General features: G+C 65.0%; 52 protein-coding genes. 35 read left to right on the top strand and 17 right to left on the bottom strand.

The genetic code is table 11. The features are described 5' to 3' along the window. The 17 genes from V3328_RS12805 to V3328_RS12885 form a co-directional block, all read left to right on the top strand. Positions 1-546, top strand: a 546-nt coding sequence (locus V3328_RS12805; protein WP_340330066.1) for a CoA transferase, incomplete at its 5' end; no start/stop codon positions are given. Then, positions 539-1,333, top strand: a complete 795-nt coding sequence (locus tag V3328_RS12810) for an enoyl-CoA hydratase-related protein (protein WP_340330067.1) — start codon at positions 539-541, stop codon at positions 1,331-1,333. The genes V3328_RS12805 and V3328_RS12810, both read left to right, overlap by 8 nt. 51 nt (positions 1,334-1,384) lie before the next feature. Continuing rightward, positions 1,385-2,320: a hydroxymethylglutaryl-CoA lyase gene (locus V3328_RS12815; protein WP_340330068.1), complete on the top strand. Its 936-nt coding sequence runs from the start codon at positions 1,385-1,387 to the stop codon at positions 2,318-2,320. A 25-nt stretch (positions 2,321-2,345) separates the two neighbouring features. Continuing rightward, complete coding sequence (locus V3328_RS12820; RefSeq protein WP_340330069.1) at positions 2,346-3,545, top strand: acyl-CoA dehydrogenase family protein; 1,200 nt, start codon at positions 2,346-2,348, stop codon at positions 3,543-3,545. 49 nt (positions 3,546-3,594) lie between these two features. After that, positions 3,595-4,980, top strand: coding sequence for an MmgE/PrpD family protein (locus V3328_RS12825; RefSeq protein ID WP_340330070.1), 1,386 nt, complete (start codon positions 3,595-3,597; stop codon positions 4,978-4,980). Between the two features lie 20 nt (positions 4,981-5,000). Further along, positions 5,001-5,876, top strand: coding sequence for an MBL fold metallo-hydrolase (locus V3328_RS12830; RefSeq protein WP_340330071.1), 876 nt, complete (start codon positions 5,001-5,003; stop codon positions 5,874-5,876). A gap of 111 nt (positions 5,877-5,987) precedes the next feature. Continuing rightward, entirely contained in the window at positions 5,988-6,389 is a 402-nt protein-coding gene (locus V3328_RS12835; protein ID WP_340330072.1) for a carboxymuconolactone decarboxylase family protein, read from the top strand. Between the two features lie 572 nt (positions 6,390-6,961). After that, positions 6,962-7,903: a branched-chain amino acid ABC transporter permease gene (locus V3328_RS12840; RefSeq protein WP_340330073.1), complete on the top strand. Its 942-nt coding sequence runs from the start codon at positions 6,962-6,964 to the stop codon at positions 7,901-7,903. Then, complete coding sequence (locus V3328_RS12845) at positions 7,903-9,699, top strand: branched-chain amino acid ABC transporter ATP-binding protein/permease (RefSeq protein WP_340330074.1); 1,797 nt, start codon at positions 7,903-7,905, stop codon at positions 9,697-9,699. Before V3328_RS12840 ends, V3328_RS12845 begins: the two co-directional genes overlap by 1 nt. Then, positions 9,677-10,384 carry an ABC transporter ATP-binding protein gene (locus V3328_RS12850; protein WP_340330075.1) on the top strand — a complete coding sequence of 236 codons (708 nt, stop codon included), beginning with the start codon at positions 9,677-9,679 and terminating at the stop codon, positions 10,382-10,384. Before V3328_RS12845 ends, V3328_RS12850 begins: the two co-directional genes overlap by 23 nt. A gap of 55 nt (positions 10,385-10,439) precedes the next feature. Next, positions 10,440-11,672, top strand: coding sequence for an ABC transporter substrate-binding protein (locus V3328_RS12855; protein WP_340330076.1), 1,233 nt, complete (start codon positions 10,440-10,442; stop codon positions 11,670-11,672). Between the two features lie 73 nt (positions 11,673-11,745). Further along, positions 11,746-12,555: an SDR family NAD(P)-dependent oxidoreductase gene (locus V3328_RS12860; RefSeq protein ID WP_340330077.1), complete on the top strand. Its 810-nt coding sequence runs from the start codon at positions 11,746-11,748 to the stop codon at positions 12,553-12,555. A gap of 5 nt (positions 12,556-12,560) precedes the next feature. Next, positions 12,561-13,472 (top strand): NAD(P)-dependent oxidoreductase, encoded by a 912-nt coding sequence (locus V3328_RS12865; RefSeq protein ID WP_340330078.1) that lies wholly within the window; start codon positions 12,561-12,563, stop codon positions 13,470-13,472. A gap of 59 nt (positions 13,473-13,531) precedes the next feature. After that, positions 13,532-14,266: a cyclase family protein gene (locus V3328_RS12870; RefSeq protein ID WP_340330079.1), complete on the top strand. Its 735-nt coding sequence runs from the start codon at positions 13,532-13,534 to the stop codon at positions 14,264-14,266. 10 nt (positions 14,267-14,276) lie between these two features. Next, the gene (locus V3328_RS12875) at positions 14,277-15,260 is read left to right on the top strand and encodes a quinone oxidoreductase family protein (RefSeq protein ID WP_340330080.1); all 984 of its coding nucleotides are present in this window, start codon (positions 14,277-14,279) and stop codon (positions 15,258-15,260) included. A 7-nt stretch (positions 15,261-15,267) separates the two neighbouring features. Then, positions 15,268-16,038, top strand: a complete 771-nt coding sequence (locus V3328_RS12880; RefSeq protein ID WP_340330081.1) for an alpha/beta fold hydrolase — start codon at positions 15,268-15,270, stop codon at positions 16,036-16,038. 465 nt (positions 16,039-16,503) lie between these two features. Further along, on the top strand, positions 16,504-17,118 hold the full coding sequence (locus V3328_RS12885; RefSeq protein WP_340330082.1) for a MarC family protein: 615 nt from the start codon (positions 16,504-16,506) through the stop codon (positions 17,116-17,118). Positions 17,119-17,362: 244 nt separating this feature from the next. Here V3328_RS12885 and V3328_RS12890 read toward each other — a convergent pair whose 3' ends face one another. From V3328_RS12890 to V3328_RS12905, 4 genes are all read right to left on the bottom strand, one after another. After that, a complete protein-coding gene (locus V3328_RS12890) occupies positions 17,363-18,379 on the bottom strand; it encodes a DUF1214 domain-containing protein (protein WP_340330083.1) in 1,017 nt (338 codons plus the stop codon). A 668-nt stretch (positions 18,380-19,047) separates the two neighbouring features. After that, positions 19,048-20,667, bottom strand: a complete 1,620-nt coding sequence (locus tag V3328_RS12895) for a DUF1254 domain-containing protein (RefSeq protein WP_340330084.1) — start codon at positions 20,665-20,667, stop codon at positions 19,048-19,050. A 221-nt stretch (positions 20,668-20,888) separates the two neighbouring features. Beyond that, entirely contained in the window at positions 20,889-21,770 is an 882-nt protein-coding gene (locus V3328_RS12900; RefSeq protein ID WP_340330085.1) for a SphA family protein, read from the bottom strand. 250 nt (positions 21,771-22,020) lie between these two features. Continuing rightward, positions 22,021-23,541, bottom strand: a complete 1,521-nt coding sequence (locus V3328_RS12905) for an arylsulfatase (RefSeq protein ID WP_340330086.1) — start codon at positions 23,539-23,541, stop codon at positions 22,021-22,023. A 611-nt stretch (positions 23,542-24,152) separates the two neighbouring features. Here V3328_RS12905 and V3328_RS12910 point away from each other — a divergent pair. Continuing rightward, entirely contained in the window at positions 24,153-25,160 is a 1,008-nt protein-coding gene (locus V3328_RS12910) for a helix-turn-helix domain-containing protein (RefSeq protein ID WP_340330087.1), read from the top strand. Positions 25,161-25,315: 155 nt separating this feature from the next. Here the strand turns inward: V3328_RS12910 and V3328_RS12915 are convergent, their stop codons facing one another. After that, on the bottom strand, positions 25,316-27,409 hold the full coding sequence (locus V3328_RS12915; RefSeq protein WP_340330088.1) for a PAS domain-containing hybrid sensor histidine kinase/response regulator: 2,094 nt from the start codon (positions 27,407-27,409) through the stop codon (positions 25,316-25,318). A 928-nt stretch (positions 27,410-28,337) separates the two neighbouring features. On the opposite strand from V3328_RS12915, the gene V3328_RS12920 reads away from it, so the two are divergent. Together V3328_RS12920 and V3328_RS12925 are read left to right on the top strand one after the other, a co-directional pair. Further along, positions 28,338-30,536 (top strand): PAS domain-containing sensor histidine kinase, encoded by a 2,199-nt coding sequence (locus V3328_RS12920; RefSeq protein WP_340330089.1) that lies wholly within the window; start codon positions 28,338-28,340, stop codon positions 30,534-30,536. Beyond that, entirely contained in the window at positions 30,529-30,954 is a 426-nt protein-coding gene (locus tag V3328_RS12925; RefSeq protein WP_340330090.1) for a response regulator, read from the top strand. The genes V3328_RS12920 and V3328_RS12925 overlap by 8 nt, the downstream gene beginning before the upstream one ends. Here the strand turns inward: V3328_RS12925 and V3328_RS12930 are convergent. The 5 genes from V3328_RS12930 to V3328_RS12950 all read right to left on the bottom strand — a co-directional run bounded on the left by V3328_RS12930 (position 30,923) and on the right by V3328_RS12950 (position 37,014). Continuing rightward, the gene (locus tag V3328_RS12930; protein WP_340330091.1) at positions 30,923-31,738 is read right to left on the bottom strand and encodes a Stf0 family sulfotransferase; all 816 of its coding nucleotides are present in this window, start codon (positions 31,736-31,738) and stop codon (positions 30,923-30,925) included. The genes V3328_RS12925 and V3328_RS12930 overlap by 32 nt on opposite strands. Before the next feature lie 68 nt (positions 31,739-31,806). Then, positions 31,807-33,399, bottom strand: coding sequence for an SEL1-like repeat protein (locus tag V3328_RS12935; RefSeq protein ID WP_340330092.1), 1,593 nt, complete (start codon positions 33,397-33,399; stop codon positions 31,807-31,809). A gap of 262 nt (positions 33,400-33,661) precedes the next feature. After that, entirely contained in the window at positions 33,662-35,320 is a 1,659-nt protein-coding gene (locus tag V3328_RS12940; protein WP_340330093.1) for a tetratricopeptide repeat protein, read from the bottom strand. A gap of 36 nt (positions 35,321-35,356) precedes the next feature. Then, positions 35,357-36,049 (bottom strand): hypothetical protein, encoded by a 693-nt coding sequence (locus tag V3328_RS12945; protein ID WP_340330094.1) that lies wholly within the window; start codon positions 36,047-36,049, stop codon positions 35,357-35,359. Further along, positions 36,046-37,014 (bottom strand): GSCFA domain-containing protein, encoded by a 969-nt coding sequence (locus tag V3328_RS12950; protein ID WP_340330095.1) that lies wholly within the window; start codon positions 37,012-37,014, stop codon positions 36,046-36,048. Before V3328_RS12950 ends, V3328_RS12945 begins: the two co-directional genes overlap by 4 nt. Positions 37,015-37,219: 205 nt before the next feature. Between V3328_RS12950 and V3328_RS12955 the strand changes: the two genes are divergently transcribed. The 11 genes from V3328_RS12955 (at position 37,220) to V3328_RS13005 (ending at position 46,328) form a co-directional block, all read left to right on the top strand. Further along, positions 37,220-38,821 carry a phosphotransferase gene (locus V3328_RS12955; RefSeq protein WP_340330096.1) on the top strand — a complete coding sequence of 534 codons (1,602 nt, stop codon included), beginning with the start codon at positions 37,220-37,222 and terminating at the stop codon, positions 38,819-38,821. Next, positions 38,818-39,585 (top strand): glycosyltransferase family 2 protein, encoded by a 768-nt coding sequence (locus V3328_RS12960; protein WP_340330097.1) that lies wholly within the window; start codon positions 38,818-38,820, stop codon positions 39,583-39,585. The genes V3328_RS12955 and V3328_RS12960 overlap by 4 nt, the downstream gene beginning before the upstream one ends. A gap of 134 nt (positions 39,586-39,719) precedes the next feature. Further along, a complete protein-coding gene (locus V3328_RS12965) occupies positions 39,720-39,950 on the top strand; it encodes a hypothetical protein (protein ID WP_340330098.1) in 231 nt (76 codons plus the stop codon). Between the two features lie 109 nt (positions 39,951-40,059). Beyond that, positions 40,060-40,329 (top strand): acyl carrier protein, encoded by a 270-nt coding sequence (locus V3328_RS12970; RefSeq protein ID WP_340330099.1) that lies wholly within the window; start codon positions 40,060-40,062, stop codon positions 40,327-40,329. A 65-nt stretch (positions 40,330-40,394) separates the two neighbouring features. After that, positions 40,395-40,937 carry a hypothetical protein gene (locus V3328_RS12975; protein WP_340330100.1) on the top strand — a complete coding sequence of 181 codons (543 nt, stop codon included), beginning with the start codon at positions 40,395-40,397 and terminating at the stop codon, positions 40,935-40,937. A gap of 135 nt (positions 40,938-41,072) precedes the next feature. Beyond that, positions 41,073-42,182 (top strand): MBOAT family O-acyltransferase, encoded by a 1,110-nt coding sequence (locus tag V3328_RS12980; protein ID WP_340330101.1) that lies wholly within the window; start codon positions 41,073-41,075, stop codon positions 42,180-42,182. After that, positions 42,179-42,319, top strand: coding sequence for a hypothetical protein (locus tag V3328_RS12985; protein WP_340330102.1), 141 nt, complete (start codon positions 42,179-42,181; stop codon positions 42,317-42,319). Before V3328_RS12980 ends, V3328_RS12985 begins: the two co-directional genes overlap by 4 nt. A gap of 3 nt (positions 42,320-42,322) precedes the next feature. Next, positions 42,323-43,096, top strand: coding sequence for a hypothetical protein (locus tag V3328_RS12990; RefSeq protein WP_340330103.1), 774 nt, complete (start codon positions 42,323-42,325; stop codon positions 43,094-43,096). Further along, positions 43,093-44,088, top strand: coding sequence for a ketoacyl-ACP synthase III (locus tag V3328_RS12995; protein WP_340330104.1), 996 nt, complete (start codon positions 43,093-43,095; stop codon positions 44,086-44,088). Before V3328_RS12990 ends, V3328_RS12995 begins: the two co-directional genes overlap by 4 nt. A gap of 56 nt (positions 44,089-44,144) precedes the next feature. Next, complete coding sequence (locus V3328_RS13000; protein WP_340330105.1) at positions 44,145-45,185, top strand: hypothetical protein; 1,041 nt, start codon at positions 44,145-44,147, stop codon at positions 45,183-45,185. A 66-nt stretch (positions 45,186-45,251) separates the two neighbouring features. After that, a complete protein-coding gene (locus V3328_RS13005) occupies positions 45,252-46,328 on the top strand; it encodes a hypothetical protein (protein ID WP_340330106.1) in 1,077 nt (358 codons plus the stop codon). A gap of 58 nt (positions 46,329-46,386) precedes the next feature. Here the strand turns inward: V3328_RS13005 and V3328_RS13010 are convergent, their stop codons facing one another. From V3328_RS13010 to V3328_RS13020, 3 genes are all read right to left on the bottom strand, one after another. Continuing rightward, positions 46,387-47,265, bottom strand: a complete 879-nt coding sequence (locus V3328_RS13010) for a sulfotransferase (RefSeq protein WP_340330107.1) — start codon at positions 47,263-47,265, stop codon at positions 46,387-46,389. Positions 47,266-47,415: 150 nt separating this feature from the next. Next, on the bottom strand, positions 47,416-49,356 hold the full coding sequence (locus tag V3328_RS13015) for a DUF2207 domain-containing protein (RefSeq protein WP_340330108.1): 1,941 nt from the start codon (positions 49,354-49,356) through the stop codon (positions 47,416-47,418). 12 nt (positions 49,357-49,368) lie between these two features. Further along, positions 49,369-49,938 (bottom strand): LemA family protein, encoded by a 570-nt coding sequence (locus V3328_RS13020; protein ID WP_340330109.1) that lies wholly within the window; start codon positions 49,936-49,938, stop codon positions 49,369-49,371. 497 nt (positions 49,939-50,435) lie between these two features. On the opposite strand from V3328_RS13020, the gene V3328_RS13025 reads away from it, so the two are divergent. Genes V3328_RS13025 through V3328_RS13040 form a run of 4 tightly spaced genes read left to right on the top strand, consistent with a single transcriptional unit; the run spans position 50,436 to position 52,844 of the window. After that, positions 50,436-50,990 carry a sigma-70 family RNA polymerase sigma factor gene (locus V3328_RS13025; RefSeq protein ID WP_340330110.1) on the top strand — a complete coding sequence of 185 codons (555 nt, stop codon included), beginning with the start codon at positions 50,436-50,438 and terminating at the stop codon, positions 50,988-50,990. Further along, a complete protein-coding gene (locus V3328_RS13030; RefSeq protein ID WP_340330111.1) occupies positions 50,987-51,643 on the top strand; it encodes a ChrR family anti-sigma-E factor in 657 nt (218 codons plus the stop codon). The genes V3328_RS13025 and V3328_RS13030 overlap by 4 nt, the downstream gene beginning before the upstream one ends. A gap of 14 nt (positions 51,644-51,657) precedes the next feature. Then, entirely contained in the window at positions 51,658-52,416 is a 759-nt protein-coding gene (locus tag V3328_RS13035; protein WP_340330112.1) for an SDR family NAD(P)-dependent oxidoreductase, read from the top strand. Between the two features lie 2 nt (positions 52,417-52,418). Further along, positions 52,419-52,844, top strand: coding sequence for a nuclear transport factor 2 family protein (locus V3328_RS13040; RefSeq protein WP_340330113.1), 426 nt, complete (start codon positions 52,419-52,421; stop codon positions 52,842-52,844). Between the two features lie 22 nt (positions 52,845-52,866). Here V3328_RS13040 and V3328_RS13045 read toward each other — a convergent pair whose 3' ends face one another. From V3328_RS13045 to V3328_RS13060, 4 genes are all read right to left on the bottom strand, one after another. Beyond that, entirely contained in the window at positions 52,867-54,108 is a 1,242-nt protein-coding gene (locus tag V3328_RS13045) for a class I SAM-dependent methyltransferase (protein WP_340330114.1), read from the bottom strand. 10 nt (positions 54,109-54,118) lie between these two features. Further along, positions 54,119-54,922 carry a DUF1365 domain-containing protein gene (locus V3328_RS13050; protein WP_340330115.1) on the bottom strand — a complete coding sequence of 268 codons (804 nt, stop codon included), beginning with the start codon at positions 54,920-54,922 and terminating at the stop codon, positions 54,119-54,121. Continuing rightward, the gene (locus V3328_RS13055; protein WP_340330116.1) at positions 54,919-56,247 is read right to left on the bottom strand and encodes an NAD(P)/FAD-dependent oxidoreductase; all 1,329 of its coding nucleotides are present in this window, start codon (positions 56,245-56,247) and stop codon (positions 54,919-54,921) included. Before V3328_RS13055 ends, V3328_RS13050 begins: the two co-directional genes overlap by 4 nt. A 68-nt stretch (positions 56,248-56,315) precedes the next feature. Continuing rightward, positions 56,316-57,371, bottom strand: a complete 1,056-nt coding sequence (locus V3328_RS13060; RefSeq protein ID WP_340330117.1) for an NAD-dependent epimerase — start codon at positions 57,369-57,371, stop codon at positions 56,316-56,318. Positions 57,372-57,671 lie beyond the last annotated feature (300 nt).

Consider the following 57,671-nt stretch of genomic DNA (forward strand, 5'->3'; position numbering starts at 1 on the left):
ACCGGGCTTGCCTGGATGACGATCCCGCTGGCGGGCTACGAGGCGGCCGGCGACGTGCGCAAGCCGTACGGGTCGGGGGTTGCGGAGATCGTGCCCTACCAGGCGTTCGAGACGGCGGACGGCTGGCTGATGATCGCGGCGGGCAACGACAACCTGTTCCGCAAGCTGTGCTCGGTGCTGGGCCTGGACGAGCTTGCCGCCGACCCGGCCTTTGCGACCAACTCGGCGCGGGTGGTCAACCGCGTGCGGCTGATCCCGATGATCGCGGCGAAGGTGGCGACCTGCGCGCCGGACGAGCTTGCGGCGCGGCTCGATGCGCTCGGGGTCCCCAACGCGCCGCTCCTGACCACCGACCAGGTGGCGCGCCACCCGCAGACGCAGGCGCTGGAAATGACCGTCGAATGCGACGATGATGCCGGCCTGCCGCTGGTCGGCGTGCCGCTCAGCCTCGACGCCAAACGACCCCGCACAACCCGACGCGCACCAAAGCTCGGCGAGCACAACCGGATATTGAAACGGAAACCTTCGGAGACGCCAGTTGGCTGAGACGTTCGACACCCTTTCCCTCGACCGCCCGGAAGACCACGTCCTGGTCGTCACCCTGAACCGGCCCGACTCGGCGAACGCCATGAACACCCAGATGGGGCTCGACCTGATGGCGGTGTTCGAGAAGCTCGCCATCGACCACCAGGACCTGCGCTGCGTCGTCCTGACCGGCAGCGGCCGGAAGGCGTTCTGCGCCGGCGGCGACCTGAAGGAACGCAAGGGGATGAGCGACGAGACCTGGGCTGCCCAGCATGCCATCTTCGAGCGCATGGTGCGCGCGATCATCGGCTGCCCGCTGCCGCTCATCGCAGCCGTCAACGGGGCCGCCTATGGCGGCGGCTGCGAGATCTCGTCGGCCTGCGACTTCGTCTACGCTGCCTCGAACGCCCGCTTCGCCCTCACCGAGGTGACGCTCGGCATCATGCCGGGCGCCGGCGGCACGCAGAACCTGGCCCGGGCCATGGGGTCGCGGCGCGCCAAGGAACTGATCTTTACCGGCCTGCCCTTTTCGGCTCAGGAGGCGGCGGACTGGGGCCTCGTCAACAGGATCTGCGAGCCCGACGACTTGATGCCGGAGGTCTTGAAGACCGCGGCACGCATCGCCGGCAACGCGCCGATTTCGGTGCGCCAGGCCAAGCAGGCGATCTCGCGCGGACTCGACATGTCGATCTGGGACGGGCTGGCAATGGAGATCGAGGCCTACAACCGGATGGTGCCGACAGAAGATCGCCGCGAGGGCGTGCTTGCCTTCAACGAGAAGCGCAAGCCGGACTTCAAGGGCCGCTGATGACCGGGCGACAGGGCAAGCGGCCCGCATGAACGCTGAAAGGAGCTGACGATGGCCGAGAAGGCTTTTCTGCGCGAGGTGGGTCCGCGCGACGGGCTGCAGCTCGTCAAGACGATCCTGACGACCGAACAGAAGCTCGAATGGTGCCGTCGCGAGGCGGCGACGGGCGTGTCGGAGATCGAGGTGACGTCGTTCGTGCCGCCGCACGTGGTGCCGCAGTTCGCCGATGCGGGTGACGTGGCGCGCGGCGCCGTCGCGATGGGCGGCTTCACCGCCGCCGCCCTGGTGCCGAACCTGAAGGGCGCGCAGTTCGCGATGGAAGCCGGGATCGCCAAGATCAACTACGTGCTGTCGGCGAGCGAGGAGCACAATCTCGCCAATGTCCGCCGCAGCACGCAGGAGTCGATCGACGACTTCGCGCGCATCATCGCGTTGCGCGACGAGATCGCTCCGGGCAAGGTGAAGGTTGGTTCGGGTATCGCCACCTCCTACGGCTGCACCATCTCCGGGCCCGTGTCGGAAAAGCGTGTGGTCGAGATCGCGGCGAAACTGCTGGAACTCGGCGCCGACGAGATCGCCGTCGCAGACACGGTCGGCTACGGCAACCCTGGACAGGTCCGCCGCATCATGGGCGCGGTCGTCCGCGAGGCGGGCGACATTCCCGTCGCCTCCCACTTCCACGACACCCGCGGCCTCGGCCTGGCCAACGTCACCGCAGCCCTCGAGGTCGGTGTGAGGGCGTTCGACGCCTCGCTCGGGGGTCTCGGCGGCTGCCCGTTCGCACCCGGGGCCAGCGGCAACATCGACAGCGAGGACACGGTGTTCCTTCTCGAGGCGCTCGGTTTCGATACCGGCGTCGACATCGAGGCGCTGGTCGAGGTGCGCCGCATGGTCGAGGGCTGGCTGCCGGGCGAACGCTTTTCCGGATCGATCGCCGAGGCGGGTCTTCCCAAGACCTTCCGTGCGCCGATCGACGCGGCAGCGTAGCGGCCGGCAGACGAGAGACACGAGGATGGATCAGTACAATCGGGATGCCGCCACCGAGACGGTCGGCGTCGACGTCGGCGAGGACTACCCCGAACTGCGCGAGGCGGTTCGCCGGATCTGCGCCGACTATCCGCCGTCCTACTGGCGCGACCTCGACGAGCAGCAGGCCTATCCGAGCGCCTTCGTCGAGGCGCTGACCGAGAGCGGCTTCCTGGGCGCGTTGATACCCGAGGTGTACGGCGGCTCGGGCCTGCCGCTCAGGGCGGCCGCCGTCATCCTCGAGGAGATCAACGGTTCCGGCTGCACGGCCAGTCCCGCCCACGCGCAGATGTACATCATGGGCACGCTGCTCAGGCACGGCAGCGAGGAGCAGAAGCGCAAGTACCTGCCGGGCATCGCCTCCGGCGACCTGCGGCTGCAGGCCTTCGGCGTCACCGAGCCTACCACCGGCTCCGACACCACCCAGCTCAAGACCCGCGCGGTGAAGGACGGCGACCACTACGTGGTCAACGGGCAGAAGGTGTGGACATCGCGGGCGCTCTATTCCGACCTGATGCTGCTGCTCGCCCGGACGACGCCGGCCGACCAGGTCAAGAAGCGCACCGACGGCCTGTCGGTGTTCCTGGTCGACCTGCGCGAGGCGCGCGGCAACGGCGTCGAGATCAAGCCGATCAAGGCGCTGCTCAACCACAACACCACCGAAGTGTTCATCGACAATCTCAAGGTCCCGGCCGAAAACCTGATCGGCGAGGAAGGCAAGGGCTTCCGCTATATCCTCGACGGCATGAACGCGGAGCGGATCCTGGTTGCCTCCGAATGCGTCGGCGACGGCCGCTGGCTCCTGAAGCGCGGCGTCGAATACGCTGGCGAGCGCGTCGTCTTCGGCAAGCCGATCGGCGCCAACCAGGGGGTGCAGTTTCCCCTCGCGCGCGCCTATGCGGAGCTGGAGGCCGCCGACCTGATGTGCCGCAAGGCGGCCGCCCTGTTCGACGCCGGCAGGCCGTGCGGCTCGGAAGCCAACATGGCCAAGCTGCTCGCCTCCGAGGCGACCTGGCATGCCGCCGACGCCACCCTGCAGACCCACGGCGGCTTCGGCTACGCCCGCGAATACGACATCGAACGCAAGTGGCGCGAGGTCCGGCTCTACCAGACCGCGCCGATCTCCACGAACCTGATCCTCGCCTATATCGGCCAGCACGTGCTCGGCATGCCGCGGTCCTATTGAGGCGGCAAAGCCGGGCCGACAGGAAGCGAAACCTGAGGGAGCCAGACGGATGACCGGACTGACACGCCAGGCGGCGGACTTCGTCGCATCGATCACCTACGAGGCGATACCGGACAGGCTCACCGACGCGGCGAAATCCGGCATGACCGACTGCGTCGCGGTGACGATCGCGGGATGCGAGGAGGAGGCCGTCCGGCTCGTCGCGGGAATCGTCTCCCCGGCGGCCGGCATCGATGGCGCGGCGCCGCTGATCCCCTCGGGCGACCTGTATTCGGCGCCCGACGCGGCGCTGGTGAACGGGGTGGCAGGCCACGCGCTCGACTACGACGACGTAGGCATGGACGGCCATCCGAGCGCGGCGATGACGCCGGCGATCCTGGCGGAAGGCTGGGCGCTCGGCGTTTCGGGACAGCGGGCGCTTGCCGCCTATGTCGCCGGCTACGAACTGTGGGCGCTGCTGAAGGCGCTCGAGCCGGGCATCATGCACGAGCGCGGCTTTCACCCGACAGCGGTGATGGGCACGATCTCGGCAGCCGGCGCCTGCGCGGTCCTGCACGGCCTGGATGCGGAACGCGCCGGTCATGCGATCGGCATCGCCGCCTCGCTCGCCTCGGGACTGGTCGCCAATTTCGGGACCATGACCAAGCCGCTGCATGCCGGCCGCACGGCGCAGAACGGCGTCATCGCGGCGCGGCTGGCGCAGGCCGGCTTCACCGCGGCCCCTGACATTCTCGAACACCGCACCGGCTTCATGATGGCGCATTCGGCGTCGGGGACGCCGGACATCGCCGATCGCGACCACGGTCTCGGCCGGACCTGGCGGATGGCGGAACTCGGGATCAACATCAAGGGCTATCCGCTGTGCTACTGCACGCACCGCGCCATCGACGCGATGCTCGACATCGTCAACGACAACGACCTGAAGCCCGACGACGTGCGCGAGATTCGCGTCGGCGCGGGGACGCCCGAACTGCTGATCCTGCGCAACCACACGCCGAAGACGGGGCTGGAGGCGAAGTTCTCGATGGAGTTCGCGATGGCGAGCTCGCTTGTCGCCCGGCGCGTCGGCATCGCCGAACTGAGCGACGGCTTCGTCGCCCGACCCGAGGTGATCGGCGCGATGGAGAAGGTGAAGCTCGCGGCGATCCACGACGGTCTCGGCGGCCTGCCGGACGCGCCGCCCGACACGGTCGAGGTCGAGACGGTGTCCGGCCAGGTGCTGACGCACGCTCCCGTGCAGTACGCGCGGGGAAGCTGGCAGCTGCCGCTCGACCGCGACGGCCTGAAGGCGAAGTTTCGCGACTGCGTCACCGGTCGCCTGCCTGTGCCGCAGTCCGACGGGCTGTTCGGCGCCATGATGGCGCTGGAGGAAATCGCCGACCTCAAGGAACTGCCGCTGTCGGAGGCCGCCGCAACGCGGCTGCGCAGCGCCTGAACGAACTCTGGAGGAATAGCATGGGCTCAGCCCCGATCGAACAAGTTGCCGGCCTCTATCACCGGCGCATCGGCGACGTCACCGTCACCGCCCTGTCCGACGGCTACCTGGACGCGCCGTTCGAGGTTCTCCGAGACATCGAGCCTGCCGACGCCGACAGCCTCCTCAAGGGTGCCTACCGCCCGTCGCCGCCGCGCATCTCCGTGAACTGCTTCCTGATCCAGACGGGCGAGAGGGTCGGCCTCGTCGACACCGGGTCCGGCGAGACGATGGGGCCGACGCTCGGCCGGCTGCCGGGTCTGCTGGCGAGGATGGACCTGACTCTCGCCGACGTCGACACGGTGCTGCTGACCCACATGCATCCCGACCACTCCAACGGACTGACGGCGGAAGACGGCACCGCGCTGTTTCCAAATGCCGAACTCGTGGTGTCCGAGCAGGAAATCGGCCACTGGTACGACGACGCTGCGATGGCGCGCGCCACCGAGAGCCAGAAGACCCGCTATTTCGGCTGGGGCCGCTTCCAGACCGGACCATACCGCGACCGCGTCCGCCACGCCGCCGGCGAGGTACTGCCGAACGTCACCGCGGTGCCCCTTGCCGGCCACACGCCCGGCCATACCGGCTACCAGGTCGCCTCCGGCGACGACGCGCTGCTGATCTGGGGCGACATCGTCCATGTCCCGGATATCCAGTCGCGCCACCCGGAAGTGACGATGGTGTTCGACAGCGATCCCGAACAGGCTGTCGCGACGCGCCGGCGCATGTTCGACATGGCGGCGAGCGACGGTCTGCTGGTCGCAGGCATGCATGTCCACTACCCGGCCTTCGCCCACGTCGTTCGCCGCGGCGACGCCTACGCCCTCGAGCCGGAGGTCTGGGCGTTTACGATGTGACCGCTCCCGTTTCCTTTGGCGGAACCCACGCGTCGGTCCCAAGACAGGCCGCGGCAGAGTGTATACACTTTTCGCGGCGGCTGAGGCCGTGCGTCGGCGAGGGAGAGGGACATGGCGGAACGGCCCGAATTCGATACCGAACAGTTCGCAAGAGGCGAGAGGATGCGCCGCGAGGTGCTGGGCGATGCCCATGTCGACGCGTCGCTGAACCGCGCCGACGACTTCACCGCGGACATGCAGAAGCTCGTTACCGAATGGGCGTGGGCAGGCGTGTGGACGCGTCCGGGACTCGACCGGAAATCCCGGTCCATCGCCACCCTCGCCATGCTGACGGCGCTTAACAGACCGCATGAACTCAAAGCCCACGTGCGCGGCGCGCTGCGCAACGGCGTGAGCGTGGACGAGGTCAAGGAAGTGCTGCTGCAGGCCGCCGTCTATTGCGGGGCGCCCGCCGCGCTCGACGCCATGCGCGTCGCAGCCGAAGTCCTGCGCGAAGAGCGCGCGATCGGCTGAGGCCGGGTGACGGGAAGGACCGGCCGGATCGAAGCGGCCGCGCTCCACCAGCAGGCGTCGCACCTTGCAGTGGCCGGCAGCCTTCGCCCCGAGGTGCGGACGGACCCGCCCTCGCCAGCGCCTCGTGGTTCGAGACGGGCTCTGACGAGCCCTCCTCACCATGAGGCTCAATTCATGCCGCGTTTGATTTGCAGCCAAATGTGGCCCTCATGGTGAGGAGCCTTGCGCAAGCAAGGCGTCTCGAACCACGAGGGCGGGCAGCCAATTGACGCCGGCTGTTTCGCAACCCCGCCCGCGCGCACCTTTGCGGTTGACGGAGCGGTATCACACCCACTAACCTTCCCTGAAGTGTCGACACAATGAAACAGCTCGGCTGCCGGCGGAGATGTCCGGAACGGCCGCGCCACAGGGAGGAAGTCGAGACAATGGCTAGAGATAGCCACGGCGCGGCGTGCCATCTGCCTCCTTTCGGCTGCCCCAGGCCGCCATCCCGTTTTCACCCGAACTGCCGACAGCAGGCATGCCTGCCGCCCGGTCCTTCAAGCCCGCCCCACGGCTGAGCGGAGAGCCCGGTGGAAGAACTCAAGTGGTTTTTCGTCGACTTCTTCCAGGCGATGAGCGCCGGGCTTCTGGTCGGCGGAATCTACGGCCTGATGTGCGTCGGCCTCGGCATCATCTTCGGCGTCATGCGGGTCATCAATTTTGGCCAGGGCGACTTCATGATGCTCGGCATGTACGGGGCCTACTACATGTTCACGCTGCTCGGTCTCGGCGTGCTCCTCGGCCCCTATGCGGGACCCGTCGCCGCAGCGGCGCTCGCCGGTCCGGTCGTCTTCGTCATCAGCTGGTTCATCCACCTGTTCCTGGTCAGGCACGTCACTGGTGCTCGGGTCGTCTCGTCCGAGGCCGAGGGCCACTACGCGCAGATCATCCTGACGCTCGGCATCGCGCTGGTGCTCGCCAATGGCGGGCTCATCGTGTTCGGGTCGCTGCCGGTCTCGATCCCCACGCCGATGTCGCGGGAGAGCTGGTCGATCGGGCTGATCTTCCTGAACAAGGCGCGCACCGTCGGCTTCTTCATATCGGTGCTCAGCGCCGCCGCGCTCTACCTGTTCCTCAGCCGCTCGACGCTCGGCAAGGCGATCCGCGCCGCCGCCGACAATCCGGTCGCCGCGTCCTATGTCGGCGTCGACGTCGACCGCTCGCACCGCTTCGCCTGGTCGCTCGGCTGCGCGATCACCGCAGTCGCCGGAGGACTGATCGCCTCCACCCAGACCTTCCAGCCCTATATCGGCCTCGACTTCGTCATCGTCATGTACGCAGGCGTGGTGCTCGGCGGGCTGGGCAGCATTCTCGGCGCCTTCTGGGGCGGCCTCACCATCGGTCTGGTCCAGCAGATGTCGACGCTCATCCTGCCCTACCAGCTCCAGAACACCGCAGTGTTCGTGGTCTTCCTGCTGATCATCTTCTTCAGGCCGCGCGGCATGTTCGGCCGCGTCTGGGAGCGCGCCTGATGCGCGGCACCCGCGAGGGCATCGGCCGCGAGATCGGCCTGATCGCGCTGTTTGCCGGCGCCTACCTGGCGATCAGCTTCGCGGTACAGGATTCCTACTACCAGCTCATCATGACGCTTGTGCTGGTCTGGGCCACGCTGGCGATGAGCTGGAACTTCCTGTCCGGCTACTCGGGCATGATCTCCTTCGGCCAGGCGAGCTTCTTCGGCCTCGGCGGCTACGCGATGACGATCGCCTTCGTCGATTTCGGCATCACGCCATGGCTCGGCATCCCGATCGGAATCGTCGTCGGCGTGCTTGCCGGCATCATCATCGGCATCCCGACCTTCCGGCTGCGCGGCCACTACTTCGCCCTGTCGATGCTCGCCTACCCGCTCGCCATGCTCTACGTGTTCGAGTGGCTCGGCTACCAGGAAGTCTCGCTGCCGATGATGCGCGAGGCGCCCGCCGCGTTCATGCAGTTTTCCGACCAGCGCGTCTATATCGCCCTGGCGCTCGGCATGCTGGTGATCTGCATGCTGGTGTCGCTGCTCGCCGAACGGACCCGGTTCGGCATGTCGCTGCTGGCCGTCAAGCAGAACGAACTGGCCGCGGAGGCCGCAGGCATCGATTCGTGGCGGTGGAAGATGTACGCCATGATGGTGTCCTCGGCGATGGCGGCTGCCGCCGGCGGGTTCTACGCCGTCGTCGTGCTGGTGGTCACGCCGCCGAGCCTGTTCGGCATGCTGGTCTCGGCGCAGGCGCTGATCCTCACCCTGTTCGGCGGCGTCGGCGTCTACTGGGGCCCGGTGATCGGCGCGATCGTGCTGGTGCCGCTGGCCGAGACGCTGCATGCCGAGCTCGGCCACATCGTTCCCGGCATTCAGGGCGTCGTCTACGGGGTCGCCATCATCGTCATCATCCTGTCGGCGCCGGACGGCATCTACTGGAGCATTCGCGACCGCCTCGCCAGGCGCCGCCGGGCCGGCGCCCCGGCGGAAGCCGCGCCGGCGCCGGACGTCGCGTTCCCGGCCGCGCCCGTGCCTGCAGCCGGCGACCGGACGCTCGGCGGCCCCCTGCTCGAACTCGAGAACGTTTCCCTGTCCTTCGGCGGCCTGAAAGCCGTGGACAACGTCACCCTGACCGTCCGCGAAGGCTCGATCCACGGCATCATCGGGCCCAACGGCGCCGGCAAGACGACGCTGTTCAACGTCATCAACGGCTTCCTGAAGGCAGAGTCCGGGTCGATCCGCTTCGAGGGCGGCGAACTGGTCGGTCTGAAGCCGCACAAGGTCTGCGCGCTCGGCCTCGGGCGGACGTTCCAGGTGGTCCGCGCCTTCCCGCGCATGAGCGTGCTCGAGAACGTCATGGTCGGCGCCTATGTGCACGCCGCCACCGACGCGGAGGCCGTCCACCGTGCCCGCGAAGCGCTGCAGCGCGTCGGCCTCTCCGGCGACCAGATCACCGCCACGGCGAGCGGCCTGCCCACCAAGCAGCTGCGGCTGATGGAGCTTGCCCGCGCGCTTGCCGCCCGGCCCCGGCTGCTGCTGCTCGACGAAACCCTGGCCGGGCTCGGCCACGCCGAGCTCGACGACATCCTGGCGGTGATCCGCCAGGTCAACCGCGAGGGCGTCACCGTGGTGATAATCGAGCACACCATGCAGGCGATGGTGAAGCTGGCAGATGCATTCTCCGTGCTCGACCACGGCAGCCTGATCGCCGGCGGCGCACCGGCCAGCGTCGTCAAGGACCCCAGGGTCATCGAGGCCTATCTCGGCAGGAAATGGATGGATCGTGCTCAGGATCCGGTCGCTTAACGTCGCCTATGGCGGGCTGCATGCCCTGACCGACCTCTCCATCGAGGTCGGGGAGGGACAGTTCGTCGCCGTCGTCGGCCCCAACGGCGCCGGCAAGACGACGCTGTTCAAGGCGATCTCCGGATCGGTGACGCCGCTGTCGGGCGAAATCACCTATGGCGGCCGCGACCTGATGAAGATGCCGCCCGCCGAACGCGCCCGCCTCGGCATCGCCCATGTCCCGGAAGGGCGGCAGGTATTCGCCTCCATGACGGTGCTGGAGAACCTGGAGATGGGCGCCTATGCGGGCCGCGGCCGGGTCGACTGGAAGACCCTGCTGCCGAGCATCCTCGACCTCTTCCCGGTACTCGACGAGCGCAAGGACCAGCTCGCCGGCACGCTGTCGGGCGGCGAGCAGCAGATGCTGGCGATCGGCCGCGGACTCGCCTCGGCGCCGGAGCTCTTGATGCTCGACGAGCCGTCGATGGGTCTGGCGCCGACGATCGTCGACGCGATCTTCGACCGGGTTCACCAGATTCATCAGCAGCACAACCTGACGATCCTGCTGGTGGAACAGCGCGTCGCCGAGGCGCTCGAGTCCTGCGACCTCGGCTACGTGCTGGAGACGGGACGCGTCGTGCTGGAGGGAACGCACGACGCGCTGATGTCCAACGAACAGGTTCGCCGTGCGTATCTGGGGATGTGAAGGGCCGGCGCGCCGGCCGCCCCGGAAGGCGCACGTCACCAAGGGAGGAAGTGAAATGACTTCGATATCCAGAAGATTCGTCGGCCTGGCAGGCGCTTCGGCAATCGCCGTCGCCGCACTTGCCGCGGGCCCAGGTCCCGCCGGGGCGCAGGAAACGCTCAAGGTCGCCGTGATCGCGCCGCTGTCGGGCCCGTGGGCGCGGCAGGGACAGCTGATCCAGATGGGCGCCGAAATGGCGGTCGACGAGATCAACGAGCTCGGCGGCATCAAGTCGATGGGCGGCGCCAAGCTGGAGCTGGTCTCTGCGGATGCCGGCGACTCGCCGGAGAAGGCCAAGAATGCCGCGCAGCGGCTGATCGCCCAGGAGCCGGACCTGGTCGGCGGCACCGGCGCCTGGCTGTCCTCGTTCACGCTGGCCGTCACAGAGGTCACCGAGCGGGCCAAGGTGCCGTGGCTGACGCTCTCCTACGCCGACAGCCTGACGGAGCGCGACTTCGACTACATCTTTCAGACCTCGCTGCCGGCAAGCCAGCAGTCTGCGAATTCGCTGCCGACGATCGTCGAGCTCGCCAAGAAGGCGACCGGCGGGATTCCCAAGACCGTCGGCATCATCGGCGACAACACCGCGTCGCCGGTGGCCTTCCTCAAGCCGATGCGCGAAGGCGGCATGGAGGAGATGGGGATCGAGGTCGTCATGGACGAGACCTATACCCCGCCGCTGTCGGATGCGACGCCGCTGATCCAGAAGGTCCGGTCCTCGCGTCCTGAGTTCCTGCTGTTCATCTCCTCGACGATCTCCGACCTGAAGCTCGGGCTGGAGAAGCTGAACGAGTTCGGCATCGACGTCCCGGTGATCGGCAACGGCGCCCACATGGGCGCGCCGGAAGTGGTCAACAACGTCTCGCCCGACCTCCTGGAAGGGGTCATGTTCATCGCCGCCGACTGGGGGCTGAAGGGACACGAGGAGATCATCGAGAAGTTCAAGGAGCGGACCGGCGAGCCCTGGATCACCCAGGACGCGATCACCGCCTACGGCGACATGTGGATCATCAAGGAGGCGCTCGAGAAAGTGGGCAGCGCCGACACCGAGGCGATCGCCAAGGCGATCCACGAGATGACGATCACCGAGGGTCCGGCCGCCACGGCGTTTCCCGGCGAGGTCGCCTTCGACGAGGCCGGACGGCGCACCGGTGGCCAGCTCGTCATCGTGCAGTGGCAGGATGGCGTGCCGGTGTCGGTGTTTCCGACGGAATCGGCCTTCGGGGAGCCGCGCTGGCCGCAGAACTGACGCTCTTTTCGAGGACCTGCCCGCGCCCCGGCCGGGGCGCGGGTCCTTCCTGACTGAGGACGCGATCGTTTCGATGGGACGGCTGGACAACAAGGTTGCGATCGTATCGGGCGCCGGCTCGATCGCGGAGGGCTGGAGCAACGGCAAGGCGACCGCCGTCGTGCTGGCGCGCGAGGGCGCCAGCGTGTTCGCCGTCGACCGCAATCCCGAGGCGGCAGAGGAGACGCGGGCGATCATCGAAGGCGAAGGGGGGCGTGCGACCGCCTATACCGCAGACGTCACCTCCGCTGCCGAAGTGAATGCGATGGCGGCCGAATGCCTGAAGGTCTACGGTCGCATCGACATCCTGTTCAACAATGTCGGCCTGCAAGTGCTCGGCGGGCCGCTGGAACTCGCCGAGGAGGACTGGGACCGGCTGATGACCGTCAACGTCAAGAGCATGTACCTGACCTGCCGCGCGGTGATCCCGGCGATGCTCGATCAGGGCGGGGGCTCGATCGTCAACAACGCCTCGGTCGCCGGCCACCGCTACACCTACAACAATGTCGGCTACTCGGCCTCGAAGGGCGCGGTCCGGCAGCTCACCCAGAACATCGGCGTCCAGTACGCCTCGAAGGGCATCCGCTGCAACGCGGTGCTTGCCGGCTACATGGCGACGCCGCGCATCACCGACCGGCTGAAGCGGGCCAATCCCGACGACTGGGAGGAGGTCCTCAACCGGCGGCTCGACCAGGTGCCGGCCGGCCGCTTCGGCACCGGCTGGGACGTCGCGCACGCGGTGGCTTTCCTGGCCTCCGACGAGGCCGCCTTCATCACCGGCACCGACATCGTCATAGACGGCGGCCAGTCGGCCTCGGCCGCCGGTAACGCATGGGGCGGATGAACATCATGAAGATCGCATTTCTCGGCACCGGACAGATGGGTGCGCCGATGGCCGAGCGGCTGGTCGACGCCGGGCTCGAGATCGCCGTCTACGACCGCAGCCCGGAGGCCATGGCACCGCTGGTGGACCGCGGCGCGCGCGGGGCCACGTCGGTGGCCGACTGCCTGGCCGGCGCCGAGGTGGCATTCGCCTGCCTGCCCTCGCCCGAAGTCAGCCGAGCCGTCGCGCTTGATCCCGGCGGCGCGATCGATGCGGGAGATCTCAAGGTCTATGTCGAGACCTCGACGATCGGCGCGGCTGCGGTGGAGGAAATCGACCGGGTGCTGGGCGGAAAGGGGATCGCGGTGCTGGACGCGCCCGTCAGCGGCGGACCGCGCGGCGCCCGCGCAGGGCGGCTGACCACCATGGTCGCCGGACGGCGCGATGCGTTCGACTCGGTCAGGCCGCTGTTCGACGCAATGGCCGGCAACGTCTTCTACATCTCCGAGACGCCGGGCCACGGGCAGGTGGTCAAGCTCGCCAACAACATGATCTCGGCGGCCTGCATGACGGCCACGTCGGAGGCCGCCGTGATGGCCGTGAAGGCCGGCGTCGACGCGCGGATCCTGATCGACGTCGTCAACGCCTCGACCGGCCGCAACGGCGCCTCGGTGGACAAGTTCCCGCAGTCTGTCCTGCCGCGCACATTCGACTACGGCGGCAAGCTGTCGACCATGTACAAGGACGTGACGCTGTGCTTCGCGGAAGCAAAGCGCCTCGACGTGCCGATGTGGGTCGGCAACACCGTCGTGCAGCTCTGGTTCCAGGCGATGTGCGAGGGCCGTGGCGACGACGACTACACGACCATCGTCAAGACGATCGAGGAGTTCGCCAGCGGCGTCATCGTCGGAGATCCCGATCCGGCCGCAGGCAGCTAGGCCGCGGCTGCACCGCATCCGTTCCATTCGGCAACGGACACAGTCAGAGGAGACGTCACATGTGCGAAGCCCCTGCCCGCAGGCTCGATGAATGGCGGGGATGGCTGGACCTTCCCGCGCCGGCACCGAGCAGCGGCACCGGCCCATGGCTCGACCTGTCCCACGTGATCACCGAGGACCTGTCGCGGGTGCCGCTGGTGCCCGCGCCGCGGATCCGGCAGGTGCAGAAGAAGCCCGAATACATCGCCAACGTCACCGAGGTGCAGATGGTCGTCCACAACGGCACCCATCTCGATGCGCCCTGCCACTTCATCGCCGACGCGCCGGCGATCGACGACATCCCGCTCGAGCGGCTCTACGGCGAAGGCGTGATCTGGAAGCTCGACATGCCGGACCATGGCGTCATCGAGCCGGAGCACCTGGAGGCGGCGACACCGCGCATGAGGGAGGGCGACATCGTCTACCTCGACACCGGCAGGGGACGCCACATCAACACGCCGGCCTACGAGGACCACGCGCACCTGAGCCCGGAGGCGGCCGAATGGCTGGTCGCGCACGGCGCCAAGATCGTCGGCGTCGACTTCTCGACGCCCGACCTGACCGCGCATCTCCGCCCGGAGAACTTCCAGTTCCCGGTCCATCACATCCTGCTCGGCCGCGGCGTCCTGATCGCCGAGCACATGACCAATCTCGAGCCGCTGTCGGGGCGACGCATCGAGACGATGTTCATGGCCGTCAACATCGGCGGCTCCGACGGCGCACCGGCTCGCGTCGTCGCCCGCCCGGTCGATTGAGGAGCACCCGATGACCCGAGTCCATGCAGTCCGCGTCCACGAGACCGGCGGTCCGGAGGTTCTGCGCGACGAGGAGATCGACCTCGGCGAGCCCGGGGCCGGCGAGGCGCTTGTGCGCCACACCGTGATCGGCCTGAACTACACCGACGTCCACTTCCGCACCGGCCGCTATCCCCTGCGCGAGTTCCCGCACGTGATCGGCATGGAGGCCGCCGGCGTCGTCGAGGCGGTCGGCGACGGCGTCACCACCGTCGCGCCGGGCGACCGCGTCGCCTACGCCTCCGAGACGCCGCGCGCCTACTCGGAGGCGACGGTGATGCCGGTGACGCGCCTGGTGAAGGTGCCCGAGGCCATCGACGATGAGACGGCAGCCGCCGTGATCCTGAAAGGGCTGACCGCCCAGTACCTGATCCGCTCGGCCTACGAGATCGAGGCCGGCGAGACGATCCTCGTCCAGGCCGCCGCCGGCGGCGTCGGCCAGATCATGTGCCAGTGGGCACACCATCTCGGCGTCACCGTGATCGGCACCGTGAGCAGCGACGAAAAGGCCGAGATCGCCCGCCAGAACGGCTGCGACCACCCGATCGTCTACACGCGCGAGGACGTGCCGGCGCGCGTGCTCGAACTGACGGGCGGCGCAAAGCTTCCCGTCGTCTATGACGGGGTCGGCGGAGATACCTTCGAGGACTCGCTGAAATGCGTGCGTCGACGCGGCATGCTGGTCAGCTACGGTACCGCCGGCGGCAAGATCCCGCCTCTCGACCTGTTCCGGCTCAACCTGATGGGCTCGCTCTATGTCACCAGCGCCGGGCTGGCCGACTACATCCATGACCGCACCGAACTCGAGCAGCGCGCAGCGGAGGTCTTCGGCATGGTCTCGAAGGGCATTGTGCGTGTCCACGTCAATCAGCGCTACAAGCTGTCCGACGTCGCCACCGCGCACCGCGATCTGGAGGCGCGGCGCACCTCCGGCAGCTCGATCATCCTGCCGTGAGGCGGTCGTGGCGGACGTTCGTCTGAACCATGTCATCGACGGCTCGGGGCCGAACGTGCTCCTGCTGCACCCGGTCGGGCTCGACGTCACCTTTCTGAAGCCGCTCGCCGACTGCCTGTCCGACCGCTATACCGTGATGCGCGCCGACATGCGCGGCCACGGCGGCACGCCGACCCACCGACCGGCGACGCTCGACGACCTCGTCGACGACATCCACGGCCTCATCGCCGAACGAGCTTTCGCGCCCGCCACCGTCGTCGGCATGTCGTTCGGCGGCATGCTGGCCCAGTCGCTGGCCGTGGCCTATCCACACGATGTCTCAGCGCTGGTGCTGTCCACCACCGCAGCGACCTTCACGCCCGAAACGCGCGCCGTGATGGAAGAGCGCGCGGTGACGGCCGAGAAGGGCGGCATGGAGGCCGTGCTTCAGGACACCCTGCAACGGTGGTTCACCCCCTCGTTCCTGGGCGAGCCCATCGTCGAGCGGGTCCGCGACCGGCTGCTCGCCGACGACGTCGCCGGTTGGGCGCAGACCTGGCGTGCGATCGCAACCCTCGACGTCGCCCCGCGGCTCGACGCAATAGAGGTGCCCACGCTCTGCATCGCCGGCTCCGAGGACAAGGCGACGCCGCCGACCTCGGTCAGGGCAATCGCGGAGCGGATTCCCGGCGCTGAGTATGTCGAGGTCGCCGGCGCCCCGCACATGCTGTTCCTGGAGCGCCCCGGCGAGATGGCACGGTTGGCCCGGGAGTTTCTCGATCGGACCATCGGCAAGTAGGGCCGCTATTCTCCTGGCCTCGGGAACTCGCGGATCCACTTCGTAGCCCAACGACCAACCGTCCGGTTCGCTGGCTGCGCCGGCGGCACGATGGACAGGTTTGGATCCACGCCTCCGCCCCCGAACCCGCTTTGCCGGGTATTTCCGGAGCAGTGTTTGCCGAGGAGCAAACGGGGTGGTCGGGACAGAACCGGCCACGCCACGCGACCCCCGGTAGCGCAGTATCGAACGATGCTGATCGCCGTCGGACTCGGCTGGGATGGCAGGCGTCGCCCGTCCCGTAGCGCCGCTCCGACGTTGCGACCCCCGCCAGGAACGAGTCAGGGCCCTTTCAAGGTGAGAAGGGTGGCCTGCTGCCGGTTTCTGGGGCACTAGGATAAGCGCACATATCCTGCTCATCGAGTGCCACGGCGCTCGGACAGTGATCTGGTTTGAAAATGGTAACCATCGGAGATCGACGGTCATATGAAGGACACGCTACAGGCCATTGCGACGATTGCTTCGCTGATCAACCCGGCGATGTGCGCAGCCATCTTCATGCAGATCGAAGGCGAGCGAGCCGGTCGGGCTCGCGTCCTCGATGCAACGAAAGCGCTTCTCGTCATTCTAACGATTTTGATCGCCGCGGCTTTCTTCGGCGCCCAGTTGCTCCGGGTCTTCGGCGTCTCACTGGACGCGTTCTCCGTGGCCGGGGGCGGCGTCCTGGTCTGGATCGGGATCGCAATGCTTACCGGACGCGGAGCCGCTACCGTGCCGGACAATGACGGGAGCAAGACGGCGCCGGTCGATCCGTCTCTCGCGCCGCTCATTCTCTTTGCCGCGAGCCCCGGAACGATCACAGGCGTCATAACGCTTTCCGTCAGCCACTCGAGATTCGATGTTCCGGTCACGGCCATCACCGCTGTCGTGATCGTGCTCGCGCTGACCTGGGCTCTGCTGCTTCTCACGGCGCGAACGCGCAGTTCAAAGAGCGGCGGCATGGCTCACGATATGGTCACCCGCTACATGGGACTGATCGTCGTGGCTATGGGGATCCAGTTCATGTTGACCGGCTACAAGGCATTCATGGGAGCCGGCTGAGACTGGCAGCGTCTGGTCCCAGTATTGATCAAACCTGGGGCAGGTCCTCCTGCCCAGTTTAATCACGGATCGCTCAGGGGAGGGCTCCCAAAAGCTGCCATTCGAGATGGGTCGGATTCGGAATCGGCTGCGAGCGGCCAAGTCGGAAATATGGAACCTGAGCTGCCCTCTGCCGCGACGATGAATGCAGCATGAAATGTCCCGGAGCATGCATTCTCCGCCTGCTCCGGGACGAGCATCGTAGCTAGTTCGCGAGCACCGCTTCAGGAAACCGCCAGTGGCCGTCGATCAGTTCCTGTTTCGGCCGATACATGCGCACCAGGTAATTCCAGCCTTCCATGATCTCGAACTTGTTAGGGCCGTCGCCGCCGAAACTGATGGTGAACGTCCCGTCTTCGTTCGGCTTGGCGGTAACGCTGTTGAAGGAGTAGACATTGTTCTTGGTCTTCGGCAAATACCCTTCGGCATTGTAAAGCGTCACCGACCAAAACGCCTCCACCGGCACGTCCTTGGGAACGTGCAGCATATAGGGTGTCTTGCCGTCATTGTTGGCGACCAGACCGACCGAATAGACTGCCGCTTCCTCCGGATTGCCGCCCCAGCCGGCTGCGGCACCCAATGTCCAGTAAAGCTGGTTCAGGTCGTGCCTGATGCCGAAATAGCCGCGGGTACTCGTCCTCGTCTGGGCGACCTTCTGAAGCAGCTCCCGCAACGATGCGAGGCTCTCCTGATCCCAGTTCGGAATCTGGAATTCACCCGTGTTTGCCTGTTCGGCCTTGATCTGATCCTGAAGGGCGTGCGCGGCCTTCATATCGTCGGCATCGTTGGGATCGGCAAACGTGCGAACATTGCAGAAGGCGTATCGGGTGCCCATCTGCTCCCTTGTGAATGTAAAATAGCCGGGGCCATAAACCGTTGGCTGAATCGAATGCTCCTCACTCAGGCACTCCAGTGATTGGAACCGGCCGCCGGAATCGGGCATGTAGATCGTCACCGGCGTCGTGAGATCCACCACCATGAGGGAATAGAGCGTATCGACGTTGGATCGAATCACGATCTGGTCGTCAGCATTGACCATGTTGCGTTCATGCAGGAACTTGCCAAGTGCGCCGCGCTTGACATACCCGGCCATGTTGGTGTCGCTCTGCGCACGGACGAAATTGTCGATAGTAACTTTGACAGGGTCTGTACTTTGTGCGGAGGCTATGCCGTTCGCCGTCAGCAAGAATGCGAATACCGAACCGATAAGAACCTTCTGCATGTAACTTCGCTCCCAGGATGTTTACGACAAGAACCGCCAACACGGGGAGCCGTGCAGGCACTCAGGACATTTACTGCAGTTGCACAAAAGCAATGCGACCGGAAGCCTCGACCGATCCACAGCTATCGATGACACAACCGGCGCTTTTTCGCATCGGTTCGGTCTCGTTGCCAGAATATGTCGAGCCACCGGCGACATCCGCATGTCGGTCGGCTTGAACGCCGAGATCAGGGCCTGGATCCACGGCACGATCGCCACGAAGCCGACCCCAGCCCATGGTACACACAGCTTCGGCGTCAGGATGGTTGCGCGCCACAGCGAGTGTGGCCGGGCAGGCCAAGCAGGCAGACCAGCGTGATCCAGTCCCGAAATGCGGAGACTGGTGAACGTCCTGCGGGGTGGTCTGAACATCCAACATCTGCTTTCCGCTTGGGCCGGCAGACGGGAATTGAACGGCAACAAGTGCAAGACCTGCGGCCTACTCAGTCTGCGCCGGCGAGGCGATCGCATGAGCGTCCCTTCTGGTCGCGCCTCGCCGCCGTTCACCATCAATCGAGCATGGGCCCCGGGCAGAAGCCAATCGATGAACGGCCACCGATTATCCTGTTCTGCACGATAAATTGAGATCTGTACCCGCATGCGTTACCGGGGCCCAGCTGCGCCGGCCGTTACTCCACGCCTACGATCTCGCTCGGCCGCCACGTCTTGTCGAAAAAGGACGGGAGCGGGCTGTAGAGTCGCAGGATCGTGAACCATCCCTTCTCAGGATCGGTCTGAACCCAGTTGCCCTCGGCCACGTCGGCGGGCTTCTCAGGCGCGAACCAGATCGTCGTCGAGCCGTCTTCGGCCGCCTCCGCCGCGGGTGTCGGATAGCTCTGGCTACCGGCGCGGGGGTATTTCTGAGGCGTCTGCAGCATCGAGCGGGTCTGGTTGTCGTAAAGGGTGAACGACCAGAACGCCGCCGCCGGGATGCCCTTCGGCAGGTCGACCTTGTAGGTCTTGGCGCCATCGAAGACGTCGCCGTTCGCATCCCGGAAGGCGATGAGATACTGAGACCCCACCTCGGGAATGCGCATGATCATCGCCGGGGAGTCCAGCGTGTAGGCGTAGTAGAACGCCGTGCGGCTGTCGAGCGTGCGCGCGCCGGTCGGCGGGAACGGCTTGAACATCCCGTCCTCAAACAGCGGCGGCGGCGTTTCGAAGTAGGCGCCACCTTCCCACAACATCGACCCCCACTGGGAGTCCTCGTAGTAGGCCCAGTCCGGGTGTTTCTCGGCATACTGCCATTGCAATGCCCGGCCGAATGCCTGCCCGGCCGCGGCAGCGTCGGAGAGGATCTTCTTCATCCGCTCGTCGGGACTGAACGGCTTGCCATGGACGATGCCTATGGCGGCCATCTGGCCGGCCAGTTCGACGTCGTAGCTGGTCGCCGGCTCGTTCTGTACATTCTCGTTGAGCAGTTCGAAGAAGCCGTAGTCGCTGGGCGGAATTGTGTTGAACGCCATGCCGCTGGCGTCGATGAACTTCATCTGAGGGATCTCCGGCTCGCCTTCCAGCCGGACCTTGCCCTCCAGCGCCTCGGCAATCGGCGTGCCGTAGCTGCCCGGCTTGTAGGGGTAGATCTTGAGATTCTGCTTGATGTTGTCGACGGCAGGCTTCGGATCGTTGCCGTTGTCGATGAAGGCGCGCAGCGCGTAGAGCACCGTGTTGGTCCTTGCGTGCGCAATGAAATACCCGCCCTGCGGCAAGGGGCCATCATATTCCGGACCGACGACCAGATACTTGCCCCCGAGCCCCCGGTCGGGCCCGGGCTTGCCCACGTCGATCACCCATTGGAACCACATGTCGTTGATCGCGCCGAGACCGCCGGAGGGCTGGTCGATCACCACGGGACCGTCGGATAGATCGATCCAGCTCAGGTAATAGATCGTGTCGGCGTTCGCGGTCAGGAACAGCGAGCTGGAATCCATCAGCGTTTCGAAGATGACGACATCGCCGCTTCCCGCACCGACGCTCTGAAAGCCCTTCACGAGGCCCAGGGCTGACGCGCCGCGAAAACTGTTGTTGTAGACGTTGAGGGCGCGGGTGAAGTCGATGGTGTCGTAGATGCTCTGCGCGGTCGCGTCGGACGGTATGCCGTCGCTGAACTCAAGCGTGCCGATCCGCGTATCAACAGAGTCCGGAGCGGAAAGCGATCGAACCGTCTCGGACGCAACGTCGGCCCACGCCGGGCCGGCTAGCAGGCAGATGCCCATTGCGAGTACTGAAGGCGTCGGCTTGATTCTCATTTCTTTGTACCCTGTGTGTCGTTGTTGACTCTGAGGATGTTGCTTGGGTGTGGCAGACACTTAATCGAAGGCGGTGAGGCGCGCCGGGAGGTCGCATCCGCTGCAGACGTAAATGTCGTCGCGACTCCTTGATGCAGGGATACCGCCCGTCCGGACGTTGCGATCGGGGCCAACGTCCGGCTCGACTGGAGTCCGAACCGCCAATTGTCTCAGAGCGCCCATCAGTCGTGCACTTGCTTGTGGGCCATGGCCGATAAAGGCACGTTGATCGTCAGGAACAGACTTCCGCCTTCCGTCCGGTTCCGGGCCCCAAACTCGTAATAGCCCCGAAGGTTTGTATAGATTGGTACGCCCCCGGCATTGAAGGTGTAGCCAAGTTGCGGCCCTACGGCAAAGGTGCGGCTCTCCATGGAGCCAAGGACTGGGGGCTGCCCCTTGTCGGGCGTCAGTTGCACGTAGGCATAGCCGACGAGACCGACAAACAACTGCTCATTCAGGAACCGGGACATACCCAGGTCGACATGCAAGTCGATGCCGTTGGTGTAGTCGGTATCGGGATTCTCGAAGTTGTAGGTCAGCCCGGCGGTCGCAGAGAATTCCCATCCGGTCTTGGTATTGAGGTAGGTATATGCGCCTCCGGCGTCGATGGCTGCATGACCGATTCCGAGATTGGAAAGGCGATTGGGATCGTAGCTGCCGACCGGGATGTCACCGGTGAGGTAGGCCATCCAGTTGTGCAAGCCCTTGTCCCAGAACAGTTGTGCGGTCGGATAGAGGTCGCCGAAGCCCGTCACGACGTCGGTCCGGCTTGCTGACGTGGCCAGAGTGTTGACGTTGGCAGAGGTCTCGTTCCAGCCGGGAAAGAACGCAAGGGAAATGCTCGGTCGCGCGCCGAATATGGTCGTGTCCGGAGTCCAGGTCGGCGCGAAGAACTGTCCGCAGAAGTCTGCCTCGAGACCAAAGCTCAGGCCGCCACCGCGATTGAGCGCCCTGTCGCCTCCGGCTTTGCCCGCATAGCAATAGCTTTGCGTGGGCAGGGAGAAGCCTGGCGTCGGCGCAATGGCGGCGAAGCTGGCATACTGGCCGGGGAGCCAGAAGCTCACTCCGCCCTCATCGGCGTGGGCGGAAGACGCAATGGCCACCGACAGAACCGTGAGCGACAGGATTGCCGCTCCCCTGAGCGACCTGGAACGCTGTATAGTCATCCCTGCCTCATCGGAAAGCCCGGACCGGAATCGGCGGATAGCGACTCGCGACAAACGCACCAACCGCCGTCAATTCCCGAGCCGGAGATACGCAGCCCAGCGAATCGGCGACCCCCGGGCCGGAAGTCGCCACTTCGCAACACGAACGTCAATTCCGGGCGGTATAACCTTTGAAGTCCTCGGTTCCGGGCGGGATGTTCGGATATTCCTCGACGCTCTTCTTATAGGCACCTTCGATCTCGAGCATCGGTGCGAAAATCCAGGTCATCGTCAGCTCCGTGTCCCACAGATTGAAATCCTCCTGAGGATCGTTGGAAAGATTGTAGAACTTCGGGAGTTGGAAGACTTCGGCGGCCTGGTTCAGGGTCGCAAGCTGCGGGTCGCGGAACCCACGCTTGATCATCTTGTAGTAGCGCCACTTGATCGACATCAGTTCGCCGTCCACGCCAAAGAACATGTAGTGTTCCCGGCTCGACTCCTTGCTCTCGCCCAGTAGAAGCTTGGAGAAGTCGATGCCGTCGACCGGTCGGTCTGTCGGCACGAGGTGCGAGCTTCCGGTCATCTCCGCAAGCGTGGGGAACCAGTCGACCGCCGCGACGATCTCGTTGCTGACCGCCCCGGCGGGAATCTTGCCGGGCCAGCGGACGATCGCCGGCACGCGCATGCTTCCTTCGTAAGGCGTGTAGAAGAAATTGCCGCGGAACGGACCGTTCGAGCCGCCTACAGCGCCAGCGTTGGCCGACAGGCCACTGGTGGCATTGTCGCTGCTCAGGACGAAGATGGTGTTGTCCTCAACGCCCGCCTCCCTGACAGCATCCATGACCTGCCCGACCCGGTGATCCATCTCGGCGATACAGTCGGCGTACATGCCACTGTGCTTTAAGGACTTGCCAACGAACTCCGGGTTGCAAACGATCGGCGGATGCATTTCCGAGTAACCGAGGTAGACGAAGAACGGTTCCTTCGCGGCAGCCTGCTTCTTGATGTACTCGACGGTCTTCGGGATCAGATATTCCCCATCGATGATGGGTCGGACCTTCATGTCCAGTTCCATCACGACCTTCGAGTCCTCGCCCTTCTTCCCTTCCAGGACATGCGGCGGCGCGTCCAAAGCCTCGGTGATGTTGCGTTCCTTGAAGATCTCTTCGATCATCGCGTTGTATAGCGGATAGGTCGTGTAACCGGACTCCTCCCAACTATTGGGGATGCCCCACCATTCGTCGAAGCCCTGATCGTTCGGCAGGCGGCCCTGGATGTTTCCCAGATGCCACTTGCCGTAGAGCGCGGTCTTGTAGCCGGCGTCCGACAGCAACTCCGCGATGGTGTATTCCCACGGCGTCATCCCGGCCGGGCCGCCGTTGGACGGCGGCAGAACATTGTAAGTACCGGAGCGAACAGGGTGCCGTCCGGTCATGATCGCCGAACGCGAGGGCGTGCACTGTACTTCCACATTGTAGTTGGTGAAGCGCATGCCCTCGGAAGCCAGCTGGTCGATGTTCGGCGTCTCCACCTGGCCGCCATAGACGCCCCAGTCGCCGAAGCCGGTGTTGTCGGCGAGAAAGAAGACGATATTCGGCTTCGATTCGCTCTGGGCCTGTACTGACTCCGCCGATAGAAATAGGGCGATCCACAGCGAGGCTGTGAGGACCGGTAATATCCTGTAGCGCATAGAAACTTCCCCAGGTTCAGTTCAAACAGTGGTTCCGATAAAGTCGCCAATCAGTTCAAACGGAATTGGCGTGTGCGGGCGAAGGCAGATGTATCCGCGTCTGGTTTGCCCCGTCACGACCTTACCGCCGAAGCGAGATCCCAGGACGAGAGGACGGGTTCGCTGCAACGGTGGCCGCAGGAGTTGGGACCGGGTTCGTGGCCAAGCGTTTCATGGTCAGTGGGGTTCGGAGTCGGCGTGCATCCCGAGGCCTGCTAGCGGGCATCGGAGGTGGAGGATTGAATCTTGCGGAAGTTAGCAAAAGGCGGATCTCGGTGCTGACCATTTCGCGCCAACGTGAGAATCAGTTTGTTTCGCCGCCGGCCACCGGGCCGCTTGGGCTCGCAACATTGATCGTCGCTCCTGCCGTCGGCGTACCGATTTCCACCCCGACGACAGGCGGTTCAAGCGCGGAAGCCGTGCGCCTGCAACACGGGCATGCGAGCAACCAGCCTCGATATCGTTCGCGATCGGCATCCACCTTCAGCAGGTCCCCGAACGCCGGCGATTATCTCGGCCGATGATGCACCTTTGTCCCCATCGTCGATACTTTGCCTAAACTGGAGTTTGGTTTGCGACAGGTTCCCCTCGTTAGAGCCGCACATTTCAACCTCTACCTCTCCGTGTTGCGGGAAATCGGGGTTCCGGTCTGGGACTGCCTGACGCGGGCGGGCCTGCCGGCCACGACGGAAGAGTCACCGGATCTCTACCTCAGCCTGCCGAGAATAATGGATTTTGTGGCACAGGATGGCGGCGCCGGAGGTGCAATGGAGTTGGGATTCATGGCCGCGCAACGGGCAACTCTCAGGGACCTTCGACCCGAGTTCCGGCAAGCGATCCTCAACGCGCAGAGTGGCTTCGCACTGCTGCAGACTTTTCTTCGCTATCGGAAAGGAGAAGACACTGCAGCCTTCAGCGCGATCTATCCGGAGGGTGCATCTGTACGCGTGGTCTGCGACCAGCCCGGGCTCGAACACACCGCCGGCTTCGTCTGCACCGAATGGATGAACCTGCAGGCGGTTGTGTCGATCGTGCGCTGCATAGCAGGCGCCGCATGGACACCCGAAGAGGTGACCTTCGTTTCAGATTTTGCGCCACATGACCGCGCGAAGGAAGCGTTTCCGAACACGCGGATGCTCATGTCACAAATTCACACCTCCGTGCTGGTTCCGCGGGATGTGCTGGCCAGGCCCAGCAATTCGCCGGTGGTGCCGGAGACGGGCGACTGCGAGGAGCACGCGGAGATCAGCCATTCGGCAGGTCCGCTGGACACGATCCGGGAGATCGTCAAACCGTATTTCCGCGAGAAGCCGCTCCTGCTTCTCGAAGTGGCCGAGATCCTCGGCATGAGCCAGCGGACGTTGCAACGTCAACTCAACAACATGGGTGTAAGTTACTCCCGTCTTGTTGCCGAGGCCCGGTACCAGGTCGCCTGCGACCTTTTGGCGAATCTCGATATCAAGATCACGGATATCGCAATTGCCACCGGCTACCAGAACCCTTCGCATTTTTCGCGTGCATTCCGTCGGTTCGCTGGCCTCTCCCCGATCGAGTACCGCATGTCCGCTTCTGCTCAATGATGATCAAGGGCTGCGGAAGGTCCGCCACCGAAAGTTGCTGCCGCCGGCACCGCGAAGTATGGAACGGGCTGTCGAGCCAGCCTCAGTGCCGGGTGAGTCGTCGGGGGCGTGGTTGCATGAACCGCATCGGCAACTGGGTCCGCTGGCGCAGGGAACTATTGCTGCGCATCTGATCCGGGAGAACGGCGACACTTTCGCAGGGGCACTACATTCCCGTCGGGCGCTTGCCCTGTCTTCGCTGTGACACCGGCCGCAGCATCCGGGTCGTCGTCGGCAATCAGCGCCGCGTCGCTCGTCGGATTCATCTCCGCCTCGATGCCATCGTCCTCGCCTGGAGCCCGAGACGCACGCGGCAGATAAAGGCTGACGGTGGTTCCGCTGCCCAATTCGCTTTCGATTGTGACGGTGCCCCCCGACTGCTTTGCGAATCCGTATACCTGAGATAGCCCCAGTCCCGTCCCCTTGTCGTTCTCCTTGGTCGTGAAAAACGGCTCGAACACCTTTTCGAGTACATCCGGAGCGATCCCGGTGCCGGTGTCGGCGATACGCACTGCGACAAAGTCGCCCTCGAGATCCTCGCGGAGCTCACCGCGTGCGAGGGTAATGTTTTCCGTTGTAATCGTCACGACGCCACCGTCAGGCATGGCGTCTCGGGCGTTTAGGGCAGTGTTGATGAGAGCGAGCTCGAATTCACCGGGATCGGCTTCGATTTTCCACGTTTCGGGGGCGACAGCCGAAGCCAGAGATACCTGGCCACTCAAGGAACTTCCCAACATCCGCTGGACGGCTTCTATGCGCTCGCCGACCGAAAGCACTTCGGCGGCAGCCGTCTGCTTGCGGGAGAAACTCAGCAATTGGCGGGTCAGGGCAACGCCGCGTTCGATGGCCAGTTCCACCGATTCAGTGGCCTTGCTGGCCGAAGGATCGCTGGCCACGGCCTTCTTCACGAGACGGACATAGCTGCTCACGATCGTCAGGAGGTTGTTGAAGTCATGCACCACGCCTCCCGTCAGCTGACCCAGGGCGTCCATCTTTTGTGCATGCGCCCGCTGCGCTTGTGCTTCCTTGAGAGCCAGCTCCGCCTCGCGGCGCTCCGTGATGTCCCGTGTGATCTTCGCGAAACCGATCAGTTCGCCCGGTTCATCGCGAATCGGATCGATGACGACGTGCGCCCAGAACAAGGTGCCGTCCTTGCGCACCCGCCAGTCCTCGGCCTCGAAGCGCCCCTCCTGCGTCGCCGTATGCAAGGCGCGTGAAGGCTTGCCGGCAGAGCGGTCGCGCTCGGTGTAGAAGCGGGAGAAGTGCTGGCCGATGATTTCATCGGCGGCGTATCCCTTGATGCGCTCGGCTCCCGAATTCCAGCTTGTGACGATCCCGTTGGGGTCGATCATATAGAGGGCGTAATCCGTGACGCCCTGGACCAGCAGCCTGAACTGGCGCTCGCTTTCGCGCAGTGCCTCCTGCGCGGCGCGCCGTTCGGTGATGTCCCGCGTGATCTTGGCGAAGCCCTCCAGTTCGCCCGCCTCGTTGCGGATCGCGTCCACCACCACAGACGCCCAGAAGCGGCTGCCGTCCTTGCGGACCCGCCAGCCCTCGCCTTCGTAGCGCCCTTCACGGATAGCCGTTTCGAGGACCCTGGCGGGAATGCCCCTGGCTCGATCCTCCTTCGGGTAGAATTTCGAGAAGTGATGCCCGACGATTTCGTCTACCGTGTAGCCCTTCAGCCGCTCCGCGCCTGTATTCCAGTTGATTACGATTCCGCTGGGATCGAGCATGTAGAGGGCGTAGTCCACCACCCCTTCCACCAGCACACGGAAGCGACGCTCGCTTTCCCGCAAGGCGCGGTCGGCGGCCATTCGTTCCGTTATGTCGCGGGTGATCTTCGCGTAGCCGATCAGTTGTCCTTTCTCATCGAGGACACGCTGGAGGATGGCGTTTGACCAGAAGTGGGTGCCGTCCTTGCGAACGCGCCAGCCCTCCGCCTCGTGGCGCCCCGTCTCGCGGGCCGAGGCAACGATCGCTTCCGGGAGCCCCGCCGCCTGATCTTCTGCCGTGAAGAACGTGGAGAAGTGCTGCCCTATGATCTCGGCAGCGCTGTAGCCCTTTATCTTCTCGGCACCCGGATTCCACGTGGTGACGAAACCCTCGGGATCGAGCATGTAGATTGCGTAGTCGCTGACCGCATCGATCAGAAGCTCCAGACGGTGAGCCTCAGAGATCTGTTGCGCATTTTCCAGGTTGGGTGCCATTGTGAGCCCGATTGCGCCGAAAGCCCGAAGGAATCGACGTTACGTGCAGCGCTCTCCCATTACAACGGGTATCGACCGATGACCGCTCAGTCTCCTCTCCGATTGCAAGTGCCGGCCCTGGTTAGGCTGCCGCTCGCAGTTGCACCCGGAGCAGAGCCCGATGACGGAGACGCGGACGGGGCGGAAGACCGCAGCGGCGCCTCCGCGCGGGACGACCTCCCCTACCGGGTCGAACTCTGGGACGCGACGAAGACGAGTGTTGAGCAGGTACTCGCAGTCACTGCCAATGCCACCATTGGTTACGCGGCGTACTATGCCGCGACGCGGGAGCATGTCGAACGTTACATAACGCTGCGACACAAGAATGGCATCGTCTCCCGATGGAACGGCCCGTCACACTAGGGCCGGCGAGGATGTCAGCGAATTCGCCTGCGTCCGATGCAGACGAGGACCTTCCCTACCGGATCGAGCTTTGGGATGCCGAAAGGTGTGGAGAGGTCGAGAGAGTACTCGCGCGAGCCCTGAGCGCGCATCTCGCCCGTGCCATTTTCCATGCCGCGACGGAGGAGTATCCCGCACGCAGGATAACTCTATGCAGGGGTCCTGACACGCTCGCCGATACCGCGGCCGATTCCGCCAGCGACTGAACCGGCCCCAGCAGGATCGCGCACCTCTCGTCGCGGACTCCAGCCGCCCACTGATGGCATCGCGATATACCAAGCCGGCTGCTGCATCCGTCTTTACGAGCCGTTTCACTAATTTCGGATAATGTCAGTCACCGAAGGAACCATTCCCGTGCCACGGCGTTGCATCCTGCTGGCTGTGCGTTTCGGGGGAAGGTGAGTGAGTCCAGATCCAACATCGTCATGTATCCCGCGGCTCCCGCGAGAGTACTCACCGCCTTCGGGACGGCGGAAGGTTACGCCCCATGTCCACCGTTGAAGAATTTCCTGCCCCCGCAGGCAGACTGAGCGAATTCGATGCGCTCGTGGCGGCGTCGCCCACCGTGCTCGAGGCAATTCCAGGCGCTGTCTACATCTGCGACCATGAAGGATGGCTCGTCCGGTTCAATTCGGAAGCGGCTGCGCTGTGGGGCCGCTCCCCCGACCTGAACGGCTCCAGGGAGCGCTTCTGTGGCTCCCACCGCCTGTTAAAGACGGATGGAACGCCGCTACCGCATGCCGACTGCCCGATGGCGAATGCGGTGCGTTCGGGCGGCGACATGAGAAACGCCGAGGTCGTGATACAGCGCCCGGACGGCACCTTCTTCACCGCCTTGGCCAATATTCGCGCTCTGAAAGATCACCGGGGCAATGTGCAGGGCGCGATCAACTGCTTCCAGGACATATCGGCCCACAAGGCGATGGAAGAAGAGGTCGCTCGCAAGAACCGGGACCTGGAGGACTTCTTCGAAAACAGCGCAATCGGCCTCCACATCGTCAGTTCGGAAGGCACGATTCAGCGCGCCAATCAGGCCGAATTGGCACTTCTCGGGTACCCGGCGGACGAGTACATCGGCCGCCACATCGCAGAATTTCACGTCGACGCACCTGTGATCGGCGACATCCTGAACAGGCTTGCAAGCGGTGAGAAGCTGGACCGCTATCCGGCCCGCCTGCGGGCCAGGGACGGGTCGATCAAGCACGTGGTGATCACCTCGAACAGCCGTTTCGAGAATGGGAAGTTCGTGAACACGCGCTGCTTCACGATGGACATGACGCATCTGTTTGAGTCAGAGCGTGCCCGTCGCGAAAGCGAGGAACGGCTGTCCGCGACCTATGAGGCAGCGACCGTCGGCATCGCCGAGGCCGACGAGACCGGTCGCCTGTCTCGCGTGAACGACGCCTTCTGCAGAATGCTGGGCCGTTCGCGCGAGCAACTCCTTCAGATGACCTTCTTCGACTATACGATGGAGGAGGATCGGGAGGAGGATGCGACCTCCTTCGCCCGACAGGTGGGAGGAGAGCTGGACAACTACTCCGTCCGGAAACGGGCTCGCAAGCCGGATGGGGAGATTGTCTATCTCGATGTTCGCGCCTCCGCCGTCCGGGATGAGGAGGGGCGTTTCCGCTACGGCGTCCGTGTCATTCAGGACGTCACCGAATCCAAGCTCATGGAGGACCGCATCCGGGCAAGCGAGCAACGCATGCGCGATCTGCTCGAGGCACTGCCTGCAGCGGTCTACACGACAGATGCGAACGGTCGCGTGACGTTCTTCAACCAGGCCTGCATCGACCTGGCCGGCCGGACCCCGCAGATCGGCGACGACTGGTGCATCTCGTGGCGGCTCTATACCGCCGACGGGGCCCCGTTGCCGCACGACCAGTGCCCGATGGCAGTGGCGCTGAAGGAGAACAGGCCGGTCCGTGGCGTCGAGGCGATGGCCGAGCGCCCTGACGGTACGCTGGTGCCCTTTGTGCCCTATCCGACCCCGTTGCACGACGCCAGCGGCAAGCTCGTCGGTGCAATCAACATGATGGTCGACATCACCGAGCGCAAACAGGCCGAAAATCGCCAGAAGACACTTATCGACGAGTTGAACCACAGGGTGAAGAACATGCTCGCCACGGTACAGTCGCTGGCAATGCAGACCGCGCGACATTCCGAGGGGTTGCAGGACTTCACCACGAGATACGAAAAGCGTCTGCTGGGCCTGGCGCGCGCGCATGATCTCCTGACGAAACGTCACTGGGAGGATGCGCCGCTCGATTATCTGGTGCGCGCGATATTGCGCCCGCTGCTGGCGGGAGCGGACCAGAACGTGGAGATCCAGGGGCCGCCGATCACACTCAATCCAAGAGCTGCGCTCAGTCTCACCATGGCCCTGAACGAACTTGCCACCAACGCTGCGAAGTACGGTGCGTTCAGCTGCGAGGACGGTCGGCTTTCTCTCGTGTGGCAGCTGCGCGAGACGCAGGATCAGACCCTGGTGGACCTGATTTGGCAGGAACTTGAGGGGCCTCCGGTGGTGGCACCGGTACGGCGCGGGTTCGGCAGCCGCCTCATCGAGCGGTGCATAGAGCGCGATCTCAGCGGGGAGCTTGATCTGGCTTTCGAGCCGCACGGGCTGTCTTGCCGTCTGACCTTTCCCATCGGGACTGCGGCACGTGTGACCCCGAATGGCTGAGCTTGCCGGCCTGCGCGTACTCGTGGTCGAGGACGAGGGTATGGTGGCCCTTCTCATCGAGGGGATGCTGGCGGATCTCGGCTGCGACGTCGTCGCATCTGCGGCGTCCCTGTCCAGGGCCGTTGCCGCGGCGAGAGATGAAGCGATCGATTTCGCGCTCCTTGACGTGAACCTCGATGGACATCTGGTTTTCCCCGCCGCCGAGATCCTGCGCGCGCGCGGGATCCCGTTCGTGTTCAGCACGGGATACGGGCGCGTCGCACTGCTGGAGAACTTCAAGGAGTATCAGGTTCTGAACAAACCGTTCGCGATCGAAGAGCTCAGAGAAGCTCGAGATTGCGTTGAAGGGATAGCCCCGGACAACGTCGGCCTGGGGTGCATGTCCGTCAGGGTGCCGGTTGCGTATAGCCGAGCGTGAACCCTGAACGGTCGGACTGGCGTGCCCGCTGGAAAAGATCCCTGAAGCGGCGGTTCTTTTCCGTCCGGACGATCCGGAATTCCGTTTCAACGACCGGCGCGGGTGGCGCCTCTCGGCCGAGGTGGGCGAAGATGTCCGCCAGGACGCTGGCGGGGTCGGCTTCCAGATCCTCGTAATAGATTCGCAGTGGTCGAATGTCTTCCGAAGAAAAGAACTGTTCCCATGCGTTTTCCAGAGACAGGATGTGGCTGAGATGCATGTTGATGCCGTCGAGGGAAAAGGGAACATCCTTAACCGCCTGCCTATGTTCTGTATAGGTCGTGTGAAAATACCGGGACTCCGTCGCGATATAGCGCGAGATGGCCTGGTCCAGCCGGTCGCGTCGCGACAGGTAGACGTAGTGGGCGCCGGTGAAATAATGCGCGTACGCGCCGAGGTAGTATAACGGCAGAAACTGCATCCAGTCCGCCTTGGCGGAAAAAATACCGTCCCCCGTAATGTTGACGTCTATACGATTTCGAACGAAGTCCTCGAACGTAGTTAGACCAAACTTGCTCGTGATCTTCTCTATCGATCCGCCGGTATAGCGGAACTGCTCGTGGGCGAGACCCAGCCCGTTGTCCCGCAGCACCGATCCAAGATACTGGCTCCCGGAGCGCGGGGTCATGCAGACGATAAGCATGGTCAGCTCGTCGTAGCCGCGGCCGCGAAAGGGCGGCGTGGCGACAACCTTGGCGATCGCATCACAGGTTCGTCTGACGTGCGCGTCATGGGCTCCGAACACGCTGGAATCTCCTTATGGATCGCAGGGAGCCGGCAACTGCCGGGGCAGGGCATGATCCGGCATTGCGGTCATACCGCGTCGAGCATTTCCGTCGTGAAACCGTTGCTCCAGGCCTTTGCAAGCCAGTCGTCGGCCGCCTGCCCCTGCTCGTCGCCGAGCCAGCCGTTCCTGCACATCAGCGAGAACGTGTATTGGGCAAGCGGATTTTCCTTCACGGCAGCAGTCCCGGTCCATTTCATGGCGTCGTCTCGCGTTTCCACTTCCAACCGGCCGGAATAGACCAGCCAGCCGTAACGCCCCGCCGCCTCGATGTCCCCTCTCTCCGCGGCTCGGAGAAGGAAGAATGCGCCGAGCAGCTTCTTCGCACGGTCGTCACCGGCAGACCGGAGAAGTTCGGTGGCGATCATGTTGTAGAGCTTGCCGGTGTCCTTGCCGGTCCGCACGAGGCCGAGGGTTTCCCGCACCAGCGCGAGGGTCTCCTCATCGAGGCTTTCGGCCTGACTTTCCCGCACCAGCATATGCCTGAACTTCTCGCCCGTAAGGATCGACGCCGGAACGTCCCCCGCCGGTCGATTGCCGGCCGCCGGCGAGATCATGCTCGGTCTGATCAACAGCTCTGCATCGGGTGCCTGGCGCTGCCATTCTCCGAGGGTCTCGACATCGGCCTCACCCCACACGGGGAGGGCGTCCATGCCGTTCGACCTCAGATCGGCGAGAATGCGGCGATAGCTGCGGCCAAGCTCGCTGTCATCTTCGAACGCCCCCTCGACCAGCCTGTCCAGTGCCGCCTGACTATTGAACGTCGCGATCCTGACCGTGAAGCGCGACGCGACCGATCCGATCCGCACAGCACCGCATTGTTCGCCGCCCAATACACCTCGCACCGTCAGATGAGGGGTGGCGGCGGTCCGGCGGTCGATCACCTCAATGTTGTTGAACAGGTTCAGCCAGTAGAATGCCAGGACATAGAGAATGCATTCCGGTATGGCGCGGCCTTCTCCCACCACCCGCATGACATGGGTGGAGAGGCCGAGAATGTTGACGCGTTCGTAGAGTTCCGACAGGCGCGGAAACGCCTCGAGGAAGGGATGCGTCCACAATCGCTGTTCGGCGCCAAAGCCACGGAAGAGCGAGTCGTACACGCCGTTGAAGTGGATCATCTTGAGGATGTCCCGCTTCATGCCGAAGAATGCGAAATCGGCGGCGTAGAATGGAACGCTCGCCACCACCGCCATGGCGACGACGCGGCGATCGAACACGGGCGCCACGGTCCCGGCTCTCCGTGTCGGCTGCGGTCCACGTTCGAGGCTGGGACGAAAGAGCCGCAGGATATGTGCGGTGCGGTCCGTCCTCAACTTCCAGACGGCCGCGTCGTCGGGAATGGCCTGCAGGCCCCGCAACATCGCCTTGTGCTGCGCCCATGTGCTCCCTGTCAGATTGTGTTTCGGAGGCTCGGTCTCGACCACGCTTACCTCCAGCCGGCGCAGTTCGGCCCGGAGGCCCGGAATCGTGTCGATTTCCCCGAACCAGGTCGAAACCACTATGCCGTCGAGCAGGCCGTCCGACCGGGCCTCGAGCATCTGAGCAAGCGTTATCCTGAACTCGAGCTCGTCACGCAGCAGGCCGCACACGAGTGCGTGGTTTGGAGGGGCGTCGTTCATCGGGGCGGCTACGATCCTCCGGAGGGTCAAACGGCGGGACAGGACTTATATCGCGGACCGTATCTGTTTTCAGCGCCTGATCTCAGGAACCGTGGTCCGAAGAATAGCTATGAGGCCGTCTTTATCGAGGCTCAGTGGGGACCAACGCCTGCGGTGGCGTCGTACAGCAAACCAACTCCCTGAATCCCAAATACATCTGACGACTCGGATCCTTGCATGTGCTCATGGGTAGACGGTGGCGAGCCGGCGTCCTCGGCCAAGGCTAGGCAGGCAGTTCCGGTGTGCCGGTCCCCTGTCCGGCCAGTTCCATCCAGTCTTCCCAGCTGTCGCTTACCGACGTGATCGGATGATCCCGCAGCAGCAGCGCCAGCTCCCGCTGAGCCGCCTGGTCGCCCCGCAGCGCGGCCTTGCGGTACCACCCCGCGGCGCCCTCGAGATCACCGTCCTGCTTCAGGAGGTCGGCCCAGGCCGTTTCGGCGGGGCGGTGCCGCGCCTCCGCCGACAGATGCAGCCAGTATCGGGCCCGGCCTTCGTCCGGTTGCACGGAGTCGCCGTTGCGAAACATTTCGGAAAGGTTGAAGTACAGGGTGGCCAGATCGATTTCGTGACAATGCCCGGCAAGGTATTCTTGAACGAACGCTCGCTCTTCCGGCATCTGCCTTCCGGAAGTGTCCGGCTCCAGGTGGATGTCCAGCGGTGCGTCCACCATGTCGAGAGGCTCCCGGACGCAGGTGGCGATCCGCAGCATGCTGTCCTTGCTGCCGTTCAACGGACTGTCCGGAAACCAGGTGCTGCCGATTTTCCTGATCTCTTCGTCGGAGATGTTCCGCTCCGCGTGAACCGGATCGGCCATGCGGGCGAAGGCGGCCTTCAGGTGGTCTCCGCCGTTGTTGGACGGAAATTGCCCGTGCGCAGCCGCTGCGACCGCAGCGTTGCTGTAGCAGGCGACGTGCTTCGTCATGGTCATGGGAATGACGTTGGCGATCTTGCTATCGTCGAAGCCGAATAGTTGTCGAACAGTCGCCACGCCGTCGTACCTGTCGGGTGAAACGATCTCGAAATTCTCGTGAATGCACACGATATTGGCCGCGATCGCGTCCAGAACGACCTCCGGAATCGCGTCGAACCGCCCCCCCTCGACCATGTCGATTACGTGCCGTGACATCGCCCGGCAGTTGAACAGTTCGAAGTACTGCCTGAAGACGTTGAGCTGGAACAGGAACGGTCGCGAGAACCAGCGGATTTCGGCGTTCATGCTGCCGGGAAAGAACGTCCAGTCGTACATCTGGTCCATGTGCGACAGGCGCAACAGGTCGCCCTTCAGGCCGTAGAACACGATGTCGGAATGATTGAACGGCATCGAGACCGACGCCGCCTGAATCGAGATGCGGCGGGTCATCGAACGAAACATCGAGGGCGCCGCAGACACCGGGGCGGGGCCCGCTTTGAGGCGGTCGATGAAGAAATGCAGGCGGTGGACCGCCTTGTCGGACCGCATCTTGAGGATCGCCACGCCGTCCGGGCACTGCATTGCTCCCGCCTGAAACAGCCGGTGCTGGCGAAACGTCTGCCCGTTCCCACCCTCCCGCATCTGGGGAACCTCGACGACGGCGATGTTTCTGCGGATCAGGTCCGACCTCAACTCGGGCGTCTCGCGGAACGCGTCGCTCCACGTCGCGACGACGATCCCGTGCAGCAGTCCCTGGTCGCGAAGCTTCAGTATGGCATTCAGCGTGATCGTGAATTCAAGCGGCGAACGGATCGCGCCGCAGACGACCGCCCAGTTCTGCATCGCCCGATGAGCCTCGGTTCCCGCGGTCATGAGGCGGCCGGCCGTAGGCAGTCCGAACCGGCGAGGCGACGATCCGGTGGCGGCCCGGGCGGTCTCGGGGCGGATGGCGAAGTCTTCAGGCGACGTCACGGGTGATCCTTTCGGAGCGGACCGGCGCCCGTCCACTCATACCTGCAGGCCGAGCAGTCGGCAGCATTGCCCGGCGACTTCCCTGCCCCACTCCGCATTGGCGTGGAAGATGTCGCCGTCCACGTCGGACCAGTACTGCCGCCTCAGCATACCGGACGGATCGCAGGTGGTCTCGGTCACATCCACGATCTGCACCCCAACCGCCCCAACAGCGGTGGTGATGTGGTGGCGGACCTCGTGGAAAAGCTCGCTTTCATGCAGTTCGTTCGAACGCAGGGCGGGCGGCACGACGAACAGGACGGTCTTCCCCGCCTCCGCCAGGCGGCGGTAGAAGTCGAGGATATGCGTGTAGTAGTGGTCGAGTTGGACGGCGAGCAACTGGCTCGACATGAAGTACCGGGCGCCGCCGGGAACGGGATGGTATTCGTACCATGAAAAGAAGTTGGCGGTCGGGGTCATGCCGGACAGGGACGTCACCATCGGCAGCCCGACATCCAGCACGTTGCCGCCATCGAACCCCGCCGATGCGGCATAGCGCTGGAACTCGGCCTGCGTGTCCGATCCCACGAAGCGCAGCGGATCCGCGCCGGTATGAAAGCATGCCGGCCAGTAGAGCCCCATCAGCGGCAGTCGTCCGCCGCGCACCGAGATGCCGGGACCGAGCGCCCGGAATCCCTGCAGTATGGGGTTGGTGTGGCTGTCGCCGAAGACGAAGAGGCGCGGATTCATGAGGGGCCTTCTCGGTCCTCGCCCTTCGCCGCCTCGGTCATCAGGTCGTCGCAGATTTCCTGCTGCCGCGCCATCAGCATCTCGGCTGCCTCGCGGGCAAGTCTCAGCGCCGGGTCCTCGGCCCCGGCCAGCATCTCGACGCTGCCTTCGCCATGCTCGCTGAAGAACGCATCCATCGCCATTTCCAGGTCCTCGTCCAGCCGACCGTCCCCCGTCCGGACGGCGAACGGGACGTCCGAGGAGGTCGCGGGTTCGCCGGTACGCAGGTAGTCGATGCAGTCGTAGCGGGCACGAAGGGTCTCCGCGGCGGTCCGAAGCACCTCTCTTGCGGAGTTCGTGGCGCTCGTCCCGCTCCTGTCATCGGTCATTTCGACGGCAGACGCGGGGGAATCGGTCAGGATGAACTTGATGTCGGGGTTTGCGCCGCGGACGATGGCCATAAAGGCCTCGAAATCCGCGACGACGTCATCGGCCGCGAAGACGACATGCTCATACGTCTCCGGGTCGAAAGTGCCGGCGACCGTGCCCGGCCGCATCGGATGGACGAGGCCGTCGGCGCGCGATCGCCAGGCTTCCGTCCGGCCGAGCGCGAAAACAAGCACATGCGCCTCTTCGAACAGCCGGCGCACATTGCGAAGATGGCTGTCGCGGCAATGGCCGACTTCTTCCGCAGAGACATAGCCGTTCGGCTCGACCACCGGGCGAAAGACATCGTAGAAGCGGCCGTCACTTTCCCAGATCGTCTCCTCGAACGTGCGCAGCCCGAACGCGCGTTCGGCAAGCTGCCGGAGTTGGGCCACCGTCGGAATCCGGCCGTAGCGGGCGGAGAACTGACCGAATCCGAATTCGTCGTGCCGCTGCGGCGGCAGCATCGCGGGTGCGGGTTCGGCATCGAAATAGTTGCAGTTGCGCGAGATCAGCTCCCGGCGGATAGTCCGTGCGAAGTCGCTTCCGGCCGTTGCCACGCGCGCTCCATCCGGAAATCGAAGATCGAATTTTCGACTGTAGGATGTATTCATCGATACGTTTGATGAAACTCAAACTCGGATAAGGTGCTGTTTTTTCTAGCACCAGTGGCCCCCGTTCGCTACGACCGATTGTCGAGGCAGACTTGGCGGATCGACGTCCGGGGCGTCCGGATTCCGTGCTCCCAGGAAGGCAGGATTCCCTATGCTCGCCGTGCTGTCGGGCCAGTACATCAACCCGGAACTGAGACTTCACTACGGGGCCCTGCCGCCTTCATTCCTTCCGATCGGCTCGCAGCGATTCTTCGCCCGGCAGGTCATGCTGGCGCAGGCGGAAGCCGTGCTGATGACCCTGCCCGAGGGATATTCGCTCCAGGAATCCGACCGGCAGATGCTCGAGAGGCTTGGCGTCGGGCTGCTGTTCCTGCCGGAGACGATATCGCTCAACGAGGCCGTACTCGAAGTCGCGGACCGCACGTCCGCCGGCGAAAGCCTTCGCATCCTGTTCGGCGACACCTTCGTGGATGTCGAGCCGGAGGATCTGACTGCAGACGACATCGTGGTCGTCCACGACACGCCGCTCGATTACCCGTGGACCTATTCGGTCGAGACCCCGCAGGGGCTGACCTTCACCGACCATCCCTCCGACACGGACAACCAGCATGTCGTCTGCGGGTACTTCAAGTTCTCCGACATGGGCGCGCTCCGCAACGCATTCGCCACCGGCTCGTTCGCCAAGGCCCTTACGGCGTATTCGGGCTGCCGGCCGGTCGCCCTGGTCGAGGCACGCGAGTGGTACGATTTCGGCCATCTGGCGATGTACTACAAATCGCGACGCTCGCTGCTGGTCGCGCGCATGTCCAATTCCCTCGATTCGGACGGCTACTCGATCCGAAAGCGCTCGCACGACGCCGCGAAGATGGAGGCCGAGGCACACTGGTTCGAGAACCTGCCCAATCGGTTGAAGCTCCACGCGCCGCGCTTTCTGGGACGGCTCAACGAGGAATCCCAGGCCGGGTACGAGATAGAGTACCTGCACTTTCCAACACTCGGCGATCTGCTGGTGTTCGGCAACCACACCGCCCACAGCTGGCGGATGATCCTGAACAGATGCTTCGAGTTCCTGGAAAAATGCCAGGCGGTCCGGCCTGACGAGAACGCTCCCGACCTGTCTGACGGCTATGCGGGCGGATTTTTCGAGAACGTCGTCGTGCGCAAGACGTGGCGCCGGCTGGAGGCCTACTGCAAGGCGTGCGGCCTCTCGATCGACAGCGGCATCTCCGTCAACGGCTGCGAAAACGTCAGCCTGCGGGTCATCGCCGAGGACATACTCGCCTCGCTGCCGCGTACCCGCCCGGAGCACATCGCATTCTTCCACGGCGACTTCTTCTTCGGGAACATATTCTTCGATTTTTCGACCCAGAGGATCGTCACAATCGACCCGAGGGGACATGTCGATACCGGATCCCCGGCCCTGTACGGCGACTGGCGTTACGACCTGGGAAAGATGGCTCACAGCGTCGTGGGAGGATACGACGACATTCTCGCCGGACGGTCATCCCTTCACAAGAATACCGCGACAGACTGGACCTTCCGCATCGCGTTCAACGACATGCACGACGCGCTTCGCGGTCATTTCGTCGAAAGCGCCGCGACGCGCTTCGGCATCGATGCAGCCGAACTCCACGCGTGGGCCGCGCTGATGTTCCTGTCGATGCTTCCCCTGCATGCCGACAGTCCCGAGCGGCAGGAACACCTCCTGGCCAACGGCATCCGCCTGCATGCCCTGCTGAAGAGCTTCGAATGATCGTCTTTCCGATGGCGGGGCTGAGCAATCGCTTCAGGCGCGCCGGCTATGAAAAGCCCAAATACATGCTCGATCTGGGCGGGCGAACCGTCTTCTCGCACGCCGTGTCCGGATTCTCGCGCTTCTTCGACACCGAGCCGTTCCTGTTCATCTGCCGGTCGGAGGCCGCCACGCCGGCGTTCATCGAAGCCGAACTGAAGACGCTGCACCCCGGCCTCCGCCAGCATGAGATCGTGGTCCTGGAGGCGGAAACGTCCGGCCAGGCTGAAACCGTCGACATCGGCCTTCGGCTGTCCCGGCTGGACCATTCCGACAGCCTGACGATCTTCAACATCGACACCTTCCGTCCCGGCTACAGACGGCCGCCAGGGCTGGACCTCGCCACGGTCGACGGATACCTCGAGGTGGTGCGCGCTGACGGCGAGGGGTGGTCGTTCGTGCGGCCGGAAGACCCCGACCGGCCGGTGGGTCGTGCGGTCGAGGTCGCCGAGAAAGTCCGGATTTCCGATCTCTGCAGCACCGGCCTCTACTATTTCAGGACCGCCGACCTGTTCCTGGACCTGTACGACCTGACGGTCGACAAGAAGGTCGAGGATCTTCAGGGCGGCGAGCGATATGTCGCACCGCTCTACAATCTGGCGATCGCCGCCGGTCGGCGGATTTTCTACGAGCTGATAGAACCGCATCAGGTGGTGTTCTGCGGGACACCGGAAGAATACGAGTCGCTGCGCCGCAGCGCCGTCGCCCGCGTGCCGGACCGGTGAAGCCGTGCGCCGCGCCCTTGCGGCGGCACTCCGAGGGCTTTCACTTGCGTCGAATGCGCTTTGATGAGACACACGCCTCGCGTGCCCCGGGATCATGCCCGAAACGGGTCCCGGAACAGACGAGAGGCGATGCAATGGAACAGAACGTCCCGAAGGCGCGAAAGGGCTACGTCCGCTCCGAGGTGCTGCAGCCGGCACTTCGCTACCAGCTGAACCCGCACCCTGACGAACCCTCAGTCTGCGTTGTCGCGATACTGACTCCCGAAGGGCCATTGACGCTGACGCTTCACAAGGACGCCTTGTCCCAGCTCGGCACCGCCATGATCGTCGAAGCGCAGAAGATGCCCGACACCGCGGGCCGGTGAGCGCCTGACGGCGGGCTTGAACCGGCCGTCCATCTGGATTAGCGACGTCTGCATGCGATGATCCCCTGGGTCGCGGCGTCGCGGCCCGTATTCTGCAGGAGTGCGTAGTTTGACCGAACAAGCCGGACAATCACTGGACGATGCATCGCTGGTGGCGACGATAAGCGAGCTTGCCGCGGCGACCACGGGACGTGCGAATCTCCAGATCGACCGCGGCACCGATCTGATCGAAGCGGAGATCCTGGACTCGCTGGACTGGTCCGTGTTCCTGCTCGATCTGGAGAAGCGCTACGAGGTCACCATTCCCGACGAGGAGGTGGAAAGCCGGAATCTTCAGGTCGTCGGCAATCTCGTCGACTTTATCCGCAACGCAAAGTAGCCTTGCAACCGTTCCGGCCCCTCGTCTACGGACATCGTGACTACATTCGCGGCGTGGATTTCACGATGCACGTGCTTACCGAGGTTCTGCCCGGCCTCGAGGGTCCGTTCGATTTCCTGGATCTGGGGTTTCCCCGCTTCACCACCAGGACCGGACGGTTCGTGGCGGCCGGCGATCCGGGCATGGCCAAAGGCGCTGCCGCCTCGCTGAAGCTGCGCGGTCCGACGCCCGCCGCCTTCGTCTACGAGGAGGACGCCAGCGAGGCCGAGCGCTCACCCGAAGATCCCGAAGCCGACTTCAAGGGTCACGAGGAATTCGGCGGCGAGCTCGCACGGATTTCAGCCGTTTCGGGTCCGGAACTCTTCAGTGCGGCGATCTACCTCATCAAGACGCTGCACGAGCGCAACGTCACCTCCGATGGCAAGTGGATCTACACACGGCTCCGCACGCCCTCGGTCGACGCCCTCCGGGAACTGGTCGCCGACGACACACGCCGGGCACTGGAGGTCCGGACGACCGCATTGCGCGACACGCAGTCCAGTGCCAATGAAGTGCTGGTGGACGGCAACGTCATCGGGGAAGTCTTCTTCGCACGCATTTCACCCTGAAAGCCACAGGCCGGGAACGCCGGGGACCGCGCTTCATCACGACCGCGCCGGATCTCCCGGGTTGCAGGACCGGCCCTGCATCAAAGACCGAAGCGCGGACTGTTTCAGCCGGGTATTGGACGACGGAACGGCGTCATGACCATCGTCTTCGACAACCTCATGACGGCCACGGTGTTCATCCTGGCCTACCTGATCGGGCACTACGGCTCGCATCTGCTCAATTCGCCGCGCCTGGTGCTCGCGAACACGGTGCTGTTCTCGCTTGTCTTCGCCTGGATCGCCTCGCCGGACACGCTGGTCTTCCTCCTGGTGATGACGGCCTACGCGGCGGTCTACGTATGGCTGCAATCGAAGCGGTGGTTCCTCTACGGCGCACTGCCCGTGACGCTGCTGTTCGTCGCCGGCCGCATCCTCAGCGACCAGAGCCTCCTGGCGATCCTGTTCTCCTCGTTCATCTATATCCGGACGCTCGGGACGGTGCTGTGGAACTGGCGCTACCCGAAGGAAATCTTCCGGCCGGTGGACGTCGTCCTGTCGCTGGTCTTCTTCCCGACGCTGGTCGTCGGCCCGATCCAGTTCGCCGATCGGATCAACCTGCCGGCGCTTTGCCGGTTTCCGACCGGCGCCGAGTTCGCCGATGGCGGCAAGAGGATCATCATCGGCATCGCCAAGGTGGCCTGGCTCGGTCCCCAGATCACCTCGCAGCTGCCGTCGGTGTTCGCCGAAAACGCCGACGGATCGATGGGGTGGCTGTTCTGGGTCTTCTCCGTGTGGGCGGGGCTCGCCAACATCTACGTGATGTTCTCCGGATACGTCGACATCGCCGTCGGGGTCAGCCGGTTCGTCGGCGTCGACAGCAAGGAGAACTTCAACAAGCCGTGGCTCGCCCGCACCCCGCAGGAGTTCTGGCAACGCTGGCACATGAGCCTGGTGTGGGTGACCAACAACCTCGGCTATCATCCCTATGTCCGGCGGACCGGCCGCCGATACCTCGGCATCGTCCTAGCCTTCACCTTCATCGGCGCATGGCACGCCTTCACGTGGCAGTACCTGGTCTGGGGCATCTCGCACGGGCTGGCGCTGGCGGCGATCGCCTGGATGCAACGCAATCACCGCATCCGGGCGCTGTGGGCCAGATCGGAGCAGCACCGCGTCCTCAACCTGTTGCTGCAGGGCCTCGGATGGTTCGTCACGATGACCTATGTTGCGGCGCTGTCGGACTTTGCGACGGGAGAGTTCGGATGAGGCTGTCGCCGGCGATCCACTGGTTCTGGAGAGAGTTCAGGGCGGTCATCGTGCTGCTGCCGCTGGCGCTGGCGATACTCGCCATCCTGACGCAATGGCCCCTGTCCGACGTGACGTTCCTGTACGTGGAACTGTAGGCGATGCGGTCCTTCGTCCACCTGCTGGTCGCGATCGCGCTGGTGATGGGAACCGCGCACGTGCTGCGGCAGACGGGCATGTTCGTCGAAGCCAAGCGCCTCGCGGACCGCGGCAGCCTGACGGATGCGACCGCATACGATCTCCAGCGCTTCTCCGGCCGGTCCGGGCCCGTCATCCTCGGCAACCAGTGGTTCCAGAGCAAGGTCCGGGCGGCGTGTCCGGACTCCGGCGCAACCTTCATCCGCGTGCACCCGTCCTACTTCGACAACCTGGCGGCCGTCGTGGAGCAGCTCGGCCTGCGCACGACCTCGCCCGTCGTCGTGCAACTCGGCAACCGGACGTGGTTTCCAAATCGCAGGAACACACAGGTGCGGCTGGACTATCTTCCGGCCGCCGAGTGGCTCTCGCTTCGGCAAATCTGGAGATCGACGGGCCTGATGTACCAGCTGGCCCCCGACGTGCTGCGCCTGGACCCGTCCCGGCAGAGCGGGCCGGCGAACGACTATCTGCTCGCCGCCGCAGACCTGAACGGCCTGTCGGAACTGCTCGACGCGGTGCGGGCACAGCCCGGCGACTTCCATCTGGTCACCGCAGACCCGAAGCCGCTCAAGGGCATCACCGACCGACAGAAATCCAGACAGAAGCAGGCCATCGAAGACTACGGCGACGAGGGATTGTACAAGAGCATCAACGTCTTCGCCAAAGACACGGGCTGCGCGCCGCTGGCCGCCGCGGCTCCATCCAGGGACCAGACATCCGCGAGGGTACCGAATTGATCGAGCATATATCCGTTGCACTGCCCGAGTGGAAAGTCGGGGCCGAGGAAATCGCCGAGTGGACCGGCTCCGACCCCGAATTCATCCGGGGCAAGGTCGGGATCGACAGCCGCCGGTTCCTGCGCGAGGACGAGACGGCGCGGGACCTGGCCGCTGCCGCCGTGCGCAAGCTGATCGACGAGACCGGCATCGCCACGGGCGACGTCGACTTCATGCTCACCGTCACGCAGACGCCGGACGAGCGGCTTCCCCACCTCGGCGCCCGCGTGCAGACAGCCTGCGGCCTTCCCACCACGGTGATGGCGCTGGACATCTCGCTGGGCTGCTCCGGCTACGTCCATGCGCTGTCTGTCGCCAAGGGGCTGATGGCGACGGGCATGCGCAGGGGGCTGATCGTCACCTGCGATCCCTACTCGAAGATGATGCGCCGACGCGACAAGGCGACGGTCACGGTGTTCGGCGACGCGGCGACCTGCAGCCTGGTCGACGGCGACGGCATCGACCGTCTCGGCCGGTTCGATTACGGAACCGACGGGTCGGGGGCCGAACACCTCACCTACAAGGGCCCGCCGCTCCCCGGCGCCCTGGCCGCGGAGGACGGAATCCCGGCGGAAAACGAGGCGCCGGACGAGACGGGGGACGAGGTGCCGAGCCTGCACATGAACGGCCGCGAGATCCTCAATTTTATGCTGGAGCGGGTTCCCGACTCCGTCGACCGCTGCCTGGAGCGCAACGGGCTGACGCGCGACGACGTCGACCTGTTCGTCTTCCACCAGGCGAGCCGCTACATGCTGACGCTGCTGGCCCGCCGGATGGGGCTGGACATCGCCCGGGTGCCGATCCGCATCGGGGAGACGGGCAATACGGTGTCGTCGACGATTCCCGCCGTGCTGAGCGACCTGGCCGCCTCCGGCGACCTGCGGGGCCGGACCGTGCTGCTGTCCGGATTTGGCGTCGGGCTGTCCTGGGCGACGACCGTGCTGAGGACCTGACCGTGCCGCCGGCCGCCGTTCATGCCGCCGGCCCGCCGTCGCGGGAGACAGGGTAGATGCCGGCAGGCGATCCGCCGCACGAGGATCGCCGCCCCTCCGCGGACGCGGAGGCCAGGGAGCGCCTGCGGCTGCGCCGCGGCCACAGGGTCGGCCTGCTGCTGGGACTGACCGGACTGCTGCTCGCCGCCATGCTGCTCCCCGAACTGCCGAACGTCCGCTACGCGGCCCGCTACCGGGGCCTGGCGCAGCCGATCTTCTGCGAGGACGGCGTCCTCGACGTCGCCTTCATCGGCACGTCGCGCATGGCCTGGGGCGTCGACGCCCACGAGGTCGCCGCGTCCTACAGGGACCTGACGGGAGAGGACGTGTCGATCGTCGACCTGTCGCGGGTCGGCCCCACCGAGATCGTCTTCGAGGCGCTGCTGGACGAACTGCTGGAGAACAGGCGGGTCCGGCTGGTGATCGTCGAGTTCAACGCCGCGCGCCTGTCGGACAAGTACTGGTCGTTCATAACGAAAGTCGGCAACGTCCTTGGCGGACGCGATCTCTACCGGCAGATCGACCGCATCCCGAAACGCATGCCGGTCGAGCAGATCGGCTACTTCCTCTCGGTCCGGCTGCGGTTCCTGGAGGCCGCGCTTGGCGGGCTGTGGCTTGGATGCGACGACGCGCTCGGCGGGCGAGGTGTCTACGACGAGACGCAATCGCTGACGAAGAAGCCGGAGTTCGAGGACCTGGTCCGGCAGGCCAAGAAGGTCCGGGGCAAGGCGTTTCCGAGCGACAGGCTGCTGAGCCCGCAGAACCATTTGTCGGTCGGCGTCGCCGAGAAACTGGCCGCCAAGGCCAGGCAGCATGACGTGGAGATCCTGTTCGTGAACTTCAACAACATGTTCGTCGACCAGGTCTCGGAAAGTGCCAAGAGGCGGTTCCGCCGGCACATGGGAGCCGAACTGGCGACATGGCCGGCCGCAATCGACAAGACCCTGAAATCCGAATATCTCTACATGGACAAACACCACCTCGACCAGTACGGCGCCAAGCTCGTCGCGCCCTGGTTTGCCGAGAAGATCAGCCAGTACCTGCACTATGAACGATAGCGAAACGGGGGCACGGCAGCGCGCCGCGGCAGCGGCGTTCGACGAACCGGTCCGGGTCGTCAGGCAATGAACGAACCGCACGGGCAGCCTCCAGCAAAAGAGCCGGCCGAACCCGACCTCGCCCGACAGCGGGTGACACGGAAGGGCCGCTGGCTTGCCGCCTTTGCGGTCGCGGCGGCCCTGCTCTGCGCGGCAATCCTTCTGCCGGAAACCCGCTACCTACGCTACGCGGACGAGTTCAGGGAGCTTGCCGATCCGATCTTCTGCGACGACCGGGACATCGACGTTCTGTTCCTCGGGTCGTCCCGCATGGCGCGGTCGGTCGACGGATTCAGCATTGCCAGCGCCTACCGGGAGATGACCGGCGAGGACCTGACGATCGTCGATCTGTCCAAGACGGGTCCCTCCGATGCGGTGATGGACATCCTGCTTGCGGATCTGCTGAAGCGCAGGCACGTCCGGCTCATTGTCGCCGAAATGAGCCGCCCTCGCATGGGTCTGCAATGGAAGATCCTGGAAAAGATGGGCCGCGTGATGCCGCTGCAGGACTATTACGACTACGCGGAGGCGGCATCGAAACACGGATCCATCGGAGCGTTCTGGGATGCCCTGCAGCTGCGCATGGCGTTTCTCGAAGGCGGCCTGAGCAAGCCGTGGCCGGGATGTCCGCCGCAGTCCCAACAGGCCGATGTCATTGACCCGACCCTGGCCCTGCCGAAGCGGGAGGACGTTAAGAAGATCAGCAGGCGGATCGAGAGGAAGGGACTGCGGCCGTTCTATCCCAACTTCCTCAACAACGTGATGGCGTATCAGATGAACATGGCACACAGCGCCATCGATCTGGCCCGGAACAATGGCGCCGAGATCATCTTCATGAGCGTCAACACCTTGCACGACAGGCAAGTCAGCAAGGAGCAGAGGCAGGAATTCTCCGACAAATTCGGCACCGAACTGTCCACCTGGTCGCCCGACTTGTACAAATTCCTGCGCGAGCAGTCTCTCTATTCGGATTCAAGCCATCTGGACGAAGACGGCGCCCGGCTTGCCGCGGCGTGGTACGCGGAGAAGATCAGGGAGTATCTGGCGGACAACAACGAGCACCCGGCTCCGGACAACGAAGCGCCGGCAGATGCTCGTTCGTGACGATGCGACGTGGGGACGGGACGGCCGGAGCCTCCCGCAGGAGCCTCACGAAGGAGCCTCACGTGGCGGCAGGGGCACCCGCGACCGCTACCCGCGGTCGCGAGACCTTCTCGAGCCATTCCTTCGCGTGGCCCCCGGCCAGGTCGGCCAGCTGCTCGTATTCCTCCCGCATGACCTCCCGCGCGTGGCGGCGGATATCGTCCGGCATCGGTTCTGACGGCTTTGCCTTCCTGTTCTCGTGCAGGTCGCTCGAGGTGTCGTCGGGGTTGCCGCCGATGCCGAGGATCGTCGCGACCTGCGCCAGGTACTCCTCCGGCCGGTCCCTGAGGTCGTCGAAGAACAGAATGTGAAGACGATCACCGAAATGTTCGCGCCATAGCCGGATCGTGCGGCTCTGCAGGGAACGGGCCTTCACATCGTCCCAGTCGCAGAACTGTGCGAATGTCCGGAGGTCGCTCGTGATCGGCCTGCCGGACCGCTCCGCCAGCATGCGCGCGTGAGACCACAGGCGCGACACGGGGTCGCGGATGACGTACAGGATCTTCACCTCGGGCAGCCCGGCCGCGATGCCGGCGACCTTGTCCTCCGGCAGGATGGCATAGAACGGCGTCACGTCGCCGGTGACCCGATCGTTGATCGTGTCGAACATCCGCCGGTAGGTCTCGACATCGGTCCGCCCGTTCAAGGCGGCGTCCAGATAGATGTCGACGAACCGGGCGTGGTTCTCGAAGCCGCTCTTCTGCGCAGCCTTCCTCTTCAGCCTCTCGAGCCGCTGGGTGACGCGCGTGAAGATTCTCGTCTCGGACTGCAGATCGAAGTAGTGCAGTTCCTTGATGCGAGGCATCGAGCAATCGCGATGAGCCCGCAGGATGTTGTACAGCGTGCCCGTCCCGGCCTTCTGGCTGCCGATACAGATGAAATCCGGCCCGCTTTTCATTCGCCACTCCTGACCTGCTTCGCGAGGCGTGTCGCCCTGGCTGCACGGGAGGTCGACGCCGTGCCGGCATTGCGACGATCTCCGCGCGTTCGACTACTTTCGGGGTCCTGCGGTGTCAACGGCCGGGCGGCCGGCCCGGCGTGGCCGCCCTCACCAGCCGCCGCCGCCACCGCCGCCGCCACCGCCGCCCGACGATCCCCCGCCGGACGATCCGGAGCTGCCGCTGGATTGCGTCACCGTCGCCGCCCCGTATGCACTGCCGAGGCTTGCGCCGACGCTGCGCAGGGCGCCCGCGTCGCGGAAGCCGCTGCCGCGCGATCCCGAATACCAGGACGGCTTCAGGTAGGGGTCGGATCCCTGGGCCGCATGGGCCGCCGCAATCTCCGCGGCAAACTGGTCGGTCCACTCGGTCTCGACGTCGAGCGCGATCGCGTAGGGCAGCATCTCATGAAAGTGCTCGGGAGTCTTGTCCGGCGGGTTCTCGAACCTCAGCCGGTCTTCCTCGGCGACCGTCAGGTAGAGGCGGGTGCCCTCGATCTCGTCCATAGCCTTGCGCCCGATCGCCGTGCGCACCTTCAGCAGGTTCCAGAACACGACGTTCAGCAGCGCGATGACGATGAGAGTGAGGAACGGCACCAGGCCCATCTGGGTGCCGATTCCGATGAAGAAGCCGCCGAGCGACAGGACCATGAAGCCGATGACGCCGACCTGAATGATGGAGGCGACGAGGGCGACGATGCTGCTGGACCTGCGGTAGTCACGCACGGATCGCCAGGCTTTGACGAAGACCGTCCCGAGGACCACCGCGAAGACCGTCGGGAATATCGCCAGGAACAACAACTCGACATGCCGGACGGAGATGAGCGCCGACGCGAACCAGCCGAATATCGTCACCACCACGCCGAGCACGAACCAGCCGAAGTTCCGCTTGAAGTAGATCCTGTCGTAGGTCCTGCGCAAATGGTTCCTGAGGGCATTCGACGCCGCCGTGAGTCGCGAGCGGCTGGTGCGCTGGATGACGATTTCCTCGCCGGTATCGAACAGTTCGTCGTAGAGCACCGCCTCGCCGTCGGACATCGGCTGCCGGGCATCCGCATCGGGCAGCGCGACGAGCGTCTGCTTCTTCGACGCCTCCCTGATCTTGAGATGGCCCTTGACCGCAAGCGAGATGATCGCCGCGGCAACGCAGGTATAGTCGAAGCCCATCCGTTCGACGGACCGCATCGCGGCGGGCGGCATTTCGGGATGATAGACCGGAATGATCGTGCCTCTCGGCGGATCGCGGCCGATGAGGAACCAGACGACCAGATAGTAGATCAGCACGATCCCGAGCGTCAGGGCGGCGGCGGCCAGCGCACCCCACCGCTCGATCCAGCGTGCCAGGCGCTGGGATCCCGACTCCGGGTCGACATATCCCGGCGGCCAGCCGACGGCGACGGTAAGGCCTTCGCCGGACGCAAGCGTGCGCGTGGTCCGGAACTGCGGATCGCCGTTCCTCGCCTCGCCGATCACCACGTCCTCGCCCTGTTCGCCGCGATAGCCGGTATAGGCGGCGAGCTGGCTGACGGGTGCTCCCGGCGGCGGCACCACGACCGCGGTTGCCTGCTCGATCGGAAATGCCCAGTTGTTGCCGGTGACGTTCCAGTAGACTTCGTCGACGCCGTCGAAGCGACGGACCTGATCCCCCATCCGATAGACGATCCGGTAGCGGTAGACGCCGGGTTCCAGGAACACGCCGGCGTCGCCGAGATAGATTCGAACGGCGCCGCCGCTGCGCTCGATCCGGCTCGGCTCCGGCCGCCCGTCGCGCAGCGTCTGGACAAGGTCGAAGGAGGGCCGGCCGATGCCGAGCAGCCCCACTCCGCCGACGGGAATGTCGCGATAGATGCCGCGCCGGATCTCGCGACCCAGCGCGACAACCTCGATGTCCTCGGTGACCAGCACGGCGCCGTCCTGCTGGACCGCTATGCGGACGTCGTAGGTGCGGATCACCTCGCGGGTCAGCGTATCCTGGGCGTGTGCGGGCGAGGCCAGTGCGGTCGGCAGCAGCGCTGCGGCGAGCACCAGCAGTGCGGAGACAAGAATGCGCATCGTCGCTGGCGATCAGTCGAAGGATACCGCGACCGGTCTGGACGCCGCCTCGGCCTCCGCCTCGTCGAGTTCGAAGAACTCGCGCTTCTCGAACCCGAACTGCGCGGCCACGATGTTGGATGGGAACTGCTCGATCCTGATGTTCAGGTCGCGAACCGAACCGTTGTAGAAGCGCCGCGACCGGTTGATCATGTCCTCCGTCTCGGTCAGGTCGCTCTGGAGCTGCGCGAAATTCTGGTTGGCCTTCAGGTCGGGGTAGGCTTCGGCCAGCGCGAACAGGTTCTTCAGCGCGTGCTGGAGCATGTTCTCGGTCTCGGCCTGATGCGCCGGACTGCCGTCGTCGGCCATGGCACGGTTGCGGGCCTCGACGACGGCTTCCAGCGTCCCGGCCTCGTGCCGGGCATAGCCTTTCACGGTCTCGACGAGATTGGGGATTAGATCGTAGCGCCGTTTCATCTGAACCTGGATGTCGCTCCACGCCTCAGAGACGCGGGTCCTCAGCGAAACCAGGGAGTTGTAGATGACGACGGCGTAGAGTGCTGCAATGACGATGAGTGCGAGTACAATATAGACGAGGATCATGTGGCTGCCTCTCTTGACGAATGCAGCAACACTATCCCGCGATCCGGCGAATTGCGACTGGCTGGAGCCGGAAAAAGGCGGCCGCCCCGCGCAGGTTACAACGGGGCGGCCTACTGATACCCGGTTGGGGGCACGGGCATCAGATTCCCGATACGGTGCAGAATTTCGACTGGATCACATCATACGTTTACTTTGGAAAGCCGGTCGTACGTGTGATTGCCCCAAGACCTCCCGCCGGTCGCGACCGCATTCATGTTCGCGCATGTGAATTTGTCACATGCCGGCACATCAAGCAATGGATACGTCGCCGCTTTCGAGGACTATCAATACTGACGTAACGGCATGTTTTGACCTGGCGACACAGTCGGCCCGGTGATCCGACAAAGTTTCCATCTCGTAGCAACCTGCGGTATCAACAAGAGGCCCTGGACGTGCACGCGGCCCTTCGAATGTCGGACTCCACGAACGAATCGGGAATGGTTCCTCGCAAAGAGGCCATGACGGATCTGCTCGTGCGGATCGGCGCGAACCGCGACCGCCAGGCCTATCAGGCGATGTTCGTGTATTTCGCACCCCGGGTGAAGGGCTTCCTGATGAGCAAGGGCGCCGACTCGGCACTCGCCGAGGAGCTCATGCAGGACACCATGCTGACGGTCTGGACCAAGGCGTCGATGTATCATCCCGGCCGCGGATCAGCATCCACCTGGATATTCACCATCGCCCGCAACCTCAGGATCGACAAGCTGCGCCGCGAATCCGTCCAGCATTTCGACGACGTCGACGGGCTGGAGATCGCCGAGGACGATCCCAACACCGGGCGTACCGTCGTGGCCCAGGACGATGCCGTTATCGCCGGCCAGGAGCGCCGGCTGGTCGCCGCGGCAATGAAGCGGCTGCCGACGGACCAGGCGGAGGTGATCCGGCTGTCGTTCGTCGACGACCTGTCCCAGCACGACATCGCCGACAGGCTCGGATTGCCGCTGGGCACGGTGAAGTCCCGGATGCGGCTGGCATACAACAAGCTTCGGCAGGCGCTGGAGAGCGAACTTTGACGATCCGGCACCATCCCGACGATGCGACCCTGCTGAGCTATGCGGCCGGAACCCTGCCGGAAGCTCTGGCGGTGGCGGTTTCCGCGCATGTCGCGCTGTGCCCGCGGTGCCGGCACGGGATCCGCACGGCGGAGACGGTCGGCGGCGCCCTGCTGGACTCCGGCAGCGCCGCGGAGATCGCTGCCGACGCCCTCGACAGGGCGATGGCGCGGATCGAAACGCGGGCAGGAGGCGTCGCCACGCCGGAGCCGCTCCCGGACGTTGCCGACGCGCGCGTTCCCGCCCCCCTCGCCCGCCGGCTCGGCGCCGGGCTCGACGATATTCGCTGGCGCTGGATCGCGCCGGGGGTGCGCAGCCACGAGATCACCGTATCGCCGGGCAGCGGCAGCCTGATGCTTCTCAAGATCGCGCCGGGCAAGTCGATGCCCGACCACGGTCATGGCGGCACCGAACTGACGATGGTCCTCGACGGATCCTACTCCGACGAGACCGGGCGCTACGGGCCGGGAGACGTGGCCGATCTCGACGAGAGCATCGAACATTCGCCGATGGTCGATTCGGAGGTCGACTGCGTCTGCCTTGTCGCGCTGGAGGCGCCGACGCGCTTCAAGGGCCGCATCGCGCGGCTGCTGCAGCCTTACCTGCGCATCTGACGATGAGGCCGGTCATGAAGACGTTGCCGTGGAAGACGGCGTGGGTGGTCGGGGCGAGTTCCGGAATCGGACGGGCGACGGCCCGCCGCCTCGCCGCGTCCGGGGTCCGGGTGGCGGCATCCTCGCGCAGCCGGCCGGAGCTGTCGGCGCTCGCCGACGAGGGGCGCGGCGGCATCGCCGCCTATCCCCTAGACGTCACCGACCGCGACGGTCTCCTGCAGGCGGTGCCGGCGATCGACGACGAGTTGGGCCCGATCGACCTGGTGGTGCTTTCGGCCGGCATATGGGAGCCGTTCGAACCGGACAGCTTCGATCCGGCGGCGTTCAGCGCCAACATGGAGGTGAACTACCTCGGTGCGGTCAACGCGATCGCCGCGGTCCTGCCGGCGTTCAGGGCGCGCGGCAGCGGGCAGATCGCCATCGTCGCCTCCGTCGCCGGCTATGTCGGGCTTCCCAAGGCGGCGACCTATGGCCCCACGAAGGCGGCGCTGATCAATCTCGCCGAATGCCTCAGGTGCGAACTCGACGGCAGCGGCGTCACGGTCTGCGTCGTCAACCCGGGCTTCGTCGAGACGCGCCTGACGGCGAAGAACGACTTCCCGATGCCGTTCCTGATGTCCGCGGAAGAGGCGGCCGACCGGATGATCCGCGGCCTGGCGACCGGCAGGTTCGAGGTGGCCTTTCCGCGGCGCCTGACCTGGCTCATGAAACTCGCCAGGCTGTTGCCGTATCCCGTCTACTTTCCCGGCATTCGAACCTTCGTGGCGCGCTGAGCATGGAACCGACTGCGATATCCGCCTATGTGGCGGCCCTGGAGGCGATGCGGCCGGAGACGATCGACGATGTTCTCGTCCATTGCGCCGACGACGTGCGCTTCACCGATTCCTTCAACGACGTCACCGGCAAGCCGGCGCTGCGGCACGTCTTCGCCGACATGTTCGAGAAGGTGTCCGACCTGTCGTTCGCAGTCCACGACCGCCAGGGTACGGGCGCGCGCTGGCTCCTGACCTGGACCTATGCCGGCCGGCTCGGGCGCCTCGGTCACGTGACGATAGAGGGGATGAGCCGCGTCGACCTCGACGCGGACGGCCGCGTCCGCCGGCACGCCGACTTCTGGGACGGCGGCGAGATATACCGGAGGGTGCCGGTGGTCGGCGCGGTCAACCGCGCCATCATGCGCCGGGTCGCGGCGACGGGCTGAGCCGCCCGCAGCGGCTAAGCTGTCAGGAGGTCTTCACCAGCCGGTAGATCCCGACATCGATCCGCCCCTCCAGGAAGCCCGCCTCGCAGTAGGACAGGTAGTACTCCCACTTGCGCCGGAACCGGTCGTCGAAGCCGAGATCGGCGATCGCCGGCCAGGCGGCGAGAAAGCGGCTGCGCCATTCCCTCAAGGTGCGCGCGTAGCTTGCGCCGAACGTCTCCATCCCGTCGAGGGCCAGGCCGGCGGCGGCGGCCTCGCGAGAGATGATGCCGGCGGTCGGCAGCATGCCGCCTGGAAAGATGTAGCGCTGTATGAAATCGACGCCGCGGCGGTAGGAGTCGTAGAACGGCTCGGCGATCGTGATCGCCTGGATCGCGGCGATGCCGGACCTGCGCAGGCGGTTCGACAGGGTCGAGAAGTAGGTCGGCCAGTGCTCCGCGCCGACCGCCTCGATCATCTCGATGGAGGCGATCCGGTCGTACGACCCCCGGGTGTCCCGATAGTCCTGGAACAGCAGCTCGCAGCGATCGGCGAGGCCGCCGGCGGCGATCCTTGCGCGGGCATAGGCAAGCTGTTCCCGCGACAGGCTGATCCCGGTGACGCGGGCGCCGAATTCGGCCGCAGCGACCTCCGCGAATCCGCCCCAGCCGCAGCCGATCTCGAGGATCTCGCCGCCGTCGGCAAGATCGAGCGCGTCGATGATCTTGCGGTACTTGGCGTGCTGCGCGGATTCCAGGTCGTTGGCGCCGCCTTCGAAATAGCCGCTGGAGTAGGTCATGCCCGCGTCGAGCCACTGCCGGTAGAAATCGTTCGACAGGTCGTAGTGCTCGGAGATGTTCCGCTTCGCACCTTCAGGAGTGTTGGCGCGGTTGCGATGGTAGAAGCGGTCGGGCAGCCGCACCTTGAACAGACCGGACCCCGCCTCGCCGAAGCGGGCCTCGTTGTTCATGAAGAAGCGCAGGAACGTCACGAGATCCGGCGTCGTGAGATCGCCATCCATGTAGGCCTGGGCGAATCCGATCGTGCCGCGCCGGATCGCCTTCGGGATGATCCGCAGATTGGCGAAGTCGATTTCGGCTCGGTGGCCGGGCCGGCCGGAGTCGAGCCGGAACCTCCGACCGTCCGGTGCCGTCACGGTCAGGACGCCAGCCGACTCGAAACCGGCAAGCGCGCGCCGGGTCGCTGCGATCACCGCCCGGTCGAGCAGGTGGCCGACCGGTCCGCGATGCCGCGTCGGTTCGGCCGACAGGCATGTCAGGCTCATGGGGCGAGGCTCATCGGGGCGACCCCTCCAGTTCAAGCGGCGTCGGCAGGTAGGAGACCGGAACGTCGGGCGCGGGCGGGCGGGGCACCGGACGCAAGCCCTTCAGGTAGAGCTTCAGGGCCTCCCAGTGGATGCCGCCGATGACCTTCCATGTCAGAGCCGGGTGCCGCCAGGCGGTCACGGCGAGCTGTCTGTCGCTGATCTCGCGCCGTGCCCCCACCAGATGGGCGTCCAGGATGCCGCCGCCCGCGTCCGACAGCGAGACGCCGGCACGCACCCGCTCGTCCGGCACGGCAATCCGGAAATCGTACCGGCCGCGGGTGTCGTTGAACGGCGAGACGTAGAAGCGCTTCGCGCAGTTCTGCCGGATCGGTCCCGATGCCGGCGGCTCCACCGGCAGGACGTAGGTCTTGCGCTCGCCGAAGGTGTTGGACACCTCGTATATGACGAGGCGGGGTTCGTCGCCGCTTCCGAAGGCATAGTAGATGCTGAGCGGGTTGAAGACATAGCCGGCAAACCGCGGCAGACAGAGAAGGCTGATCCGACGGATCTCACCGGCCAGGCCGGCCTTTGCGACGATCCGGTCGACGTGACGGCGGAGCGGCGTGCCGTCGCCAGGACCGTGATCACGGTCGTGCAGCGAGAACAGGTTGAGGCGGTTGTAGGAGAATAGCCTGAACGCGCCAGACAGTTCGGGCAGTTCGTCCAGGTCGAGCAGCGCGTATGTGAGGCGGTAGCGCAATTCGTGGACAACGGGCCGGAGGCGGCGGTGGACGACGACCGCGTCGTAGAGGGAGGACGAGAACGCGGTCATTCCGCCGCCTCCGGAAGTTGGACGCCTACGGCCGGAGGAACCAGTCGTATGCGTCCGGATTCGTCGGGAACGGACCAGGGTCTGCGCACATCGCCGACCTGCTCGGCGACGGCCAGGCCCGACTGGATGCCGTCCTCGTGGAAGCCGTCGCCGAAATAGCTGCCGCAGAACCAGGTGCGGCGGCGGCCCTGCAACGACCAGAGCCGCTCGCGTGCGGCCACCGCGCGACCGTCGAAGACGGGATGGTCGTAGGAGAAGCTTCCGTGCGTCCGCCCGGGATCCGGCATCCGGGGCGGGTTGAGGGTCACGAAGACATCGGTGTCGGTTGCGAGCTTCTGAAGGCTGTTCATCCAGTAGCTGACGCACATCTCCGTCTCGGCGCCGTCGTCCACCTTCATGTAGTTCCAACTGGCCCAGAGCCGGCGCCGGCGCGGCATCAACGATCGGTCGGTATGCAGAACGGCGCGATTCGCCTGGTAGCGGAAGGCGCCGAGCAGGTCCTGCTCCAGATCGTCCGCGTCGGACAGCAAGCGCAGCGCCTGATCGGCGTGAGTGGCGATGATTACGTGATCGAACGCATGCAGCGCCGCGTCCCGTACCTGGACATACACCCGGCTGCCGCGTCGGGTCACACCGGAGACGGGACTGTCCGGCCGCACGTCGATGCGGCCGTCGCAAACGAGCCGCCGAACGTATTCGCGAGCGCCATTGGCGACGGTGCGCCACTGCGGCCGGCCGATGAGCCGGAGCAGGCCGTGATTGCGGTAGAAGCGCAGGAACGATCCGGCCGGATATTGCAGCATCCGGTCCATCGGCGTCGACCAGATCGCCGCCGCCATCGGCAGCAGATGGCTCTCGACGAAGCGCCGCGAATAGCCGCGAGAGGCCAGTGCGTCGCCGAGCGTAAGGGGTCCTTCGTCGCGCTCGATCGCGGCCGGCGCCTCCCGGAAGAAGCGCAGGATCTCGAAGAACAGCTTCCAGTGACCCGGATCGAGCGCGTTCGCCGGCTGGCCGAAGAATCCGGCGAGCGAGCCCGAGTACTCGTAGGCACCGTTGCCGAACGACAGCGCGAAGCTCATCCGGGCCGGCACCGTCTCGACGCCCAGATACGCCAGCAGCGCCGTCAGGTTGGGATAGTTCTCCTCGTTGTAGACGATGAAGCCCGTATCGACAGGAACGTCGCCCTCGGCAAGCGACATGTCGACGGTGTTGGTATGGCCGCCCAGACGATGACCCTGTTCGAAAAGGGTCACCTCGTGATCCCGCGACAGCAGCCAGGCGGCCGACAGTCCGGAAATTCCTGAGCCGATCACGGCGATCTTCATTCTGGGCGGTCCGTATGAACTGCGGTGGATCGTATACGGTCCCGTCCCGCCCCCGGATCACCTGCCGGCTACGTCTGGTAGTATGACCGGTACCACGCAACGAACCGGGCGAACCCCTCCTCCAGCGAGGTTTCGGGGCGATAGCCCACGGCCTCGAACAGGTCGGCGACGTCGGCTGCGGTGGCGCGCACGTCGCCCGCCTGCATCGGCTGGTAGTCTCGGACCGCCTTCCTGCCGAGCGCTGCCTCGAGCGTGTCGATCATTTCCTCGAGCCCGACGGAGCGGTCGCTGCCGATGTTGTAGATGCGCCAGGGCGCCGCAGCGGTGGCGACATCGGGATCGCCGCCGTTCCAGGCCGTGCTGGCGACTGCCGGGCGATCGGCGATGCGCACCACGCCTTCCACGATGTCGTCGACATAGGTGAAGCTGCGCCGCATCTTGCCCTGGCCGAACACCGGGACCGGGTCGCCGGCCAGGATCGCCCTCGAAAACAGGAACAGCGCCATGTCGGGCCGTCCCCACGGTCCGTAGACGGTGAAGAACCGCAGGCCGGTCGCCGGAAGATCGAACAGGTGCGAATAGGAATGCGCCATCAGTTCGTTCGCCCGTTTCGTGGCGCCGTACAGAGAGACGGGATGATCGGCGGGCAGGTGCTCGTTGAACGGCTCGGCGGTCACCGCGCCATACACCGAACTGGACGATGCGTAGACCAGGTGGCGCACCCCGTGGTGGCGACAGCCTTCGAGTACGTTGAGGAATCCGGCAAGGTTCGCGGAAACGTAGTCGTGCGGCTTGTGAAGCGAGTGACGGACGCCGGGCTGCGCGGCCAGATGGAGCACCAGTGTCGGCTCGTGCGCTTCGAAGATCGTGGCCATCGCCGATGGGTCGGCCACGTCCACCTTGCGGAACAGGAAGCCGTCGAACCTGCCCAGTTCCGCCAGCCGTGCCGTCTTGAGCTTCGGATCGTAATAGGGACTGAGGTTGTCGATGCCGACCACGCGTCGTCCGGCAGCCAGATACCGGCGTGCAACGTGATAGCCGATGAAGCCGGCCGCCCCCGTAACGAGGATCGGCCGATCGGCGTAGGCTGCGCCGGGCGCAGGGACGGAAGTCTGCTCGGCCATGCTGGGTCTTCAATCGCTCCGGTCAGGGCTCCAGTCGGGGTGAGGCCGGTCGCGCCAGCCGGAACGGGCCGCCCGCGTCACGATCGGCGGCAGGTCATCGGGCCACGGGAGCAGGCGGCCTCGACCGGCGGCATCTCTATCGCCAATTGGCGTTTGCAAACAAGTAAGATAGGCCGCGCAATGAGTTTCCATTCCGTGTTATTCCGCCGTAACATTGCCGAGAAACAGTGGCGGCCGCCCATCACAATCATGGCCGACGAACGGGGGAAGGGCACGTGGCGATTCTGTCGATCGAGGATC

The organism is Microbaculum marinum (assembly GCF_037855135.1).
GTDB lineage: Bacteria > Pseudomonadota > Alphaproteobacteria > Rhizobiales > Tepidamorphaceae > Microbaculum > Microbaculum marinum.

Excerpts from the sequence above, each read along its gene's own strand:
- V3328_RS12815 (WP_340330068.1), top strand. The coding sequence starts at position 1,385 with ATGGCCGAGAAGGCTTTTCTGCGCGAGGTGGGTCCGCGCGACGGGCTG.
- V3328_RS12820 (WP_340330069.1), top strand. The coding sequence starts at position 2,346 with ATGGATCAGTACAATCGGGATGCCGCCACCGAGACGGTCGGCGTCGAC.
- V3328_RS12825 (WP_340330070.1), top strand. The coding sequence starts at position 3,595 with ATGACCGGACTGACACGCCAGGCGGCGGACTTCGTCGCATCGATCACC.
- V3328_RS12830 (WP_340330071.1), top strand. The coding sequence starts at position 5,001 with ATGGGCTCAGCCCCGATCGAACAAGTTGCCGGCCTCTATCACCGGCGC.
- V3328_RS12835 (WP_340330072.1), top strand. The coding sequence starts at position 5,988 with ATGGCGGAACGGCCCGAATTCGATACCGAACAGTTCGCAAGAGGCGAG.
- V3328_RS12845 (WP_340330074.1), top strand. The coding sequence starts at position 7,903 with ATGCGCGGCACCCGCGAGGGCATCGGCCGCGAGATCGGCCTGATCGCG.
- V3328_RS12855 (WP_340330076.1), top strand. The coding sequence starts at position 10,440 with ATGACTTCGATATCCAGAAGATTCGTCGGCCTGGCAGGCGCTTCGGCA.
- V3328_RS12860 (WP_340330077.1), top strand. The coding sequence starts at position 11,746 with ATGGGACGGCTGGACAACAAGGTTGCGATCGTATCGGGCGCCGGCTCG.
- V3328_RS12865 (WP_340330078.1), top strand. The coding sequence starts at position 12,561 with ATGAAGATCGCATTTCTCGGCACCGGACAGATGGGTGCGCCGATGGCC.
- V3328_RS12870 (WP_340330079.1), top strand. The coding sequence starts at position 13,532 with ATGTGCGAAGCCCCTGCCCGCAGGCTCGATGAATGGCGGGGATGGCTG.
- V3328_RS12875 (WP_340330080.1), top strand. The coding sequence starts at position 14,277 with ATGACCCGAGTCCATGCAGTCCGCGTCCACGAGACCGGCGGTCCGGAG.
- V3328_RS12885 (WP_340330082.1), top strand. The coding sequence starts at position 16,504 with ATGAAGGACACGCTACAGGCCATTGCGACGATTGCTTCGCTGATCAAC.
- V3328_RS12890 (WP_340330083.1), bottom strand. The coding sequence starts at position 18,379 with ATGCAGAAGGTTCTTATCGGTTCGGTATTCGCATTCTTGCTGACGGCG.
- V3328_RS12895 (WP_340330084.1), bottom strand. The coding sequence starts at position 20,667 with ATGAGAATCAAGCCGACGCCTTCAGTACTCGCAATGGGCATCTGCCTG.
- V3328_RS12905 (WP_340330086.1), bottom strand. The coding sequence starts at position 23,541 with ATGCGCTACAGGATATTACCGGTCCTCACAGCCTCGCTGTGGATCGCC.
- V3328_RS12915 (WP_340330088.1), bottom strand. The coding sequence starts at position 27,409 with ATGGCACCCAACCTGGAAAATGCGCAACAGATCTCTGAGGCTCACCGT.
- V3328_RS12920 (WP_340330089.1), top strand. The coding sequence starts at position 28,338 with ATGTCCACCGTTGAAGAATTTCCTGCCCCCGCAGGCAGACTGAGCGAA.
- V3328_RS12925 (WP_340330090.1), top strand. The coding sequence starts at position 30,529 with ATGGCTGAGCTTGCCGGCCTGCGCGTACTCGTGGTCGAGGACGAGGGT.
- V3328_RS12935 (WP_340330092.1), bottom strand. The coding sequence starts at position 33,399 with ATGAACGACGCCCCTCCAAACCACGCACTCGTGTGCGGCCTGCTGCGT.
- V3328_RS12945 (WP_340330094.1), bottom strand. The coding sequence starts at position 36,049 with ATGAATCCGCGCCTCTTCGTCTTCGGCGACAGCCACACCAACCCCATA.
- V3328_RS12955 (WP_340330096.1), top strand. The coding sequence starts at position 37,220 with ATGCTCGCCGTGCTGTCGGGCCAGTACATCAACCCGGAACTGAGACTT.
- V3328_RS12960 (WP_340330097.1), top strand. The coding sequence starts at position 38,818 with ATGATCGTCTTTCCGATGGCGGGGCTGAGCAATCGCTTCAGGCGCGCC.
- V3328_RS12965 (WP_340330098.1), top strand. The coding sequence starts at position 39,720 with ATGGAACAGAACGTCCCGAAGGCGCGAAAGGGCTACGTCCGCTCCGAG.
- V3328_RS12975 (WP_340330100.1), top strand. The coding sequence starts at position 40,395 with ATGCACGTGCTTACCGAGGTTCTGCCCGGCCTCGAGGGTCCGTTCGAT.
- V3328_RS12980 (WP_340330101.1), top strand. The coding sequence starts at position 41,073 with ATGACCATCGTCTTCGACAACCTCATGACGGCCACGGTGTTCATCCTG.
- V3328_RS12985 (WP_340330102.1), top strand. The coding sequence starts at position 42,179 with ATGAGGCTGTCGCCGGCGATCCACTGGTTCTGGAGAGAGTTCAGGGCG.
- V3328_RS12990 (WP_340330103.1), top strand. The coding sequence starts at position 42,323 with ATGCGGTCCTTCGTCCACCTGCTGGTCGCGATCGCGCTGGTGATGGGA.
- V3328_RS13000 (WP_340330105.1), top strand. The coding sequence starts at position 44,145 with ATGCCGGCAGGCGATCCGCCGCACGAGGATCGCCGCCCCTCCGCGGAC.
- V3328_RS13005 (WP_340330106.1), top strand. The coding sequence starts at position 45,252 with ATGAACGAACCGCACGGGCAGCCTCCAGCAAAAGAGCCGGCCGAACCC.
- V3328_RS13010 (WP_340330107.1), bottom strand. The coding sequence starts at position 47,265 with ATGAAAAGCGGGCCGGATTTCATCTGTATCGGCAGCCAGAAGGCCGGG.
- V3328_RS13015 (WP_340330108.1), bottom strand. The coding sequence starts at position 49,356 with ATGCGCATTCTTGTCTCCGCACTGCTGGTGCTCGCCGCAGCGCTGCTG.
- V3328_RS13020 (WP_340330109.1), bottom strand. The coding sequence starts at position 49,938 with ATGATCCTCGTCTATATTGTACTCGCACTCATCGTCATTGCAGCACTC.
- V3328_RS13025 (WP_340330110.1), top strand. The coding sequence starts at position 50,436 with ATGACGGATCTGCTCGTGCGGATCGGCGCGAACCGCGACCGCCAGGCC.
- V3328_RS13035 (WP_340330112.1), top strand. The coding sequence starts at position 51,658 with ATGAAGACGTTGCCGTGGAAGACGGCGTGGGTGGTCGGGGCGAGTTCC.
- V3328_RS13040 (WP_340330113.1), top strand. The coding sequence starts at position 52,419 with ATGGAACCGACTGCGATATCCGCCTATGTGGCGGCCCTGGAGGCGATG.
- V3328_RS13045 (WP_340330114.1), bottom strand. The coding sequence starts at position 54,108 with ATGAGCCTGACATGCCTGTCGGCCGAACCGACGCGGCATCGCGGACCG.
- V3328_RS13050 (WP_340330115.1), bottom strand. The coding sequence starts at position 54,922 with ATGACCGCGTTCTCGTCCTCCCTCTACGACGCGGTCGTCGTCCACCGC.
- V3328_RS13055 (WP_340330116.1), bottom strand. The coding sequence starts at position 56,247 with ATGAAGATCGCCGTGATCGGCTCAGGAATTTCCGGACTGTCGGCCGCC.
- V3328_RS13060 (WP_340330117.1), bottom strand. The coding sequence starts at position 57,371 with ATGGCCGAGCAGACTTCCGTCCCTGCGCCCGGCGCAGCCTACGCCGAT.